Raw genomic sequence first — 57671 nt, forward strand, 5'->3', positions numbered from 1 at the left:
ACGGCCTGATCTGGCTACTATGGATATTACGATGCCTAAAATCACTCTTGAAGGATACAATGTTAAATCTGTGAAGCGAATTCCTGCACTGCTACAGTAAATTCCCCCCTCTAGTCTTCTACCCAAGCAATAGTCTCAACGCATCATATTTTATTCTATGATGGCAGTTATGATCGCAAGGAGAAAAAAACGGAGAAAACCGTTTTTTATAAGGGAGGAATCATCTTGAGACAACCCCGACGACTGTGGATTCTCACGAATGAATACGAGCCATATATTATTGGGGGGTTAGGGACAGCAGTTACTAATTTGACAAAAGCGTATGTGCGCAGCGGTGTTTATACCACCGTCCTGAGCCAGAGCAGTAATTCCTCAATTAGTATTACGAAAAGCGAGCGGCTATGTATTGTTCGCTTCCCGACAAGAGCGCCCTACTACTCAATGAAGACTCGACAGTTTAATCCCGCCGCTATAGAGCGATGGATTGAGCATCATGGGATCCAGAAGCCAAACGGAATTCACGTACACAGCTTGCAGTTCGCCAACTTATCGAAATATTATAAATCGAAACACCAGATTCCGATTATTTATACTAGTCACTCTCTGGTTACTCGAGAAAAGGGTACTGTAAGTAAGAAAAAACAGATAAGGATTGATCAACAGGTCTTATTATTTAAGAAGACAAGTAAGATTACCATCCCTAGCCGGTCGGAACTCTACAAGCTAAAGAAGCTATATCCCTTCGTCGCAGGAAAAACCGCTGTCGTCAACCATGGCATAGTCTTGCACAAATCAGAGAAACGCGTATCACGGCGACACCTTTTATACGTTGGCAGACTCGTTCCGTTAAAAGGGATAGAACCTCTACTGAAAGCTATTTCAATATTGAAACAAGATGGTAATAAAGTTTGGCTAGATTTGGTCGGAACAGGTTCTAAGCGTTATGTACAACAACTGAAGTCTCTTGCCAGAATGCTCGGCATATCGTCCGAGGTACGTTGGCTTGGCTTCCGTAGTCAAAAGCAGGTGCAGAAAATGTATGCTACTTATGGTGCAGTGGTGATGCCCAGTTCCCAGGAATCATTCGGATTGGTCGCGCTTGAGGCGCTGGCCAGTGAAATCCCGTTGGTATCAACCCGGGCTGGAGGACTTGCCGATTTTGTGAACAGCCGCGTAGCCCAAACGATACCCAGAGCGGACGGTACAAATATTGCCGCATCCATTAAAGCAATGTGGACCAACAAAAAGCTCACTGACAAGCGGGTTGTCGCCGGTAGCCGGCTAGCGTCACGTTATCAATGGCCGCAGGCTGCCAACCGGTACAAGCACCTATTCCGACAACTCCAGGGTAGTAAAAACCACAGATAAGGGAGGCATGATCGACCATGCACACTAATCTAGAAGTCGAACGGCTTTCCGAAAAATTCGGAATTCGAGCAAAAAAAACGAAAGTCATTAAAAAAGGCGTTTATCGAATAACAGCTGCGGACCGAATTGATTATTGTTTAAAGAGAATGCCAAATTCTCCCAACGAGCTGCGCTGGATTGACAAGACACTGCAGCGGGTACGGCGCAAAGGATCAATTCAGCTCGGCTGGCGCAACCTTCGCGAAAATCAGGGCAAACTTTTGTTTGCCAAGTTAAAAAAAGAAAGCCCAACTTTTATTCTTACCCCATGGCTGAAAGGTCCCTGGCCGTCATCCGCTTCGAAGAAGCAAATGAGAGAATGCGGCATTTTGCTTGCTAAGTTTCATCAGAATGGTGCTCAGATTAGCATTCCAGCTCTCGGAAAGCAAAATATGCTGGGATCATGGCCCAGACTACTTCACGTTGAACAGAGAAAGCTGCTCGCCAACATCCGAAGGGCAAGAAGAAACGGCTTTAATAGTCCGCTTGACCGCTTGCTCCAAACGCATGGCAGCGAACTATTGAATATGGCGCAAACTTCTATGCGGGAATTACGATTGGGCAGCTACCGTTCGATATGTCGAAAAACGAGACCAACTTTATGCCACGGAGACTTCGGACCAACCAATGTGATTAGAACGAGAAAAGGCAACGGTTTAATCGATTTTGAAACGTTGAGACTGGATCTGCGTGCGTATGATCTAAATCGTGCTATTTATAACTTTTGTCAGTGCCACAACTGGAACTTCTCTGTCGCTCAATCTTTTTTGGATGGCTATCAGACTATCTCCAAGCTGAAGCGAGAGGACTACGAAATGTTGAAGGTGCTCCTTAGATTCCCCCGGGGCATATGTAGACTCATTGATAATTATGACAAAAGAACACCGAAAGTGAAGCGCAAGGTCGAACTCGATTTCCCGCGAATTCTATCCCACGAACGGCAGAGAGCTGCGTTCCTAAGGAAACTCGATGCTTACGCGGGGATAAAGCAATAGAGCCGAGCCATTGAAACGGCTACACTAACCAAGATATCGCATAGAATAATCTCTCCCGAACAACGAATGCTGGCCGCTGCCATCTGGAGGAGAACGCTCCTACCCCTAAATTCATCGCTGCTAGCTTTGCTTCCTCCCAGATGAGCTATGTCACTTCCAACTCAGCATCCTTTCAAGAGATTGAAACCGCAATGAAACACGCCAAAAAACGTCGGATGTACGAATGATACCGGACACTGTATTTGTATCTACAAGGAACAGAAGTTGAGGAAATTGCCCATACCATCAACCGAAGTGTAAAAATCGTAAAAGCCTACATTCAAACGCATAACATATTTTTCCTATTAATTTCATAAATCGTTTTGGGTTGCAATATAAGAATAATTCCACTGGTGATTGTGTGAAATTCCACGAACTGATAAATCCTCTTTTGAAAAATAACTTATACGGATTTACCCGAATACCTATCCGTCCGCTTGCGCTGAAAAAACGGATTGCCCTTCGACCAATTGATGAACGGCTGCTCTATGACATAATAAGAGATCGTTGCCGCCGCATACGAGATTGCGACTACGGATACACTGATGACTGACCATTGCCACACGTCCTCGATCCCGAAATAGCGATAATCCTTTATGACGTACATCTCGATTAACGTAATGAACAAATAATGCCAAATATACAAGCCGAACGAAATTTTCGCGGTAAATCGAAAAAAGCGGTTATCAAGCCAGCGCCCTAACATCAGGCTGAACGGTGCCGACAACAGCACGACTCCGAATAAAATGGCATAAGTCGGGAAGTAGTACGGCTGCTGCTGGAAGCTGAAGTGAAATTCGTCTAGATGGCGCACGCGCCAGAGTAGTAAGCCGGCAATCACCAAAGCGGCTGCCCCGACTGCGTCGAACAGCCCGAGCTTGCGCAACCGCTCGATTGCGGTGAGACGCTGCATGATCGCGGTTGTTACGCCCGCCGCCAGGACGCCTATGGTGAAGTGGCCGAAGAATCCGATCGGATTGTAATTCGGCATCCAGTATTTTGCACCGCCGAGCTGACCAAATTCCCAACCTCGGCCATTCTCGCTTGGCGTAAACCACTGATGTATGAGCGAGTTGGCGACAAGCACCAATCCAAACGCGACGACCCAGAATAAGACCGCCTTTCCGAACGAACGCCGCTTGCTGAGCCTAAACAATAAAGCCATAAACAAAGGCATAAGCATGTAGCAAAACACCTCGAAGCTGATCGACCAGAATGGCCCATTCAAGTCGGATGGAAAAAAAGTTGTATAGTGGAAGCCTGTCGTAAACGTGAATCCCGTTATGATTCGCCGCCACAAGAACTCCGTATGAATGTCCAGCCTCCATACGAGCAACAGACAAACCAAGAACGAAACATAGAAGCCGGGCATAATTCTTGCAGCGCGACGCACTGCATACGTTCGGATACTCGGATACGCCTCATTTTTCAAATAAGCACTCCAAAAGGGGAACGACAACAAAAATCCGCTTAACACGAAAAACAAGCTAACCCCGCTGTTCCCAAGCAAGACAAGCGACTGCACTTCTTGAAGCCAATGCTTTTGTGCGGGCATCGCTAGACGTTGTGACAAATGATGCAGAATGACGGACAGGCAAGCGATCGCACGAATGCCATCTGCTCCTGTTAATTGGGTACTACCTAACCGAATCTTTGACATCAGCTCAATTTCCTCTTTTCCGAATGGACTTCCCGGATAGATGATCGCCCGCAATCCGTTTGCCCACTACTCCCATTCCCAATGGCGCTATACATCGATTTCAGGTACTCCTAACTTTCAATAAATCATATTAAAATCCTTCAACGATTTTATTTATTTTTGATATGATTTACCACGCTGGCTGTAACGGCAAGTTTCTGGACACCGTATTTACAAATAAATTCGCAGAAGCCCGTTTAAGGCACCATTCCGACCAGAGAGTGAGCTACCCTACTCCTATCTTCGGTATGCTGTAAATACAGGCTCCTGCGAGTTTTAAAAAAACTTGCCCCTACTTATTATGATAAGGTTCACCATAACGGGCTAACGGCGAATTTTTGTTTAACAACGAAATAAAATAAATGTCTCAACTATGTGATTCATAAGCTAAAGTTATCATACTGCTTTCTAAATCATCCCCGCCCATTGAATCGAATGCGTCCAAAGCTAATTGATACTTTTCCAGCAGCGAATCTATGTCCGATGTGGTTTCCATTTCAGCATAAATTGATGTGATTTCATCTTATATCTTGATAAATGCTTCCCCGATATATTCAAAAACGTTGTTTCTTTAGGCTTGTCTACTTGCGAGAACTGATTGACATACCTGATTTTGCAAAGCAAAGTCTATCTCTAACTTGCCCTCGAACAAATACCTTTCAGGATCTATCAGTATATCGATCAGTGTACTTTTCCCGCTGCCGCTTGTTCCGATAAAAGCGCAATGTTGCCCCTCTTCAAGCTTAAACGAAATGTCCTTATATAGATCTTTTTGCGGAAACGAAAAGGATTACTATTATTGGATGTATTGCAGAATATAATCCGCGAGCTTACTGTTTCTCAGATTTCGCCAGAACCATCCCTTTGGCTACACAATCTCTTTATTAAAATGTCCTCTTGTTTCTGTTTCCTGATTAAAGACAGCATTATTCATTGAGCCATTTAATTTGCTTGAGGCCATATTAATAACTTTCACAACCTGATCTTTAGATTCAACTGTGAAGTTTAATCGGAGCGCCTCAATTCCTTTGATGTTTGGCAGCTCATCTAAAAGATTAAGCGTCTTACCATTAAGGAGAGTCGTTGTACAATCCTCATGGGAAAGGATAGGGAATATTCCGTACTCATCTTTTAACTCATAGCTCTTCGTTTTGCACACTCTGCATTGATTCATTTTTCTCATCGGACAATATTTGGTAAACATCAACGGAGCCCTGCCATATACAATCATTTCTAGCGCAGGATAGCCGTCATTTTCTTCAAAATAGGCATTAATTAAATCCTCAATTTGGCTCTTATTCAATTCATAAGATAAAGTGACTCGTTTGGCACCTAATTTATATAATTCATAGCAGCTAGTAGCATTAATAACATTTAGAGAATAGTCTGTAACAAACGGATTGGTTTCTCTGTAGTGATAAATTCCGCCATATCCTCCGATGAGCAGCTGCCCTTCTTTTTCCTTATATTCATTCTGGTTTCTTCTAACCACATTTTCAAAATAGATTTCCTTAATTCCACAGCTCACACAAGCATCATACTGTTCCTGATTCGTTACAGAGGCCGTAAGGTATGGTTGTTCAGGGGCAAAGCTTATTTTTTCTTTGGCTTTCAAAGCCTTGGTTCTTTTCTGCTGGCTGCTAAGCTTTAGGTCATATAAGCCCAGTACAATATCTCTTCTTGCTGCATTTAACAGTTTAGCTGGAATAAATGCATTGCATTCCTCATAATCCAAATGATTAAGTTCGAATATAGTATCATTTAATCTGGAGAATTGCTTGATGACCTGGTCTTTTGTTGTTGGATTATTGATGGCTTCGCCCAGTATTTCCTCGCTTTCATAGGCATAAGTATAGCCCAAGCCCTCCGCATCTATGAACAGCTTGGAACCTGGATACGCATATACTCTAAGATCCAGGTTAAACCGCTTAAATTCTTTTTCCAGGGATGCTTCTAATTCCTTGTGGTAGAAATAATCCTTCGTTTTATATACTGCATCTCCCACAGACATCTTTTCTTTGATTTTGATATAGCAGACATCATCTGCTTTGTTGATTAAGTCGCCATCTCTAGCATACAGTTTGGCAACCGTTAGATTAACATCTTCATTGTTATGACTTATTCGGATGGTATCGTTTTGATTTAGAGTACGTGTAAGTGTTATTTCATACCTATCTTTTTCAATCTTGCTGATTGTTCCAATTGGATAACCATAGTTATTAGGCCTTGAGATGTTTGTAATATTTCTCCTGTCTTCGTGAAACAAATATCCTTTGGTAAATGTCCTGTTGAATGTTTTTTTTAGATTTTCTTTATCTTCTTCGGTTATTTTATGATCTAAGGCCATGCGATATTTTGATACAACATTAGCAACATACGTAGGCGCTTTCATTCTACCCTCTATTTTTAAAGAATCGATTTCTTTTAAATCATGGATGTAATCGATTGTGTTTAAGTCCTTAGTAGATAGAATATAGTTTTTCCCTAAAGATGTATCTGTTGTCTTATCCATTAGTTCATACTCCTTACGGCATGAACCCACACATCTTCCGCGATTTCCGCATCGATAGCCGAGTAATCCTGACATTAGACAGTTTCCCGAATAAGATACACATAAAGCACCGTGAACGAAAATTTCTAAAGGTATTTCAGCTATTCTTTTGATCTCTTTTACTTTTTCAATCTCAACCTCACGGGACAGAACAACTCTTTTGGCACCAAGCTCTTTCAATAATAAAGTTCCGTCTACGTCGTCGATTCCCATTTGAGTGGAACAATGCGCTTCCAGATCAAGATAGTTTTTAACGATATAATCGAAGGCAGCCAGGTCCTGGACGATAATGCCATCCACACCGGTTTCATTTAATTCGTGTATCTGCTTTTTCATCTCTTCAACTTCGTTTTCGAAAACGATAGTATTCATTGCAACATAGATTTTAACGTCCCTCAGGTGCGCATACGTAACCGCCTCTTTTAACGATTCCAAATCAAAATTAGATGAGTATGCGCGCGCACCAAATTTTTGCATTCCTAAGTATATTGCATTACAACCATTAGATATTGCAGCTTTTAAAGCTTCCATATTTCCTGCTGGAGCTAATAATTCAGTCATAAATTATCCTTACCTCCTACTTCAATAACCGCTCAAACTCAGCACCATTAATCATAAAATAAGAACTACAACTTAATCTACGGCAAAAAGCACAAACCAATGGCTTGCGCTTTTGTTTCTAACAACCTCAGTGGCCCTGAGAGGCTTACTTCAACCCCGTACAGCTTATTCATAGCGTTGGAGGCAGAATTTACTCGACCGACTAGGACGAAGAGGATGATTACCCAGACGAGGAACCCGAAGAGCTCGATGACGACACTAACGAGGACTCCAATGAACAAAAACCGCCCTTTCCCCGCCCAGCAAGAGATTAGTGCGGAAAATTTCGCCGTTATTTACGGTAGGGTTTACCGGAACACACTATAAGCGAAAATTATAAGGGCACCCGAGTAGGTGCCCTTATAATTAATCATTTTTATTTAAATATTCTTTCCATTTATTCCAGAACTCCTCACCCGACATCTGGAATACCCCTTCAAAGTCATACGGTGAACGAATCAGTTGAAGTAACCGTTCCCAGTCATACTCAGAAACCATAAAATCGATCATGGAGCAGGACATTTTGTAGCCACCAATACTCATAAACTCGGTAGGGTCCACAATACGATAGCTTGAAAATGGAGGAATCATATATAGTTTCACTTCATTCCTAAGTTCCTGCATAGACATGAGTAAATCTTTCGCTATGTAAGTCGCAATCCCTTCATTCAACCATCTTGGCGTGTCCGGATTAATACGATTGATCAGGACGTGAGTAAGTTCATGCACGGCAGTCAACTTGTCATATTCAGGCAATATTATTCCATTACGGGAATATCCGCCTCCAGACCAAGAGGGAAGGCCCGTCTTTTTTAGATAATCCTTATGGCTTGCATATATGATAATCTCCAGCTTTTTTTCATTTTTCACATTCAATAGCTCCGTTATTCTTGCATATTCCGAGTCTAAATCATCCATCAAGGTGGTGGATGGAGGACTTTGTTTACCTACAGGTTTGTAAATAAAGTGCTCTGTTTCGAATTGATTATTTTGGCAAGCGGTTAGTACAAGCGTAAATATGATCAAAGCACTAAGAAACCGAATTATCGAACTGGAATTGAACATAACACTCCTCCTAATTTTTACATTAGCTAATACGGTTGTAATTTCAATATGTTTCATTATTTGGAAGCTAAATGTATTATGACCATCTAGATTATCACCTCTTGTTAGGACAGCGGGTGGTTGCAAGCCAATGCCTGATTATGCACCTGTAATGAGAAATCGTTTTCCCTTGTCGCTCCATTGCTCGTATAATGCATTCGTTACCTCTACGCTTACCGTGCGAAAAGTATCGGAGTGGACACCGTGTCCGTATTACCGTTCCAAGATAACTTGCTTCATCCTGTGTAAGGACTGGTGTCCTACGGCCTATACTCCGCTGGCGGACAGCGAAAGTTCCAGCTGAAATACTGGGGCAGATGCCAATCCTCATAGCCTTCTAATATCCCTTGTTCCAACCAGTAAGACTCTGATTTCCCGCTTGTTAAAGCTTTAGAAACATAAGCAATCGTTTTCTCCAAAAAGCGTATGACATCCGTGATTCGATCCGAGTTAGACACATCGCCGTGTCCCGGAACGATTGTATTAACCTTAAGGTCTTTTTGAATGCGTTTAAGAATGCGTAGAGAAATCAAAGGCGTAGAAAGCTGCTAGCTAAAAGACTTTAAAAAGCAAAAAAACCACAACCTCATAGGGTAGTGGATACGGTTTAACTTATATCAATATCAATTTTTAGCCTAACATTCACCTTCCTATCTCTCCTATTATATTTATTTTCTAGTATAATAACTGGATACACCTATATTTTTGAAATAGAAGGAGAGTTGTTATGGAATATCATGTATCCATACATGGGAATGATCAAGGAAGAGGAACAGCCGATCAACCCCTTCGTACCATATCACGCGCTGCGGCTCATGCCATGGCTGGTGATACAGTTATTGTTCATGCGGGAGTATACAGGGAATGGGTTAACCCGGCTAATGGAGGAACAGCGGAGCATAGAATCATATATCGATCCGCAGGAGACGGGGAAGTAGTCATTACAGGAGCTGAGCGGATTACCAACTGGAAATCTGAAGGAGACCATGTTTGGAGCACAGAAGTGCTCAATTCCATCTTTTCCGTTCGTAATCCTTTTGAGGTGGAGCTCAGTGGAGACTGGTTATTTGACGGGCCCTTCCCGATTCATCTCGGCGATGTATATCTGGATGGCAAATCATTGTATGAATGCGATAATGTTGAAAGCGTTAACAATTTTGAGATTTGGCCCGAAGCCAAATATCCCAAGGATTCATTGTTAAAATGGTATGCCGAGGTTGGTTCTACCACAACAAAAATCTGGGCCAACTTTGGTGGAAAAGACCCTCGTAAGGAAAATGTAGAAATTAATGTACGTCCTTATTGCTTCTGGCCTGAGAAATCTGGAATTAACTACATCACCGTAAGCGGTTTTACTCTTCGTCAAGCTTCCCCCCAATGGGCGCCACCTACAGACTATCAGGAAGGTTTGATTGGACCTCACTGGAGCAAGGGCTGGATTATTGAAAACAATATAATCCGTGAATCCAAATGCGTTGGTATTAGCCTGGGTACCGAAATCGGTACAGGTCATAGCAAATCTTTGGAGAAGCATAGTAAAGGCGGTACTAAACGTGAGCAGGAGGTTATTTTACGAGCATTACGCTCCGGCTGGCATAAGGATAACGTCGGCAGTCACATCGTTCGAGGTAATGTGATTCATGATTGTGAACAGGCAGGTATTGTGGGTCATATGGGAGCAGCCTTCAGCCACATTTATCAGAACCGTATATATAATATTCACCACAAACGACTCAGACATGGTGCCGAAGTAGCGGGAATTAAACTGCATGCTTCACTGGATACTCAAATTAGCGAAAATATAATGTATAGCTGTTACCGTGGGCTTTGGCTGGACTGGCAGGCACAGGGCACTCGCATCAGCCGCAATGTATTTTTTGACAACATTTCCGAAGACCTCTTCGTTGAGGTATGCCATGGTCCATATATGGTCGATCATAATCTATTCCTCTCGCCCATGAATTTCAGAAATATGGCCCAAGGCGGGGCATTTGCTCATAATTTATTTGCAGGCCGATTTGTCGTTCGTTCCGAGATTACGCGGATTACGCCATATCACTTCCCTCATGAGACAGCCATGGCGGGATACTCCAATATCACAGGGGGCGATGACAGGTACTACAACAATATCTTTTTGTGTGATAACGATGCGAATAAGGCACCTGTACCAATCACTTTTTTTGAGCATCTTCCTCTTAAACCAAGGGATGAAGTTGGAGAGGACGGGAAGACGGTCATGGACGGAGTTCCGGACAATTCCATTTGTTATCTGCATGCTGTAGGACTTGGTGGCTACGATCAACATCCTGATGTGAAAGATAAGAAATGGTGGGAATACACCAAAGAGGAGCTTATGGAGCTTGGCGATGCCGCGAAGGATTTCTTTATAGGCAATGCCGTTCTTCCGGTGGCTATGTATGGAAATGTATTTCTTAACGATGCGGTTCCAAGTCGTCAAGAATCCCAAGCGAAGATAGTTGCACAGAAGGGTATAAACGTTGAGATTAATCCTGCGCTAGGTAAGGTGTACATTCAGATCCATGATCCCGAATTGCTTCGGGGAGCCTCTGCAATGTTAGTTACCACGGATCTGCTTGGAAAGACGTATCACGCCGATATGAAGTACGAGGAACCAGACAGCACTCCTTATCATTTTGATTCCGATTTTTTCGGAACAAAGAGACCCGATGCAGATGTCACACCTGGTCCCTTTGAATTAACCGAGAAGGGTACGATTGATTTTGAAATATGATTGAGAGTCCAGTCATTTCAGGTGACTGGTCTTTATCATGGTAAAGCCTCTCCGTACATGGAGTGGTTTCTTCGAATAGAAATTCTCTATTATAGGATGAATTAAGTGACAATTTAAGCAACTCAAAAACCCGGATTCGCCAGAAAAGGCATCCCGGTTTTTGGCATTCTATGTTGGGTTAATCATCTCAGATAGCAGAGAACATCCTTCTCTCCCTGATCCATTATTGAAATCCATCTTTCAGCCAAGCGCTGGCTAATGCAGTCGCACCTCGTGCGGCCAACGTATCCGCCAAAGCATTCAACATGACGAAATCATGAATGATTCCTTGATAACGCACGGTTGTGACCTCCACACCAGCCTCCCGAAGCTTATTCCCATAGGCCCGTGAAGCTAGTCAAAATAGGGGCTGAGCGTAATACCTCGAACACCCAGTCAATAAAGATGCTGAGCGTTGAGCAGGATGGAAAGCCCTTGATTGCCCTCCAGAAGTGGTGGTCTGAGTCGAGCGAAAATGCTTTGGTGGGAAGAGAAAGGATTCTACTTTAACATAATAGACGCGAGACACGCTGTAGACGATTTGAAGAGGAGCATGATCGGGGTGACTTACCTGGCATTTCCGGAACAGTGGGTAGAAGTTCGGGCTGTGGCGCATGCTAGAGCGCAGACAGCTGCAATCCGACGTCGATGAATTCATGCAGGATCCTATTCGAATCTTGCAGCGTTTCGCCTTGAAGCTGAGATAAGTAAGCCACTTTCGCATCGTATCAACTTCGATCAATTCCTGATGGTTTATTGGAAGATGTCCCGAAGCAAAGTCATTTTCCCGGTGCCATTTGAACCGATGATAGTGACTTCATCCGTGGACTTGATCTTAAAGTTTTACGTTTTCCAACAGCAGCTCCCTTCACCTTACTTATGATACAGTTCACCATAACATCTATAGAGCGAATTTTTAGCCCCTTCATTAAGCTATCTTATGAGTGGTATGTAGGAAAGCCATTCTGCAAACACAAAATAGTACATACTTATTCCCAAATAAAGTAATAAGAATGTACTTTTAAAGTTCTAATTTACTGTGAGCTAGTAGGATTTAATATCCAATGTCCACTCTTAATTCTTTTAAAAATTTAGCTTTTCATACCCAATATAGCCATCGTGTTGCAATCTTGCTACAACGATACCCGGAAGAACATTTTGAACTTGCGCAAAAACATATACACTTTGTTCGTTGAATTTATTAGTATCAACGAAATTATTGTAGTCAGATTTGTCGATAAATAAATCTTATCAATTGCATCAATGAACACTAGATAAATACCAAGACGATTTAATAATTTTCTAGTACTTTTAATGAGCTTTCATAATCAGAATTTAAAGCAATGAGTTTAAATCTGTCTAAGGATTTCATAAGTACTTCTTTGCTATAATCTGTATTTGATAGGCCTTTATTCTGAATTTTAACTTCTTCTCAAGCTAGATTAAGCCAAATAGCAATCGACTCTTTTTCTCCGCCATTGACCGGCTTTTGGGGTCCATTTTATGAGTCTAGGCCTGTTGATAGCTCAAGCTAATAATCAGTACTTGATTATAAGCCTACATGCAATAACGGTTAAATGAGTCAAAAGTTTAAACCGCTAGAGCTACTCGTCTAGGTCTCGTGCAAGCCACCCTGAGATATCGAGGCGATTGGGATCAGTCCCAATCAACTCCGCTAGGTGTTTCTCTAATTCCTCGAGTTGGGTTCTTCCAATCTGCCGAGCCCATTTATTCCGCAGCTCATCAAAAATCTCTTCAGCTACTCGCAGCATGTCGAACCCGTGTGCGGTAACACGAAGGCATTTGCGCCGAGCGTCAACTGGATCCGCTTCGCGAACGATGTATGCGCGCTTTTCAAGTATCCCAATGGTTTTCGCCGCTGCTTGTTTTGAGACCATTAAGCGCCGGCCTAGATCCGAAGCGCTGTCGGCACCTGAAGCAATGGCACGAATCGCTAAGTCGTGAACGGGACGAACATCCTCGTAGCCGCGAGCAGCAAGCTCAGCTTGCGCGGCCTCCACCATTGAACGATAGCCGCCAATTAAAAGCATTGTTAGAGTAGTACCTGAATTAGACATAGTAAAATTATACTAGCATAGCAAACGAAAATCGTCAAAAGCACCATATTCCAAATCGCTTAACTTAATTTTTTTCTCTTTCTTGACAAAGACAACCAGGTTGTCTATTGTGGATATAGACAACCTGGTTGTCCAAATAAAATGCAGGAGGATTTCACGAATGACTATAAATAAAATAGGTGCTACACTGCCCGGTATCTCGCATCACTATGCAAATGTTAACAACACTAAGCTTCACTATGTATCAGCAGGGACTACTGGCACGCCAATTCTACTGGTTCATGGCTTTCCTGAAACTTGGTGGACTTTTCGAAAACTAATTCCACTTCTAGCCGAGAATCACCGTGTCTTCGCCGTGGACCTCCGTGGTTTCGGTGACTCAGACAATGGGCCCGGTGCTTACGACAGCAAGACCTCTGCCGAGGACTTGCATCTTCTCATCAAAGAGCTCAATGTTGGCCCAGTTCACATCACAGGCCAGGACATAAGCGGGGCAACCGTCCTACGCCTCGCGGCTACCTATCCGGAGGACGTGCTCAGCTTTACCGCAATCGAGATGGGCCTGCCTGGATTCGGCTTAGAAATGCTGGCCGACGTCACACATGGGGGTACCTGGTACATTGGCGTTCTTGCCGCTCCGAACATTCCCGAGATGCTACTCTCCGGCCGCGAACGAGAGTTCCTTGGACAATTCGTATTCCCAACCATGAGCGCAACACCAGGAGCAATCACCGAAGCCGACATCGACGAGTTCGTACGCACCTACTCTCGTCCCAACGGTTGGCGCGGAGCGATTGGCCTCTACCAGTCTATGCTTCAGGAGGGCGAAGACGTTACTGCTCTCGTCGCCGCCCACAAACTGAGCATACCCGTGTTAGCAATCGGAGCCGGGGGTGGTGAGTTCACCCTCGCAACAATGAGCCAGATAGCGTCGGGCGAAGTCCGGTCGGTTTCTCTTGATGGCGTCGGCCACTATGCAGCACTGGAGGCACCCGAGAAGGTGGCGGATGCTCTTATCGAATTCTTCGACAACATAGATATTGCACCTTTCGAATCGGAGAAACAAATTTCCTCAAGCAGGATCATCTGAGAAAATTGTGTATTTTTTCCTGCCGCTCTTATGTCCAACATACTGTGAATACAGGCTCCTGCGAGCTATTTTTATAAACTTGCTGCTGGTGATACGGTTCACCGTATCACCACAAAAGCAAAAGAACTCTTCATGAATAATAGCATGAAGAGTTCTTTCCATAGAATTGAACATATAAGAATTAGGATTTGCATGATTAGCAGATGCACGCCTTACTTGCGTCAAATTTATACGAATGGATGTGGAATATACAGTTCTTCTAAACGGGTAATTTCTTCAGAAGTCAATTTAACCGACAACGCCAAAACCGCATCTTCCAGATGGCTGATTTTGGTCGAACCCATTATCGGCGCTGTGACCTCTTCCTTTTGCAGCAACCATGCAAGTGCAATTTGTGCGCGCGAAATTCCCCGGTTAGCGGCAATTTCCGCAACTCTTTCCGCGACTTTGCGATCAGCCTCTTCCGTTTTATTAAACAAAGCCTTTGCTACCTGGTCCTTCTCTGATCGCGCGGTCTGCTCATTCCAATCCCGAGTTAACCGGCCTGCAGCCAAAGGCAGGTAAGGAGTGACGCCAACTCCCTCGTCTCTGCAAAGGGGGAGCATTTCTCGTTCTTCTTCCCGATAGAGCAGGTTTAATCTATTCTCCATGGAAACGAACCGTGTCCAGCCGTTGCGCTCTGCGACATGCTGAGCTTTCGCAAACTGCCATGCCAGCATGGAGGATGCTCCGATGTATCTGACCTTGCCCGCCTTAACTAAATCGTGAAGAGCCTCCATGGTCTCCTCAATTGGCGTATTAGGATCCCACCGATGAATCTGGTACAAATCGACATAGTCTGTTCCGAGTCGTCTTAGACTGTTATCAATTTCGGTCATGATAGCTTTACGGGAAAGTCCCACAGCATTCGGACCTTTGCGCATCGGAACAAATACCTTTGTTGCTATGACGACTTCGTCACGATGAGCAAAGTCCTTTAAAGCACGCCCGAGAATTTCTTCGCTTGTTCCGTCGGAATACATGTTGGCGGTACTGAAAAAGTTGATGCCCGATTCGAGTGCCTTCTTAATGATCGGTCTGCTTTGCTCCTCATTCAGAGACCATGGGGTATTGCCGCGTTCAGGTACTCCGAAGCTCATGGTTCCAAGACTTAACTTTGAGACCTCTAACCCGCTGCGTCCAAGTTTTACATATTCCATTTGATTGCACACTCCTTAAGGATATTGGGAAGGCATTCACGCCTTCAGGTTGTCTACACATATCTCCGTGAGCCAGTGCCACTCGAGACTACGTCACCACGGGAGTTGGCGTCTTTCGTTTGAGAATGTGCCCGTCGGACCGTCCTCGTTGAGGAGTGCAAGGCGCACGGGATGTCGCGCGGCTTGCTCGACGGTGCCCGTGCCCTCAAAGTTGTTGAGATCCGTCGCGGTGAAGCCCGGGCATACCGCATTGACCTTAATGCCTGTCGACTCCAGTTCAATGGCAAAGGCGAGCGTAATCGCATTGAGAGCCGTCTTCGAAGGGCTGTAAACGGCGCCGAACATCTCGCGATGTGAATTAGTCGGATTCGCGTTCAACGTCAGCGAGCCCGAACCGCTTGATACGTTGACGATACGCGCTGTCGGCGCTTCACGAAGGAGCGGCAGCATCGCTTGCGTGACGGCGATGACGCCGAACACGTTCGTCTCGAACACTGCTCGCACCTCTTCTAGAGAGGCTACGCTTGGGCGCCCCGACTTCCCGACCTCCTTAAGAGGCCTGCCCGGCTGACCTTGGTGCGATATGCCCGCATTGTTCACGAGCACATCGAGACGACCGAGCTCACTCCGGATGCGCTCTGCCGCGGCGGAGATAGAATCATGATTTGTAACGTCGAGTTGGAGGCCATGGGCATCCGCTCCGATACTCTTCGCGGCCATCTCCCCTTTCTCGAGATTGCGGGAGCCGACGAGTACAGTGAAGCCGTGAGCCGTGAGATCTTTGGCGATTTGAAGACCAATTCCTTTATTGGCTCCGGTGACCAAGGCCACGGGTTTATCCTGCATAAGAAACAACTCCTTTTGTGGGGATTTACTGTTCGATACAGGTTAATACATCAACTTGGTACTCGACAGTTTTCTCCGAGGTTGACACATCAACTTGAATATAGGCTAACACCTTGTGGTTGATGTGTCAACCATGATATTATACTTGCATGGATATCAATAAAGTAAACGAAGATGAAATGCGAATATGGAATATGTGGAAAGGCTCCTTTAAACGAATCTTCGGTCGCGTTGTTAAGGAGCTTTCTGAACGTACAGGACTATCAGAAGGAGACTTTGGAATACTAGATCGGTTGATCCAATTCGGAGATGGCAAGCTTCGCCAACAGGAACTAGCCGACTCGATGAACTGGGATAAGAGCAGATTATCCCATCATTTGACGCGGATGGAAAAACGGGGCCTTGTAAAAAGGGGGCCATTAGACGCAGATCGTGGTGTCCAGGTCATCATTACTTCTGCAGGAAAAGCAGCTTTGGATGAGGCCCTGCCCATCGTCTCAATGGCAATACGCAAGTATTTTCTGGATCAATTAACCGATCAAGACATTGAATCGATTACGAAGCTTGCGGAAAGAACAAAAAGCGACCCTAGCCTCTAGTAAGCCTTGTTAACTTGATTGCTTCTCTGGGCACTGTCCATGCTGTATATTCGAAAACAACAAGGGACTGAATCGGTCTTTCCCTTTATCTGTTCCTCCAAGAAACACGCAGCAGCCCGTTTAATTCGGCTTTTCCGCCAGTCGTGGGAAGCTCACCCCCTTTTCGTCCAACTTATGATACGGTTCACCCCGCTAGGTGAAGGGGCAAGTTAAAGGGCCATCCTTTGTGGGAATGACCCTTTATTAATCTAGATTTGTTCAGTTGTTATCTTCGTTAACGCCTACATTTTGCTCGCATAAGAGGAGAATCATGATTGTTCAAAACCACGACTTACACGACTCCAAGTTTGCTCCATCTTCACATATTAGCTATCTACCTCAATGAAGATACTGTCAGCAACCGTTTTGGCAGCAATTGTAACGGAAACAACAACCACAATCGAGCAAATAGCGGCAAAAATAATTCTGACGATTGATAGCGTTGTATAATTGGGGCTAACCGTTCATTAACGGCAGCGGCTAAACGCAGGGCATTCGATATGCGAATGTTATAGTCTTTGGATATGCGTGTTTTTAAAATCCGTTTCGTATTTCAACCCGTAGCCCATCATTCGGTCCATGCCGATATGAACCATCCAGATGAAGCCGATCATAATGAGGGAGTCAACCGAGAAAGCCAGTCCCGCCAGTAACAACAGCAAAGGCGTAACGAACGTATGGGCAAAATTATAAAGATATGCTCCCGTCTTTTTGCTGACCGCATATCCGATCATGAACACGTCTGGCAGCAGCAGCAGCAGGAAGATCACCCAGTTGTACCCGTTGGAAAAGTATAAATAAGTACCTAGAGCCAGAACGGTCAAGCCTTCGATTCTAATCAATTTCTTATTCATGGTTTTATTCTCCTTTTCCCTGGGCTGCAGATCGTATTCCGTCAAGCATCCATCCGATTCCCCGCGACACCTGCTCGAGGGAGATCGGCTCTGGAGACAGCGGTACAGGAGCTTGAAGCGTCAATCCGTCGATTACGGCCTGAATCAGTGACGCTAAGGTCTCCTTTTCACTCCTGTCCAGCTGCAGCTCCATGCGATCGATGATCTCCATAATGCCCGACTTCATTTCCTTGTACAGTTCCAGCAACTCTTTGGCGAGCTTTTCGTTATTCACGCTCTCCGTCCAAAGGCTGATCAATAAAGTGAACCACTCCGGGTTTTCTTTTCGAAATTCAACCACATGGAGCAACCCCTGCTGAAGAATCTCCGCAGGAGATACGTACAGATCCAGCTTCGCAAAGGCCGCCTTCATTCCTTTGTTGATCATCCACTCCCTGACCACTTCGACCAGCAGCGTTTCTTTCGTTCTGAAATGGTACCCGATCAGCCCTTGAGCCACACCCGCCTTGGCCGCAATGTCCTTCATGGTCGCTTTCGTGTAGCCCACCTGCCCGAATGACGTGAATGCCGCTTGCATGATGGCGCTTCTTCGTTCGTCCTGGTTGGGCGGTTGTGTTTTAGTCATTGCTCGCTCACTCCTATACTGTTTGTTTGAACAGTCAGTTTTTATGAATTCATCATAACCCTGTTTGTTCGAACAGTCAATGGTCTTTGTTTATTCAGGCAAACTAAATTTAAGAGCCACCCTGGCGATGCGGCTTCTGGCAGCGCTTGTTAATAATCCGCACAACGTCAAGATACATCTCCTACTTTAGCCATTTCTGGCATTTCGTACGGTGGACCTAATGACCCGGATAACCATATTGCCTTATTGGATGGTTTTCTAGGCTCAGGTTAGTATTAAACGTTGTACGGTCAAATATTTCGCCCTACTTATGATACGGTTCACCTTACACGCTATAACGGCTAAAATCTGACTCTACACTCCATCATGTCGATTTTGAAATAACCTTGACTTTAGTAGGTATTAGTACAACCTTTTCTTATTTGAACAAATAAAGAAAGACCCTCGTGCAAGAGATACAGGAGGGTCAGCAAACTTCTATATCAAGTTTGAGTTTAGTTCTTGTAAAGCTGCGAATAAATATGTTTAGCCTTGTCATAGAAGTATTTTGCTTTTCCCTCTATATTGTCGCCAAAACTCAGTGGGGCTATAGTGATAGGGCTATTATCATAAAAATCAATAAAATAGATCGGTATTTCTTGCCCATCTTCGTGATAGAGGTATCTCATAAAACATTTCACACCGCCAAATCCACTGCTAATGTTATATAAGAACATGGTCGACTCATTTACAATACCTCTATTAAACATTGCCTCATCGGTACAAATGAGTTGAAGCAAGAACTCCTTTGTGCCATCGTTATGTGCAATATTTTTAGTTTCCTCTACCGCAACTCTAGATAATAAATGAGTAAATGGTTCTGAGATTACGCCAACTATTGCTTTGCACGTGACTTGACCTGTTGCTTTGTTATCTTCCCACTTATAATCATTATTCATCATATCAGCTAGATTTTTACCCGTAACCAAATGACGTCCATAACTTATCTGATCGCGAGCACCATACTTTTCAGAAAGAGCCAATAATGTTGGCATGCTTCATAACTCCTTTTATTTTTAGAATATTTAGAATATAAAGTAGACTATAGAGTTCAAAACCATCTTTTAATTTAATTCTAGCCTCTAACATCAGTTCTATAAAAAACATCCTTTTTATAAAATCAAGTAAAATTAGATTGTTATCTTCTCATCATCTTCATGCTTGTTTCTCGACAGAAATGGTCCAGGACATCTTGCCCAAGTAAACTATGACTCACTTTACTACCAAATATCTCTTCAATCCAACTTCTACCTGATTCAAATAAAACATTATTATCTGGTAATCTTTCAATCTTTTCTCCATCGAATCCAGTCAATAGGTATGCCATTTCCCTTGTCAACATAACCATTGACCGGCTTACAGATATCATCCATTCATGTGAAAAAGGATCATTGGAATTACAAAGCTGCTTCTCTTTCTGGGAGATAAATTGTGGAACTCTGCGGTGGACATCATATTCTATCTCAGGAATACACAAAATGTTAAAGACATAAAATTTAGCTGAAACTTTTGCCGTTTCATTAGGGAATTCGAAGAAGTGCTCAGAAAATTGCTGCTGGTCACCCACACCTTTATACAACATGCCTTTTAAATACCAATATATAAAAGATGAAAAACCCAAACTCTTTTCTGCTTCTGTGAATCCTTCTGGTTTGTTATATAAGGCATTCTGAGCTGCGCGATTCATGTAATCTTTTATCAATTTGATGTCCTGTTGCATATTTGATCCACCTACTATTTTATTTTTCTTTAATTCTCAACCCTATGTCCTTTTACTACCATGAAGTGGCACATACCACTACACCCATTTCCTTAGCTTCCACATCACCGTGCCAAATATTTTTCATTTAACGGTCAGAGAGTTCAACCTAAGTTTGGCATAAATATGATGAGTAACTTAGAAAAACTTAATGATTAACACAGGAGAATGTAACTAAAGAAGCCTTCAGCTATTTTCTTCAAAAGGTTTATTTGCATTTGGCACAGATCGATCTCACTTCTAATTCCCGAATAATTGGAACTTTTTTCTTTTAATACTATAACTCCCCTCTATGTTATGTATATCGATTCATTAACTAACATAATTCGATGAAACAAATGAAAATCCTACAAAGGTTCCATAAATATCTACTTTTTTATCACTATACAGAGGGGTAAATGATTATCCCCTCAACTACAAACAGGTTTCATTCCAAATATAAGAGAAGGAACTATCTGTTGCCTCGTCGAATGTAATCCCATCATGTAAAAACTAGCGAGGTGTCGAAATGCCTTCTTTCATATGCCCAACGTGTAAAGAAATAAACGAGGAACATAGAAACTACTGTAAAGCTTGCGGAAACTGGTTGCTCAGTACGAATTATCCTGCTGTCGCCTCAAAAGAACAGGCAACTTCAATTCCAAAATGGCTCATGATAGTTCTAGTCTCACTTTCCGGATTATTCTTACTTATAGCTCTTATAACCCTTGCGGCTACGGAATCGATTGGTAACGGATTTTATAGTGTTATGATTATCTTTGGGCTGAGTGGACTCGTTACGGTTTTTATTTGTCTAGTCATTGCTCTCTTTATCAAACACGTACGCAGATTAAAAAAACAGTTTTTACTTTCAACGTTGACCTTTATAGCTCTGATAATATTTGGTTCCTCAATGTTCAGTAATACCCAGCCCCAGCCTTCCTCCTTGGCAGCTGTTGCAAACGTAGACTCAATTCCAACGCTACCAGAATATAAAGCACATTCAACCCAGCCAAATCCAAGAGATTTGGCCAGGTCAGCAGGTGATTCCTATAAGGGTAAGCAGGTTCAACTTAAAGGAACAATAGTTCAAGTAATTGGTAAGGAAGAGAATCAGCTTAGAGTCAATCTATATGAAGAATTGGAACTTGGAACTTTTAAAGAGCCAATAACCATTTTTGTTACTCGTAAAGACGACTCAGGCAAGCTCCTTAATGGAGATGAAATTGAGATTTTTGGTACTGTTCTAGGTTATCAAAGCTACAAAGCTTGGACAGGAGTAGAACAAACTATACCCTCTGTTGAATCCCATTATATTAATCTGATAGAGAAAAAATAATCTCTCTCTGCGCCAGTAGAGACTACCTGCCATTGTCACAACTGTCGCTACTGACGCTTTTTTAGGATGGAAAATGGCTCGGAGCTACCGACTGCTTTCTATCCACCCATTTTCACGTACTTCGGATTGATGCTGACCTTCTCATCGAGGTATTTCTTCCAGCAAGTATTATCCCTGGATGGATCGTTAGCCTGCTCTGTGAAGTACACGCCCAAGTTAGCATTATCAAACTGAAAGTAGTCCCTTCCCCTCTGATTACCGAATAGAGCAACCAGCGCGTAGTTGTAGCTGGAGCTAACCGCAATTCCTGTCTTCTGCATCGGTATTCTTTTCTGGATTTCTTCTATTGTATATTTGACCCCATCACCAGCTCCATCGGCATCCAATGATTGGAGTAGTAGAGCAAAGAGCAGATCGGCATTCGATCGCAATGTAATTTTCCCTATATCGAAAGCCTCTGATGAGAATGAGCTCCAGTCATACTTTTTGGAAACTGCGGGAGCCACTTTAGAACGGGACACTGGAATGCCCTTCACCTTATGCTTCCCAAACATCATGAGGAACTTATCCAGCTCACGCTTATTCCCCTTCGCCTCTTTGACTGCAGGGAGCACAGAGCGTAAGAACATAGAAAAATCCGTAATGTCCTCTTGACCTACAGGCTTTCTCTTCCACACCCAATCTGGCCTTACAGTGGACATTAAATAGTTCATCGCTCGAAAATTGTGCTGATCTATGATCTCCACTTTCTTTGAGCATATTAGGTGTGACAAGAATGCTATTGTAATGAAGGATTGATGTCCTGCCAGTTTCTCTTCCCAGAAAGCAAAAATGTCGTCAAGCTCCAGCTTGCCTGTTTCAGCAAACTCAGGCCAATACTTTTGTAACTTGGCAATTATGACTTTATGGGCGGGGACGTAATTTGGCTTCCCCCAATGGCCGTATTTCCACTCGAATGCCTGACTTATTTCATCATGTTCAACGTTCTTAGGGTCAGAAAAATCTTCCTTCCATTTTAAATACGGCTCTTCTGGATATTTCGTTAACTCGTACTTGGATGTGTATTCTACAAAATGTTCTGAAATGGTTTTGGCTATTGACTCAATTTCCTTCTTCGTCAATTCAAGCATTTACCATCCCTCCATATTCTCTTAGATTCAGTTTCCCACAAGCCTTTTGGAATGTCATCCGTTATGTCCTCTAAACACCCCCTACCACCCACTGAATTGCATTCGCTGCCCGCTCCCTCTTTTGACCTGCATTTAGTGTCAGTGTTGTAAGAAGTGACCGCAGCAGCTTAAAAAGAACTTTTGAACCAACTGACGCATTTCTAGGCAGACAGTGGATTGCGGTCACCCGGACAGTCAAATAGCAATAGAAATGCTTCTCCCCTGGATCTCTCGCTTCATCTGGACAGCAAAAGACCCTTCTGCATGGGTCGCAGAAGGGTCAGCGTTTAAAAAATGGTGTACCGTATTCTCATCGAAGTTCATATCGATCTGGTCGATGGTTTTTGAATCCTTGATTGTAATTTGCTTGATGACCAAATGCATTAAGGTCTTTCTTTGGTCAAAGGATGACGAGTCCAGCAGCTTATCGAACTTGTTCAGAAGAGCGCGGACAACTTCGTAGGACACAGGCTCCGCATGATCGTCTTTCATTTCAGCAGCCAGCTCCGTCTTTTTGACATGTAATCGTTCCAGTTCTTCACCAATGTCATCAAGCCGCTTGGAGAACATCGTCTTATCTAAACCGTTCATTTCGTACATGTCAAAATACTTTCGCCGCTTCCCCTCCAGCTCTGTTATCTTAACCAGAATGTGCTCAAGTTCCTGCTGGAGGGGTTTGACACGCTTCGTTTTCCTTTCATTGATGTTTTTCACGATAGCCTTGAGAATCTGAGGCTTTGCTAATACTTCTTTAAGCCGTTCGATTACATAATTCTCTGCCTCCAGCTTCCGAATGCTGTTGGCGCTGCATACCTTGCTCCCCTTGTTACGGAAGTTGCTGCAAGAGTAGTATAAACGCATGACCTTACTGCCGTCCTTCTTACGATTCTGAGTCCGATTAGCTACCATTGGTGCTCCGCACTTTGGACAAAGGATGAGCCAGGTTAGCAGGAACTCGCCATCGAACCGCTTCAGGGAGACCACTGATTTTTTCTTGCGTAGATACTGCACTTTGTTCCATAGTTCTTCCGAAACGATAGCAGGATGATTTCCATCGACAATAATCGGCTCGGTGTTCAGGCCCTTACGCCTTTTCTCACTCCAGTTCTCATACCTTCCATAACGTATCTTTCCTACAAAGAATGGATTGTCCAGAATCTCCTTCACACCACTGATGGAGAATGCTCCCCCCGATCGGGTAACATAACCTTCATGGTTAAGTTCGTTAGCAATCGACTTAAACCCTCGTCCGGTAGCGAATCGTTCAAATATCTTGAGTATAATCACTTCTTCCTCAGGAACAATCTCAACTTTTGATTCCCGACTCCGAACGCCATTCACGATGTCCTCTACACTTCGATACCCTAGTGGTAGCTTACCGTTGTGCTTCCCTGTCCTAGCACGTTGTTTGTGACCCATCTTAACATTATCAACTATGGTATCACGTTCAAGCTGTCCAACAGCTCCCATGATATGCAACATGAATTTTCCATGTGACGTTGAGGTGTCAAACTGTTCAGTCATGGACATAAAAGCGACGTTATTTTTATTCAGTATATTGACGATTTGTGAAAGATGCTCTGCATTTCTCGCCAATCTATTAAACTTCCACACCAAGACGGTATCGAATAAATTATTTTTTGCATCCTGAAGCATCTGCTGCAGCTCAAAGCGGTTATCCATGCTCTTACCACTGATACCTCTATCCACGTACTCGCGGTAGATTTCATAGTTATAGAGCTTAGAGTAGTCTGTCAGCGTTTTAAGTTGTGCATCAATGGAATAACCATGCTCAGCTTGCTCCTCCGTGCTTACACGAACGTATATAGCAACACGACGCACCTTATCCGAGGTCATTAACATAAGAGTGCCCGCCCTTGTTCTAGTATGAATCGGCCTTGATTTAAACAGATTTGCTGTTGATTTTGCATTGTAATTCCTCCATGTTATTTGTAAATAGTATTTGATTTAACGATGCACTGCCATGTAAGACAGCTTTTGATATATCCCTGTTAGGGGGAAGCGTAATTTTATCAAATAAGCTCTTAAACAACTTCTTTTGCTGTTCATGCGGGGAGGTTTGGACCATAGCCCACAAATTCTTCAATGCGGTAAGAATCTTATTGCTATCTACCAATTGTATCTGTTGATTAGCTAGTTTTTCTTCAACACCTCGCAGGGCCTCTTGCTTAGCAACCTTCTGCTCTTCGAGTTCCTTAAGCCGCGTGACTAGGACCTCCTGAGGAATATGCTCCTCTTCAAATAACTCAAAGCATCTCTGCTGCCGCTGATCAAATGCAGCCAACTCCTTAATCAGACCTCTCTTTTCATCCTCAAGAGGTTTACGGCGTAGATCCCGCTTATCGTTCACCGTCGCGATGATTTGATTCAGTAAAGGAGGTTTAGTCACAAGCTCCTGAATTTGTTGAGAGAACCAACGATCCATATCATCTGCACGAATCGCGTTTAAGCTGCATGCAACGGAGCCCTTACTCCTATAGAGTGAGCATACATAGTAGTAGTTCTTCCGAATCGTCCCGTTTTTGTTATAGCTCTTCGTGTGTGCTGCAACCATGCTGCACCCGCACTCAGGACATTTGAGCAATCCTGACAATGGAAAATGCCGTTTGATCGTCTTCGATGGCGGGTTCGATCGACTGCGTAGCTTGGCTTGGACTTGTTCCCATAATTCCAAAGTAATGATTGCTTCTTGTTCACCCTTTATCAGTTGTACCTCAATACCTGTATGACGCTGGCTTGTACCAATGCGTATTTTTCCTATGTAGTTAGGATTATTCAGGATGCCTCTCACCCCTGCGATTCCAAAAGCCAGACCTTTCTTGGTCAAATAGCCTGCAGCATTTAGTCGTTTGGTGATTGCCTTGTACCCTAATCCATCTGCATACATGGTAAAAATAGTTCGGACTAGCTCAGCCTCAGGTTCCACAACTTCAAGCTGTTGCTGTCCAGGGTCAGGATTCTTATGCCACCGGTAACCGAGCACCATATTCCCGCTATTCCAGCACCCCTGCCGATTGCGCTCTTGCACAGCTAAACGGACATTGTCACAAATCTGTTCCCGTTCTAACTCAGCAATAGCACTCAGCACCTGTACAACAAAGCTGCCCATCGTCGTATCGGTATTAATATCTTCTGTCACGCTCTTTATTCCGACATTGCTCTTATTAAGAATTTTCACCATATGCAGCAAGTCACTATGGTTGCGTGAAAGCCGATTTAGCTTCCAGACTAAGACGTTTTGAAAACATCCCTGCTGTGCATCCACAAGTAACTGCTGCAAAAGGGGTCTGCCCTGAATCGACTTTGCTGATTTTCCTGCATCTATATATGCTTTATATAGAGTTAGATTGTGCCGTCTGCAGAATGCCTTAAGCATATCCATCTGACCATCTATGCTGTAACCATCCACCTGCTCATCTGTGGAGACCCGAATGTAGAGGGCTACTGTTGATACCATTAGGTTGACCTCCTATTCTCAGGCGACCATTTGGTAGTCTGCTGTCCCAAGAAGTTGTGAGGTCAGTTCATGGTTAGCGAGTTCTTCCATTTCCAGCAATTCAACTGGCTCCAGCCAGAGCATAACTTCTGCACGGTATGATGCCCTTTTCTCTTGCATGGAAATGTAGTTGATAACCATATCCGAGAGCAAATCAATAGCGGATTCAAATTCGTACTGTACATTAAAGCCGTCTCTCATAGCAGCTCCCCCTTTGAAGTATGTCATCGAAACAAGAGCCTACCGCCTTTATAAGCAGACTTGTTTACTCTATTTATGATTTCTGCTGCTTTTAATGATTTCGATTGTTATTTGAAGCGCTACGATAATGAGATTAATAACCCTTGGATTCATCTGTTCCACCCTCTCAATATTCTGATGGCAAAAGCATCGTCACGTACTCCCCGCTATCAATTATCCACACGGTAATACCATGCAGAGGCTTATAAATACCAGGATAACTATAGGTCTTTGTACGTTCCGGTTGCTCTTGAGAGTGGATGATCTTTTGAACCTTATGACTTCCCTCGTTCTCAGTAGTCAAATCAAATATTTGAAGGTAGTCCATCGGTACGTTGCTTTGGATTTGTTCATCCAGTAGCGCCCATAGAAGCATTTGCAGTTCAGGGTTGAGCTTATTATTTATACCTCGCGTTACGTACCGCTGGGAGTCAAATGTATAAGACACCTACATCAGTCCCCTTTCCTTCATGCTTGTATATTGGATGCCTTCTCCAAGAATAAGATGGTCGAGTAGATCAATGCCAAGTAAGCATCCGCTATCCCGCAGTCGCTCTGTAATCTCAACGTCCTCAGGGCTGGGATCTGGCTGGCCTGACGGATGATTATGGCAGGCTATGATGGAAGCTGAGTTGGCCAGGATAGCAAGTTTAAACGTCTCCCTAGGATGAACAATTGAGGCATTAAGCGACCCGCAGGATACTTGATGCATAGCGGTTGGCTCATTTTTTGTGTTGAGGCAAAGGATACAAAACGATTCCCGATCATAATCACCGATGAATTGGCGGAACAAGTCAACCGCATCATGAGGTGAACGAATCACACGATTGGGATAGAGCAGTGATGTTTTTTCTCGTACCACTCGTAGAGAAACAACCTCAATACGCTTAGCTGGTTTAGGCTTAGAGTTAATCATTCGAAGTCCTCCTTAGCCAGGCATCCAGATTGCTCCGCAAACCACTGTTCCAATTCTGGCCTTAAAGCGCCCCTGAGCGCGTATATCAGCAGAAAGCACTCGTTGTCGGGCATCAGGCAGGCTCGGTACATACAAACTCCATCAGGTAGCTCTACCAATTCCACGTACTCAGGTTCAGTATCCAGTAGCTTCACAATTTCGTTGCCATTTGGTAGGACGCAGGTATCTTCCGATTGTACAACCAACATGTAGTAGCCATGATCCACAAGTGAAAATTGATCTTCACCTTCATGATGGAAGGAAGCTTTTAATTCCTCAAGCTCACTTACAAGGTACGTCAGACCAACTTGAGGCAGCGTACCTTTCTTGGAGTAACTCAAAATGGATTCTTGATTTGTAATGTTAAACAAATAGCTCATCTCCCTTAGAATTTTCTCTAGTAAATACAGCATTCTAAGGAAATAATATATATTTACAGGTAACCTTTGTTCCGTTCTTCGATGCACCCACACGTTGCCCCCGAGTTTAGGACTCGCCCCAGTTGGGCCGAGTCAAAAACCTTTGTGGCTCATGGTTCCGTTGGCACCTGCCCCCGTTCCCCCCTAACCTGACGTGGGAGAGAGACATTTTTTTTATTGGCAGGGGGGGACATTTTTTATTTTTTATGTTTAGTTATGTTTTTTTATAGGGGCAATGGGGGCTCCAATCACCGCAGTCCTTGTCCCGCTTGGAATTCCCAGCGCCCCCTCTCTTCGGCTTTCAGGGGGCAATGCCCCCGTTTTCGGGGGCGAACACATCAGGCAGGTCCCCTCCAGGTTCCGATCGGCTTGGCTCGGGCCTAACTCGGGGTTGTACTTCTTCGTCATCCTTTCCCCGCAAAAGTTCAGCTTTTACGCAGAGCTTGCGGGAACGCTGACCTCCTACAGTCTTCTTGACGAGGTTGTGCCGACGCTCTTTGCCGTTTTCCTTCGAAGTCTCCGTGAGCGTGATGCCCTCTTCGGCCAACTGTTTCCACAAGGTTTGACTGGAAATCGGAAAATGAGTTCCTTGTGCCGAAAGGAAGCGACTCACTGCATTGTAGAGAACATCGGGCAGGAAGTAGTAATAGCTGCTATCGTGCCAGCCAACATGAGTACCGCTTTTGGGAATGTCCCCTTCAGAAAGCGGTTTGGCGGCTTCCGTGTAGATCGTCCGATTAGCAAGAAGTTCGCTGACAATGCTCACAAAGCGTGTCGTTGCCTTAACCTCTGCCACCTGCTCTCCCTGCTCACTCGCCGTACTGGCGAATCCTTCCCAGGCCTCGTGAAGAAGCTCGTCTTTACGTTCGCGTTCGATCGCCCCAACACTTTCAGCGTAGTCTAAGCCAAGTTGGAGACCAAGGTACAGCCAAGCCGCAGCCTCTACCAGCCTGCCGTGTACATGTAGTTGGGAAGCTTCATTTCTTCTTTCGTAGAAGATTTCCGTCAGCCTGTCGTCACTTTCTGACATGGCCTGTCCTAGCCATTCCAAGTAACCGACCATTGCTTGACTTAACATCTGAGCTTGCTGCTGGGCAGTAGTCAATTTATGGAGATCAACATCACCTTGTCTGAGCTCGACGGGGAACAACCTAGCAACGCTTGAGCCACGGTCGAGAACATCCTCCGCTGTCACAATTGCCATGCCGCGAGGGGGGTAATCAGGCCGCAGGCTAGTGTCCTGTCTCATGCGCCCTCGTCCAACCCTGTCACCGTAAGCCCTAAGGATTTGCTCAGCTAGTTGCGACATGCCTTTCGCTTCCTTCAGCGCACTGGCCGGATGGTAATCATCGATCAGAAGTAGTGAGTCTTTCACATCGAACCCCCGTTTTTCAACCGAGTTTGCCGTATCCTTAAAGCTGGCCGGAGGACGCTCTAACAAGTCACCAAAATGGCAAAGGAACAACTTAGCAAGCGTCGTCTTACGAGTTCCCGTATAGCCGTGAAGCCACATAAGGAACTTTGGCTCCAGATGTACTGTTCTCAGCCATTCACACAGAGGGGAGAGAAACGTAAGTCCCAACAGTGGCAGCGTAACCCGATGGGGAGCGATGTCCAGTAACATTAGGCTTGCTTTCATGGCCTCTTTTCGATCACCTGATGAGGTAGGCAACCTGTAGTTTCCCAACCTCGGGTCGATCTCTACCTTAACGTCCTTTGCTCCTACAGCCCCAGCAGCATGAAGGTACCTTGGGACCCCATCCACCTCTACCCAGCCAAGATGGGCAAAAACACGCTCTGTGGTTGCCCCTGACGCTGTCGTCTGGATCGCGTGGCGGACCGTGTCCCTGACCTTGTTCCCAGGTTGAATGTTAGGCTCTGGTCCCCATTGCTCCAACCACTTCATGCTGTCGAAATCACCCGATGCAACGTGTATGGGATGTAGTCGTTTTCTATTATTCATGAGAACTCCCTCCAGTTCGTAGAATCGCTGTTGTTCTGATCCATCATCCTTGACGACGGTTTTGTTTATCCAGGCAAAAAAGTTAGCCAGTGGAATGTCATTGCGGTTGCCTTCCTTATCCGTTTGGACAACACAAAGGTTCTTACCTTCCAATGAGTACCGACTTGGCAGAAGCGCTTCCTTTTCCTTTATGTGGTCGGGTAACGCGGCTGGCGCTTTTGATTTTGTGCCCGTTAGAAATGCGGCTGGGGAGTTGGTGATTTCCCCTGCCTCATTCTTACTCACTTGATCACCAAAGCATTGGTGCATCTGATCATCGCTACATCCCATAGTCTCACAGCGGGTAGGGCCACGATCTGACTTAGTCATCTCTTGTATTCTTCGTTCGCTTTGCTGGGAGTGCTTGTGGGAAGCTCGCGAGAACTCTAACGCTTTATCCAGCAATCCCGTATTAGTAAATACCGCGCTCCAACGAAACCAAGTTTCTTCATCAAGCCCATGCTGTTGCTGCCTTTCCCAATCATCGGTAAAGCGGAGACAAGACTTTTTAAGGCCCTCGAACGACCCTCTCTCAGTTGGACGGGTTCTCTGTCCCCTTTTTGGAGGAGTTATTCGTTGAACCATCCATCTAGGGGCGTTTGGTAACTGAATTCCCATGGGCTTTTCCCTTCCTTCCATTCATAGATGCCGCCATTTGCGTGCTTGGATGGCGGGAGAACTGTCTGTTGACCGTCGCAGAGCAGCGCACATTCTTCATGTGGATTCTCCGGATGGCTCTCAGCATACTTGACTGATCGGACTCCAATGGGAGCAGCGTACATGAGCCGCCTACCGCCCCCTGGGGTGGTAAACTCAAGTGTATCGGGGAGATCACCATTACTCCATTGCTGTAACAGTTCTTCTCCGTACTCCCCGTCCACGTCGATGGCGACGACACCTGTTCGAGTGCCGAGTACTAATCCAACATTCATGGAAGGCCATTGCCGCGCCCATTCGTCGATTGTATCGGGCTTTGGAATAGAAGCATTCGTCCAGTCTTTTAAGAGAGGCATCTTTCCAGGTCTTGTACAATTATTCCGGTGTTGTTCGCTCATACCGCTGTGATCGTGTGAACATAGCGGTATGATGGCCCAACCTAGCGCGGCGAAGGCCTTCATTGCTTCGGCCACGTTCTTATAGGGAAGATGATTAGACATCCTTATCACCTACCCCGTCAAACTGAGAAGTAGTTAGCTCTTCGGCAAAACACATCAAGTCGTACCGTTTTACATAGATTTTTTTCTGAATCTCATACTTATAAAAATTCTGCCTCTCATTCGCGCAGTCGTTTTCTATATAGAAATGACGCATGTTCTCACGCACCTTTACCTGATGTTTGATCTTATTTGTTGGGAACCAACCATGCAGTGTCAGCTCGATTGATTCGGTTGGGTCAACTGTAATGTTTCCTCTGAAATCTGCAAAAAGTGGAAGGTAAACAACGCCTTCTCTATCCCAGCAAGCCGCAGAACCGTGTTTGTCCATCTGGAGCTGCGTTCGAAATGACCTTTCAGTTCGTCGAAGTTTCCGAAACTCTGTAGGCTCGCGTACTTCTTAAACAACCTCAGACAATCGTGGTTGGGTTCTACGCCGTGATATCCTCACCGAACACATCTCCAAAACTGCCGCCATAGAAGTCCAATAACTGATAATATTGTTTCCACGACAGTTTAAGGGAGAAGCACGTACAGACGAAAATCTGTTCTCCCCCTTTTACTAGGTCAAGATTCAGATTATAGAAAGATATCTCGCTGTTCTGGTTTTTCAGAAGGGAATTGATGGCACGCTCAACCTTCTTGTGATTTCCAAAGTTCAACATGACTTGCTGCAAAGAAGCTTTTGGTGTAATCTGCTGTAGCATGAGCTCATTCTCCTCTATCATAAATTTGGTAGGCACTTTTCGTTTGTTGCTATGAAATTGTCAAAGAGCAAAATTGATTTAGGACTTATATGTCCTACTTTTCGAGTGGGAATACGGCTATTACCGCGTCCTTATAGTTAAGGTAAGTGACTTCGTAGAACGTGATGCTTGTTCTCTCGCTGAAATCGAGGTCGAACAGCGACGTCAATTCTTTGACCAGCTCGGAAGAATAAACAACCGCTTTGGTTCCCGACTGTTTCAGCGTAAAGCAGGTCTCGTTATTTGGTAGCTTTGCGCCGACAGCAAATCCTTTCTCGTTTACACCGATCTGAATTTGTTCAGGGAACCCAATCTGTTCCATGACTTTGGCCGAAATCGTGAACCGCTTGCTATTTCCATCTGCATTCACGAGAGAGCAAACACCTGGCCTACCGTTTCCTTTACTTTCATGGGTTGCAGCTAGGGGCTTAAAGTCGAGATCCTCGAAGGATTCTATTTCCTGCCCTACACTCGCCACTTCTTCCGTATTAAGTTCTTCTGTTTCAAACTGTACCGTTACTGTTTCTTCTGCATGGTTTGTCATTTCGTGTTTCCTCCCGGAGTGAAAGTTTGTTGTTACTGCTTCTAACACTTACAAGTGTATCTAGTTCTACCTACTTTCGCGTCCCAACCCGGTCTTAAAACTTTTCCTTGACAAAATCTTAAGATTTCGTTTCAAGTTTTGTATTGAGTGGGTCTTTCGAGAACTAGAGTAACATCCGAAACAGGAAGCGCACGAACCAAAGAACTGCTGTACGTTTTCCTTGACAACGAAAAAAAGCCGTGCATATTCGCAGCGGCTTTAGCTTCTTGCAAACTCTATTGGTTATCAATTCGTTTCTTTAGCTCTTCCTTCCATTGTCCCATAGCGGGGTTGAGCCTTTCGAGTAGTTCGATTCGGTCTTTGGCAGGGATTTGTTGGTATAAGTCTACCAACTCCTTTACATTCTCCAGCGTCTTCTCGAACAGCGCTTGGGATTGCTCCAAGGCAAGCTCATTGGCAATAGCTTTGAACTTTGACTTCGCAGGCTCTTCAATTGTATCGATGTAGGAAAGAAGCTCCTCTTGAAATTGGAGCGATTCCTCTACCGTAATGTTACCAGACTGTTTGAGCGTCTTTTGTAAGAACGGACTATCGATATGGCGAATCGTCCAGACTATGAAATCAGCCAATTCCTTATCAAACCATACCTGTCCTCGGCTGTCTCTTAGGTTTTCCTCTTGTTCACCGAGTAGATTGAGAATCTTACTGAATAGGCTGCGTACTGTTTTTTCCTCGAAGCCCTCGACTTGTTTTACTACCCATGGCAGATTGAATCGTTCCACTTTAGTCTCTTCTTTTTTAGTCATATATAAAGCCTCCAATGCTCTTGTTGATAACCCGATTATAGCTTTATGTAAGGGTTGGGACAACAAGCCGAAGCGTCTTATCCAATAAAGTTCTTATCCAAAAATACCCCGTAGAATACGGTTATTTCTCAAAGGATGCACAAGTATATATACATATTAAAATTGTTATCTGAGGGAAGAAAACCCCGACCTAAAGAATTCGGGGTTTTCTGAAAAAGGCTTTACTTGTTCAGCCTTAATTTGATTTTGGGGTTTGCATCGCTCATTTCGATGTCTGTATCTATGCTGTAATTCTTTAACATTGCCACAACAAGAACAACCGTCAGCGCTACAATAGCTGTGATGATGACCGTTTCCGTGATACCTAGGAAACCTACTTGCGGCTGAACGGTAGGTGTCTTCTCCAGCAACCCCAGCTTGTCCTTAACCTTGTAGGCTCTGCCCACGTTTTCTGCCAGCTCGCCCACGACGATGATGTTACCGTATCTCTTACTTACGGCATCCTCCAGTTCTGCCTTAGTGCTAATCGTGATTTGTCGATCTGAGAACGTCTGTGCTTGCCGGAATCGCTTGTTGTCTTGTTTCTCTGCTCTTCTCACCGCTGCTTCCGCTTTTGTCGTGTCTATCTTGTTTCTCAGCATGTCAAAAAAAAGAATTGCCAAGTGATACGCCTCCATTCTACTACCTATTATTAAATGATTCCCCATGTCCTTTAGAAGCAACATGGGGATTTTGATTAAAGGTTCGTTACTTCGTAGCAGCTTCCAGAAGCGTCAGGATGTCAGCATATCCATTATCCCTTGCCGTACTTAGAGCAAAGTCATTTGGGACTGCACCTGCTTGAAGCAGTAGCTTCACGGTTGAAGCTTTCCCGCTGTATGCTGCGGAGCTTAGCGGTGACGTAAAGGAATAGCCTAGGTTCGGGTCGGCTCCCAGGGACAGCAGATAAGTGACGATTTCGTCGTTGCCTTTAAGTGCTGCTGCCATCAGCGGAGTCCGATTGTCGGGTAGAGCGTTAGCATCGACATGGTTTGTTCCGACTAGACGCTGTACTTCGCTAAGCACTCCGTCCTCAGCCGCCTGCACGAGACCCATCTCGCCTGTGTAGCTCTTCACTGTTCCTTTATTCAGACGCGCCTGTGCCTCATCGTCAAACTCGATGGTCTCACCTTTGCCGCGTTCTGCCTGCAACTGATACTCTTCTAAAGCAGTAAAGATATTACCGGCTACGAAAACTGTTACGGGAGCATCGTACTGGTTGCCTTGACGATTGATCACACTGATTTGAGACTTGCCTGCAGAAATTCCCACCATTTCGATAACATCTTCTTTCGCCAGCTTCTTAGAACCGGCGTAGAAAATCTGGAAGAACAGGCCACCGCTTTCACTCTCTCCATAGGCCATAGTGGTGGTTTGCCCACTTTTAGCAGTCAGTTCCTGGACATCAAAAATTCGGATTCGATTAACCTCAGCAATTGTAGAGCTGTACTGAGCTGGATTCTTTGACATATTAGCTGAACTTACCTGTTTAGCTTTGTCGTAGAGAGAGAACTTGTCCCGATTAGTCGCGAAGAACGCGTCACTGTTACTCTCTAGAATCTTATAGGTAGCGTCTGGCATCTTGACACCTGTCGACGTTTCGCTCTTTATCGCTTCCCGCATGACAGTGGCATAGCCTCTATACACCCCGCTATCCGCTTTCGGAAGCTGGGATTTGTCAGTTGAAATGAGGACGGAGCGAGAAGTGCTATCCCATTCGACCTTCTCACCAAGAGCTTCACCGATGAAGCGTAGCGGTACCATTGTACTGCCATTTATGATTTGTGGAGCAGCGTCCAATGTCACTTTGGTTTCCCCGATCCAAGCGCCTTTCCAACCAATCTGCAAGCGGATGACCTTGTCACCTTTTGTAGCGTCGATGATTTGCTGCTTGCCATCCCACTTGACCGTTGCACCTAGTGCCTCGAAAATGGCCCGCATGGGAACCAATGTTGATCCGTCCTTGATGATTGCCGATTGTTCGAAGGTTTGTAGTTTTCCTTTCAGATACACGTTAATCGTGCTGTCTGCAAGAGCAGTCCCAGCTTGTGTGAGTAGTAAGGTAGCGACGGTAAGCGTAGTGATGATTCGGTTTTTCATTTGCATTGATAGATTCCTCCGTTAGGTCTGATAAAGTAGTATAAAATAATATAAAACATGATTCGGTAATACTTTAAAATATAGTTAAGGCATTGTACCCACACTAAAAGATGTAATTTATACCAACTTTATTATCTACGGATGTTTATGTTTAGTCAAATACCATTTATAGTGTGTTAAATCAAAGTAGCCCCTCAGGTAAGCTTTTCTTGAGGTGGTAGCGGTGTCTGATGTGGTGAAGAGAGTCGGAGATAGGATACGTCGGTTGCGCAAGGATAAAGGATTATCCCAAGAGCAGTTAGCAGAGTTATCCGGTTTACATACGAATTATGTGGGTCAGGTGGAGCGCGGGGAGAAGAACCTGACGATCGAGACATTGCAGAAGGTTGTTGGTGGGTTAGGTGTGTCGTTAGAAGAGTTCTTTCGATTCCTTGATCCGATGGATCGTAAGGATACTTTGGGACAGATTGTAGAGATGCTGTCGGAGCGTTCTGCGCAAGACCAGGTAATGGCCTTGAGGGTGCTACAAACCGTTTTTGATTGGGAGAAATCAAAGAATTAGAGTTAGACATTGGGTTCCTCGGTATACTAAGACAACAGGAGATGATATTAATGACAACTGAAAACGATATGCACAGTGAAAAGCCTTATATTGATATTAATGAATTGAACAGCTTCGTGTCTCAAAAAACGGGTCATGATGCTGACTTGATTGAAACTGTTATTGGTTACTCAGACGAGTACATTAACAACAAAGAAGAAGATGAGAATGGCGAAGTTCATATCGATAATGATGAGCTCATAGTTCATATTTTAAAACAGCCAGACATTGCTTTAACTCAGAAAGAAGTGGAGGAAATACTGGAGGCAGAGATGGAGTTTTTAGAGATAAAGGGCATTGCTGTTTTTCCAGAGGAATAGAATATTCCGTCATTTAGTCGACTATAGGCTTGCTGTCCATGTATCGGGCTGCGAGTCTTTTTTCTATTCGAACAAGTAGCAGTTCACGTTCCAACTTGACCTGAACCTCGTGCATCGCTGCAACGATCTCTCGTACGGTCGGGAGATGAATCGGCCCGTCCTTTTTGAAGAGCATCTGTAGCACAGCGTCTATGGTCTCTGAGCAGGTCTCGATACGGTTAACCAGCATATCCTCACTCTCTACGAGTGATTCGTAATTCGTACTTTTCTGCATTAGATTTCACCCCCTTCCGTTTGTGCTGCTTCATGTGCTTCCGTAGAAACATAGAACGGTACATTTAATTGAGAGACCCAGCCTAGCGCTAGTTCAATTGGGCTCCCCTCCATTATTGGAGGACCATCTGCCCACTCTTCCTCTCGGGTAAATTGAACTTCGGTCGGGGTCAATAAGACATACATATCGGTTCCGTCAAAGTATGGGTTAATGGATTGATCTTCTTCGTAGGTTAAGGCTACCCTTAATTTGATGATGGTAGATTGAGAATGTTCTATTCTTTCCTGTTCCATTGCAGCTACTGCCAAAAAGTGAATAGTACCGTCAGGATCAAAAGTTGTTTTGAGGAAATTAATTACCCTTTGCTGATGTTTCTTTTCCATGGTTTGCCTCCGTTTTATTATTAATTTTCGGAAAAATGAAATACCAAACACCCCTAATCAAGAATTAGGGGTGGAGTTATGCACAAGATAATAACGTTATCTCCTTTCTATGTGTTTATTGATATCACATGTAATCATTTATATGATATATGTTTATTTTCTCAATATTTGCATTTTTGTGATGCTCGCTGGTCGGGTACCAGTAGTAAAGTACAGGGGAATCATCATAAAACTTGAAAATTTTCAGGTGCCATTAACTGCCACTGATTGCCTACTCTCTCTAACATTCCTTCAACTTGCACATCTTTTATATCTCTATGAGCATCACATGCTAATTTATATTCAGTAATATTTAAAGGTACATTAACCTTGATCTGTTTTTCATGTATTTCAGTTTTAATGGTCACCAATCTATTATTAGAATCTCCTTCGTCATCTTCCTCTAAATCAAATGCTGATAGCTTTATAACTTTTCCAATAATTTCTCTTTTAACAGATTCGCCCGAGTCTCTTAAAACCTTAGCAGCACTTTCTAAGTAATCAAATCCTACTTTTTCAATTTTTACCCTATCTGGAATGTCATCAGGTCTGGGAATACTCATCGACCAGTTAACACTATACTCAAGATCAATATCTGATTGGTCAATTTTCAAGCCTAATAAAGCCTCGCACATATTTGCGTTCAAGCCCGACTTGAAATCATCAATAATTGGAGATATATCGCCCTCATTAACTGACTTTTCCACTAGGCCAATACCCCTTTGAATACGTTTAATAACTCTGCGATTGAAGTGCTCGGTTTCCGGCGGTAATTCTCGCATTGGCAAAGATAGCTGTGTATACGAAGGTACCAAAGACTCGATTGTTATAATGAAACTACCTGCTTTTGTTTGTCCGAACCTACAATTGTCAGCATAATTGATCCCTACTTTTGTAGCTCTTCTATAAAATGGTTGAGGATTTTCTTCTACACACGCGGCAGCTATTAATAAATCCTTTAACCCATTAATCAACTTTGCTGCATAACTAAAAGGTAGTGTTCCATCCCTTGAAAAATCTGATAGTACTCTAACTTGAAGTCGATCAATACTAGGGTTAGATATATCAGCGAGAACATTTTTCATTGGTCGATTTTCAATTTCACTTAATGAGTAAATAAGTTCTTTAACACGAACGGGATAATCTTTAAATCTCGTGTTAGCAGGGATAACAGCTTGAATTCTATCACCGTACATATCCTCAGGACCATCAAAAACGATTTGTTTATCTGATGGAAAATCATTCCTTTTATCCCAACCTTGTAACTTAAGATATCTAACAATACTAGGAATGGATATTGTACTGTAATCATCAGAAAAATTCATATCTGCTCACCCTCCTTCACTAAAGCCATAAGTCTACTTACTTCATCAACCGTTAAAATTTGATTTCTTGGTATACGTATGTTCACAGATGACGTATTAGTAGTAGGTGTTTCCCCGTGTAATGAACACCACCATGCACAATTTTTCATTATCAAATTATCTTCTGTTACAGTAACCCATTCCTCAGGGAGCTCGGGAAGATAGTACAAGATGAGTATTCTAGGGGTTCCTACTTCTTCATCAACTAAATCATTATAGTTCTTGGCACTCAATGAATAAATCACTTCATCCTCTTTGAGATCAACATTTATTGTTGATTTTAATTGAAAGTCGATTTTAAATCCACTTTCACACCGTCTGCCACCCCTCATTACCTTAACATCGATGAGAGACCCGTCTATCCCATAGTCAAACTCACGACCATTAACTTCACAATTCATTCCTGCTTTATTAGCTATTGCTGAAACGTATGATTTACTAAGACCTTCTTTAATATGTTCCTCTGTTAGCATTATACTCACTCCGATTAGACAATATAAGTACTAAGCTAATAGATTCTATATGTGCTTGAATAATCCTCTAAAGAACGTTGCTTAAAGATATTTCTTCTTGGAGAAGTAATCATTAAATTTAAGTCAAAGATTTCACCTCACCATATTGCCAAATATATGATGGTAAATAGCTACTCGTTAATAACATTTAGGAGTACCAAGGGCCTTAGCTTGCCATCCATCCAAAACCTGTGATGGCTTGGTCTATGATATGCTCATATACAATGTTGCTCTTTAATGTAAAGACATCTCTTTCATAACTATCTGGTAAAAAGCTATTTAACACTCTTATTATTTCGCTCTTAACCCTTTCTTTTGGTTGAGGGTCATTATGCCAGCCGACTACAAAAAGCTCCGACTTCTTTTGTATGAGGGTTTCGTACAGCATTTTTGCCGCAAGCTTAACTTTCTTTTCCTCCGTTGCAGTTAACTTTTCTTTACATAGCAAGTCAAATATTTCGAGTTCTTCTTCAGTTAATTCTTCCTTTATGTGTCGTTCCTCTTCTGCCCTTAAACTTTCCATAAACTCTAATAGTTTTTCAAAGAAATCATCATTCGTTGAGCCACCAGCATTATAATTATCAATGATGTTCTGGAATATTTCAGCGAAGTTACTTCTTGTTATATTTTTCTTTAACATCTGCTCAAGCTTTTTTGAGATGTAATCCCTTAGATTTGCAATTTCAATATTCTTATATTTAATCTTTTTAAATTGCTCTCTTAACTCGCCAATATTTAGCTTAGAAAGGTCAATCTCCTTTGATGTCTTTGCTATTTCATACACTGCTGCTTGTTCTGCAACAACACTTTGGTCCAGCAGTGCATCGATTTTCTTACGTGCTTCTTCTAATTTCTCAGGTCTTATTTTACCCTCAATAATTCCTCTTAAGTAGAGGATAGCTTCTTTCAGTGGATTGTTCCAATCCATCTTAAATATGTCGGGACGGAGGGACTCATATAATAATTCTACTGTATTGGAATATACTTTGAATTCATTTTTCCATTCATCATTTTGTAAAATAGTGTCTGCAAAGCAATCAAATAAGTCCAGCTTTTTGAAGGTATCATTTGTAGTAACTAATTCGTTAATGTCTATTCCTAGGGCAGCACAAAATATAGTGGTATTCTCAATGGCTTGGTTTAAAAGATCTACTAGCTTCTCAATATCTTTAACAGGCATATCTTCTTCTTCTGATGTACCATAGTCCGCAAGAGCTCGCTTCATATATTTAAATACATCCAAATAATCAACAATAAAACCGTTATCCTTCCCTGGGAACACACGATTTGCTCTTGCGATCGCCTGCATTAGAGTGTGCCCTTTCATCGGTTTGTCCAAATACATGGTAGATACACTAGGGGCATCAAAACCGGTTAGCCACATAGAGCAGACAAATACAAGTTGGAACGGATGATTCTCATTCTTAAAATGATCTTCAATATCAAAACCGTTCTCATCAACGGCAATCATAACATCTCTATGTTTTTTGATAGAAAGGCCTTGAGCTGCAAACTTTTCTTCTTCTTTGTCTTCTTCGCTAATAATAACCGCCATTTGCACACTACGCATATAATCAACAATCTGTTTTAATTCAAGACGCTTTACCTCGTCTTTTTCTTTTGTAATTTCTTTATTGAGCTGTTTGATCTCTTCTTTCCAGTAGTAAGTTACTTTGTCGTACATTCTAACAGCTGTAAATTTATCGACGCAGATAACCATTCCCTTACCAAGAAAGCCTCGTCGTGGGAAATGGTACACAATATCTTTAGCGATAATTTCAAGTCTGTCATCACGCTTAATAACTTCGAGCTCTCTTGCATAGTGGTTCTCCAAACGCTTTTGTTCTTCATCCGTTAAATTGTCTTGTTCTAAGATTTCCGAGAAATCGGAGTCCAGAAAATCATTCCTCAGTTCAACAGTTGGAACACGTTTCGTGTAATACAGTGGTACAGTTGCACCATCTTCAATCGACTGAGCAAAATTATACTCGCTGACATAATCACCAAACCAAGAATTCGTTAAGCGCTTGCTTCCAAGTAGAGGTGTTCCTGTAAATGCTATAAACTGTGCATTGGGCAGACCGTTTCGCATATTCTCCGCAAGGTCTTTGTACTGCGTTCTGTGGGCCTCATCCACCATAACAATAATATCTTTTCGCTCAGATAATACAGGATATCGTTTGCCTTTATCGTATCTAAACTTATGGATTAGTGTAAACAGAATCGTCTTGTTTGTAGTGAGTTGTTCACGCAATTTAGTACTGTTGGCAGGACGAACATCTTCATCTTTCGCAATAAAATCCGTTCTTAGGAAGTTCTTATAGATTTGGTCATCTAAGTCTTGACGGTCAGTAACGATCAAAAACGTAAAGTTCCCTTCGCACTTATGCTTTATCTTGCGTGCGAACATAACCATCGAATAGCTTTTACCGCTACCCTGTGTATGCCAGAACACACCAAGCTTACCCTTTAAGCTTTCACGATTGATGAAGGCATCAAACGCACTGTTAATGCCCAAGAACTGATGATTCTTAGCTATTATTTTCGTTCGCTTACGGTCAAACAGTATAAAGTTTTCTATGTAATCAATGAGTGTTTCTTTCTTTAAAAGTCCGTTGATCAAATATTCAATACTAATGCCATTTTCCTTGATCTGGTCTCTATCTGGTTTTTCCTTTTCACTATCTACCTTTAGCCATTCGAAAAAGTGCTCATATCCCGCTTGAAAGCTACCTACACGAGTTTCCATACCATTCGATAGCACACAAATCTGATTGTAGTTGAATAGGTAGGGAATATCCTTTAGATAATCAGTTAGGTTCTTATCGTAAGCGTTCTTCACTAATATAGTGGAGTTTTTAAGTTCAATAAACACAAGCGGCAAGCCATTAATAAAAATGATTAAGTCAGGCCGCCGCCAATGAACTTCACCTTTGATCCACATTTGTGAGACAACGGTGAAGTTATTATTTAGCGGTACTTTGTAATCAATGATGTTGAGGATGTTGCTCTCTTGCTTGCCGTTCACTTCATATTGGACAGTGATGCCCGTTCTAAGCATTTGATAGTTTGCACAATTAATAGACATTAAATCAGCAGTATAGGGGGTAACCTGTAATGTAGCAGCAACAGATCTGATCGTCTCTACAGGAATCGTAGGATTGATTTCACACAATTTATTAAGCAGGATGTTCGGCAACACAACCTGTTTCTTATTATCTCTTCCTGTTCCATCAGGTAGAGTCTCCCTTTCCGGTGTATAGCAATTCATTGTGTCGTAGCCATGAGAATCAACCAGCATTTTGATCGAAGCCCGCTCAATCATATCCTCTGTAATGATTCGTGCCATCTAGATTCCCCCTAAACTGTTTTATTGAAGTACCGAGGATTCCTCAATACTTTAATACTTCAGATTACCCACTACTAAACCTCCAACTTTCCACTCATTAGGCGTGGGAGCAAAAGGTCGCGTTGTTTAATTAAATTTTGGTTTTTAACCTTATTACTACTTATGCTATCAAGGATCGGCTTAACTACAGCTTCAAATGCAGTTAGGAGTTCATTTGAAGGAAGCAAAACTTTGATCCGTTTCATATCCTTTATAGGCAGCTGTGGTTGAGCAGAGCCAGAAGAAAACAAATTAAATAACTGCTGAACTGAACTACTCCTTAACAATAAATACAAAAATGATACGTTTATGCTGCTAATATTCGGTCTAATAATAACCATTCCAGAATTAATTCTAACATTATCGTATGGAACTAAACTATTATAAAGAGCAACATTACCAACAGTTCCCCTAGTTGTTATAATTATATCATTCCTGTTTAACTTTCCTTTTTTCAGCTTACTATCTTTTTCTTGTGTAATAAAATTGTTTTTGGAATAATCAAATCCATTAGATGTAATGTTTCCTGCATTCAAAAAAAGACAAAATCCCTCATCAAGCATCTCGTTTTGATTAGGATAATTAACGCCTCTATCACCATCAATTATTTCTAACATTTCACTAAACCTTTTCACTTCCCATCCATCCGGTATCCCTTTTATGAAATGGGCTTTTTCGTAGCCAGGAAAATGGAACCGTATAAACCAATCCTTAAATATTTGCTGAGCAACTTGCTCTAACAGATCTATTCTACGGTTGTTATTCTCAATTAGATCGTCATAATCAGATAATATGTCTGCTATTTTTTTTTGGATTGGTAGGGGTGGAATATTACCCTTTAATTTATGAACTAAATTCCGATTAAGTCCCGGCACAGCAGCATCATTATTATATGACTCTAGATGTAATGTATTTAAGTAATAATAAACGAACTTTTTATCTGCGTTATGAAACTCGTCAATGTAAAATGCTGTGTCGATCGCAAAAAAAGGTGTCTCGCTATAATATACACTACCAACCGTACCCTTTCTTCCAACCACTATACCATTTGTGCATAATGTATCATCCGAATATCCGCAAACTCCACCTGAGGAATAAACTTTAAAATCCCCCTTTATTCTTTTCTCGGCGGTTAGGGCCTTTCCATATTTTAATGTAAATATTTCTCCTAACTTCCTCACTTGCCACATCACTCACTCACCAAAGACAACAAATTCTCCGTTATCTTCCTTTCAAGCTCTTGTGAAGTGCTGTTCAGTACTGTCAGTTCCGCGTTAATTCGTAGCATCTCTGCATTAAACTCTTCTTTCGTCATACCATCTTCTTCTATGACGACGCCAACATAACGCCCTGGGTTAAGCGAATAATCCTGCTCGGCTATTCCGTCCTCACCATCAATCTTAGCAACTTTGCAAAGTCCGATAACATCACAATATTTACCCTCTGGGAAACGTTCCATTAGCCAGTCTATATTAGACTGCCAATATGTCTTGTCACTTTCTTTTTCAGCATTTTCAAGGTTAATCTTATATTCATTAATAAGGCTGTCAAAGGCTTCTGTTTTACCCTCATATAGTCTTGAGATGATGCCTAGATTCTTTATTTGCTCGTCACTGAATTTAACGTGCGCTCTATCAATGACAGTAAACACGTTTCTTGCATCAATGAATAGGATCTCATCCTTTTTCTTCTTCTGTCTGTCAAAGAACCACAGCGTTGCAGGTAAGCTCACTGTACTAAACATGTTCTTGGGCATGGTTAGTATTTGACTGATTAACCCTTCTTCAATGAGCTTCTTCCTAATATCCTTCTCGCTATGACCTGCATCAGATGCAGAGTTCGCCATAACAAGGGCTGCACGCCCCTTTTCATTAAGAGCGGTTGCAAACATATTGATCCAAAGATAATTAGCGTTCGGCACAGTTTCAGATTGATCCTTTTTGGCTTTCTTCGTTTTGTTCTGTGGTACACCATAGGTATTAAAACGTAGCTGATCCTTAACTGAATCAAGCTCTACTACATCCACATTAAATGGGGGATTTGCCATTACATAATCAAAGGCACCCACACAATCATAAGGATCTACATAATAAGAGTTTGCTTCAGTAATTGTACCTCTAATGTTATTAAGGGCAAGGTTCATTTTTGCAAGTTTAACGGTTGCTCCTGTCTTTTCTACACCATAGGCACGCAGATTGATATCATTCCCATTTTGTTTATGCTCCTTAATGTAATGGGCTGTCTGGACAAACATTCCCCCAGAACCACAGGCAGGATCTAATATTTTCCCTCCTGTAGGGGCAAGAACCTCAACCATGTAACGTACAACGCTTGATGGCGTAAAGAATTCCCCGCCGCCCTGACCTTCTGCAAGAGCAAAATTCCCAAGAAAGTACTCGTATATCTCGCCAAATAGATCTATGCTAATGTCCTCTGGAATGTCCTTGAAATTCTTAAGTAGTTTTTTCAAAACGGTCTTGTCTTCCTTACCGTTAATGTTGTAATACTCGTCCTTCGGTAGGGTTCCTTCAAGCTCTGATGTAAACTTCTCAACTGCAACCATAGCTTCCTTTACCTTCTGTGCTAAGTTCTCGCTCTCCGGTAAATTAAGTAGATGGTTATATTTTGCTTCATCGGGAAGATAGAATCCGCATTTTTCAATCGCTATTTCATGTACTTCGCGCTCTATCCGGGTACCTTTTAGTCTATTATATTCAGCGTTAATCTCCACTTCATATTGTGAGTATTTGCTCTCAGCAAAACGTAGGAAGATAAGCCCCAAAATAGGAGTGGCATATTCTGTGGATTTTAGTCCAGAATTCGCTCTAAGTTGATCTGCAGCTGACCATAGATCAGCTTTAAGTTTTTTGAATTCTTCGTTAGTCATTTGTAAGCCCCTTTGGTGTCAGTTCATAAAAGTTATTTTATTCCAATTTAGAAAGAGTAAATCACTTATTTCCCCCTCAAAATAATTCATTATTCTCTATTGGGGTTTAATCTATATTAACTTGCTTCATCTATTATATATCAACCATGTAAATATTTGCAGACTGACATTACGATTAATAAAACTATAATCTTGATATACAAATCGACCAAACCAATCAATAATTTACAAACATCAAAAAATAAATATTACACTTCGAGTGTCTTCAGTCAGAGATACGAAATTTCATTTATGAAAAGGATTATAAAAAAGGATCACTCTGTTGAAGAGCGACCCGCATAAACTTGGGATTATTGCTTATTAAATTTAATATCATTGAGAGCCGCAATTAGCCAATGATATCAAAGCTTGTCCTTAGGTGCTTATTATTCATCCTGAGCGATGTATGAAATAATATGCTCATCAGCGTGAATTCGCTTGTAGCTTCCTTCTGGTAACCCTTCGAGAAGCCCGTCGTTTTGCTCCATCTTATATAATACAAAGACTTGTTGGGTTTTGCCCAATTTCAAAAGTTCCTTCATCAATTCTTTCGCACTACTAAGATCAGCATTCTGCTGTGCAGGCTCGTCGAATACTAAAAACCCCAAATTATTACCATAATTCATCGAGACCTTCTGTAATGCAATAATGTATGACCAAATGATTCGAATGGTATCACTTGCAGATGAGTCAGCATTTAGATCAAATCCTTGAACGCTTGGAAGATAGTTATAGTCCTCAATAAAAATATTGCTGATAGTTGTAGATTCAAAGTTGAAATTTGTAAGTAATCGTTTAAATTCCTCATTCAAATTTTTCAATATTTTTTTGTCATTATTATTGATAAAGTTAGATGGGAGTTCATCTAACTTCGCTTTGTTAATAGCCCACTGTGTCCCTATATTTCTTAGTTGTAACCAGAATGTATCCACATCATCTTCAAGTTCAATTAAGTTTGTTTTCATAACTTTAAGATCCACAATTTGCTGAACATAACTCTGTGATATTGCCTTATTATTTGATATCATATCCGATTTGATAATTCGAATTCTTGATGATATATTTTCGATACGTTCTTCTAATTTGACTATTAACTCTTTCTTAGACCGCACCAAGTCAAATTGTGCGCTATGAGTGAATTGGAGCATAGATTTTTCATTATCGAGATGCATTATCGATTCATCGATTGTCATCACTTTGGATTCATCACTTTGTTCAAATAAAGTATCGTCAATTCTTTGTCCACATGTAGGACATTTTGATTTTGTAATATTTGAATTTTCTAACGAACCTAGTTTAATAAGTTTCCTTAAGTCTTTATTTTCAACTAAATCCTTATTAATTGAATTAATTCTTGCTTCAATAGTATCCAATTGTTCTTGTTCAAGGGCTAAATCATTTCGAGTCTCCGTTAATTTAAGTGAGAAATTTTCAAGTAATTCACTTAGCTCATTTAGCTCACGATTCAAAGCGTCGCTTCTGTTTTCAATAAGTGGTTCAGACAGATTATCAAGCTCATCAACTTCTGCTTGAATTTTATTAATCACTTCTCTAATTAAAATCTTTGTATCATCTTCCCTTAAGTGAATTATTGGATTTTCATTTTCTGAGATAACATACGGATTCTCTTTCAAGCCTTCGATTGTGAACCCTGTTTTTTTCCTTATTCGAGAGATAATACTTTGACATACAACATTCCACTCAGTTTCTGTTTGCTTCAACTTTGCTTTTGCAATATTATATTTTCTCTCCGTTTCTAGCACGGACAATCCAAGCACATATTCAAGCACCCGTTTTTTCGAGTCCTTAATTTTATAATAATTAGGCATTGTTGCAAGGATATTCGTCCATCCTTTTTTTTGCTCTATGTAAAAACACGAGGCAATTGTTTGAATATATAATGGAACAGTATCACCATCATATGTTGAAACAGTTGGTAATTCCAAACCAATAAATTTCTCAAGGAAAGCATGGAATCCCCTTAAATTTTTTGCTGCACCACCATCATGGACAAAATAGTCAGTGAAGGAGCACTCTTTATTCACAACTTCATCAAGTGTCGAGTTATACACACTAACTAATTTAACTTTTCTGTCATTGTGCTTTGGACTTCGTTGTATAGTAATAACATCACCATGAGAATTCTCAATCTCTAAGTAAATGTCTGACTGAACTACGATTTTCTCTTCACCATTTTTTTCGATGAGTGATCTTAATACTGGTTTTATTGCCCTCTCATTCTTATGTCCAAGAATCTCCTCTAATCCTAAACAAAACAAGATTGTTTCTCCTATAGTACTTTTTCCTTTTGTATTAGTGTAAGAACTAATTATATTTAGCCCAGAATCAAATGTATCTCTAAATTCTAAAACTTCATCTGCAGTATTCACTCTTATGTAAAGCTGATTCATTTTTATCATTAGATACTACCTTTCTCCAATATGCTTAATAATTTAGCATCAGATAGCCTCTTCTTTATTTTCGATAGCTGACTTTTTTCGTATGCAAGGAGACTTTCATCTATACTAAGTTCTTCAAAAAGTGCGACTCCCTTTTCTGTTAAAACCAACTTCCCTGTTTTACTGTACTCTGTTAGCCTCTCAGCATTGCTGTAGCTAACTACTCTACTCAACAAAGGATTATATCTCCAATTTTTAACGAATTTATAGCCGTCATTATTTATTAACCAATTTAAATAATCAAACAGTGTTTCATTTTCTAAGGCATCAGAGACTATTTGAATTTTTAGAATAGAACTACCACTTTTCGTAGATGCCATTCCTAGTATTAACACTAATCTAGATACTTGAAATATTACTCTGTATTTATAAGTAATATGAATAGGTCTATTCGTAAAATTTAAGTCAGTGATATACTCTTTTATTGACTCCAGCTCATTAATCATAATTATCCTCCAAAATCAAGAGGACATAGCATTAGCCATTCTGCAATAATCCTCTTCGACAACTGTTCAATCCCTGCATTTTCAAAATTTTCTCCTAATCCTTCTATCAGTGAGTCAAGTAGCTCTTGCTGGATTTTTTGGTACAGTTTATCTTTAGGTAATTGAGACAACAAACACTCGTCTTCAATTCTCTCACCTAGTCCCAGTTTAATTCTATTAAACCTACTGTACTGTTCAGGAAATCTTCCCTCTAACTTTTCAATAACCTTCATTCCACGCTGAAAATAGAAAACAAAGTTTTCTACAATTTTATCAGTTCTTCTATTCTTTTCTTCATCAGACATTGGTTGAATATCAACAAGCGAACGAATTTTCCGTCTTAAATTTTTAATATGATCAGAGTCACATTCATCCCAGTTTATTCTTTTAGGTTCTTCAACGGAAATATCAATTTTATATTCCATCAGAAGCATATGTCTCCTAAGCTCAATACTGAAATCTGTATGCTCTTTGATTAAGACTTTAAAATTAGAGTCCAGATGATCTAGATCTAGAACTTGATATTCTTTCTCCTTAGTTCTGCAATGCGCTACAAGGCTTTTATCCTTAAATTCTGGTGTGATTAGGTGCCATTCCATAATCTTTTGAGCTCCCAGTACCTTCTTTAATTGCTTCTCATAAGTAACTAACTTCTTTAAATCTGTCGTAATTTTACTTATTTGCTTTGTTGTCAGTACTTTTGTCTCGTACTGACTCTCTGGACAGTAACACTGAAATACTTTTCCTGAGTTGACCGTTAAACCTTCAATACCGCTATCTCCGCTTACATTGGCTGGCATTCTTTGATATAGTTCATTTTCATATTTATCCTTTAAGCAACGCTGTATTATTGCTTCCCAAGAGTTACCGTCAAACTCACCTATATCAATTTTATACATCTTTAACCTCTCTATATCGAAGAATTAACAAATCTTCTAACACAATAGTCTTAGCTTTCATTCTATATTCACTTAAAGATGATTTTGTCACAAAAGTGACTGTACCCGTGTTGACATACCTAACTTCAATTGTCTCAGTAAGCTCATCCAAAAAAAGTACCTCTACCTCTTTAGCATCAATATATAATTGCTTTAATGACCTCGTTGCATCTTTAATTGCAGAAAAAGTCATATAATCACCTTCCATTTAAGTACATGATACCATATGCCATTAATCCCAGATATATCTAATCATATATATGTCGGAGGATATCTTAGTTCAATTTATTTCAAAAAACTCTACTGAATAGATACTTTCTCCAGCTAAACCTATCTTCTAATTGGATTGCCTAAACAGTGAGGCTTATAGATTCAGTTAGTTTAGCCATAAATTTAGCCGTCATTTATGGTACGGTTCCCCCCGATTTATCTTCACCGCGCGATAAATCTGCTCCACCAGTACCAGGCGCATGAGCTGATGGGGCAGCGTCATGCGCCCGAAGCTCATGCGCTGCTGCGCGCGGCGCATAACCTCATCGGAGAGCCCATGGCTCCCTCCGATAACGAACACGACATGGCTCGTCCCATAGGTACCGAGCCGGTCAATCTCTGCGGCAAGCTCTTCCGAGCTCCACAGCTTGCCGTCGATCGCGAGCGCAATAACATGCGCTTCGCTCTTTATGTGCGCGAGGATGCGTTCCCCCTCGCGTGCCTTAACAATACCGACTTCTGCCTCGCTCAGAGAGTCGGGTGCTTTTTCATCTGCCACCTCAATCACCTGAAACTTCAGATACGGTGTCAGCCGTTTAGCATACTCCGCGATGCCACCCATCAAATACTTTTCCTTCAATTTTCCTACACCAATAATTTGAATAAGCATAAGTGCCTCCTGTTATAGATCCTCTGTAGAAATAGCAAAAGGACGCGTACTAGGCGTCCCTTGTAGTTTTAGTAAGTACTTTCTTTTCTATCACATTTTAGATGAAAAAGAAACGGGAAATAAACCGGGCTTGCATATTCCCTAACGGTCCCTTCCCTCAAGAATTCCTTGGATCTCCTGATCCCTCGTTTTCCTGCTTAGTCGGAATCTCCTGAATCCTCCACCTATTCCCCGTCTCTTTAGGTTCAATCCATCCCCTATTTACTATCGCATGATGAGACATGGTCGATTTAGCGATTGGAACGTTGAAGCCGCTCACGTTATACTTATTCCACGCAAAAACGCCCTACAGCCCTTTTGGGACTGCAAGGCGTTTTTTTATAAGTCTTAAAGGTCTCTTAGACCACCAAATATTCAGCGTTCTTCTCACATTGGGTGCACTTTGCCGGCGGGTCCCAGTCAGAGAATTCCGTTTCCTTCAAATCCACTACATCTGGTGCATCTTCATACTCGTCCACAAACAAATCAATAGCTAATTCCACATGTTCTTTACATACTACATACATTCAACCAAGCATCCCTTTCTGTGCCGCTACGGCCTAATACTCCTTCTATTGTTCTACCATACTTCCCACGAAAATGGAACTCCTATCTATCCATTCCAGCGATCTGTTCATCCATTGTCTATATTCTTGCCCTTCACCAAAAAAAGATTCCTCCCACCCCGAAGGGCAGAAGGAATCTCATCACTTCTCTCTCTATTTTCTATAAATATTATTTTAAACTCTCCATCCTACCCTAGAAACTCCACCGGACGATCCAGCTCATATAATCTGCGGTAACGCGGTTCTTTTTTCATCAGCTCAGCATGGGTTCCACGCATTTCTACCGAGCCATTTTCCATAAAAATCACTTCATCCATCTGCTCCGCACCGACCAAATGATGCGTTACCCAAATTAGTGACTTACCCTTCATGGCTTCGAACATTGTCTTCAAAAGATCACGTTCCGTCCGCGGGTCCAACCCTACAGTCGGTTCGTCGAGTATGACAACAGGTGTATTTTGCAGCAAAATACGAGCTAACGCTATCCGCTGACGCTCTCCACCAGAGAATCGTTGCCCTGCTTCACGGACAAAGGTATCATATCCATCTGGCAACGAGGAGATCAACGTATCCATTTTGGCTAAGGCGCCAGCTTCTTTAATGGCTTGTTCGGAAGCCTTCGGATCACCCATACGAATATTGTTGGCTACCGTAGTGTCAAATAAGTGTGGGCTCTGATTAAGCACCGCTATAATAGAAGGAATATGCTCACCATAGGCATCTGCAGCGATACCATTAATCGTAACCGAGCCGTCAGAAGGCTCAATAACACCTTGAATAGCCTTTAATAACGTCGATTTACCCGCACCACTTCGGCCGATGATCGCAATCTTTTTACCTTGTGGAATGTCGAGGCTGAGATCGCGAACCGACCAGTTAGCCTCTGAACCATAGTAGTAACCTACATTTTCGAGCTTGATGTGAGCACTCTTCATGGCCTGAGGTAGAGCATCGACTACAGTTACTTTTTCAGAGACGATGTTCTGCTCAGTTCCATTTACACCAGACAATCGCTCTAAGGAGTTACGGTACTGCGGGATTTTCTCCACCGCTTCAGACACTGGCAGAAAGGCATCTGCTACAGGAAAAACAACCAGTACGAACGCCGCAATCAATGTGCCCGCAATAGCACCATCTGCAAACTCTCCAGCGGCCCAATACAGCATAGAAAGCACGCCAATCCCAATTACCGCTTGCCCAATGAACGTACGAAGGCGTGCCCAACTGCGCAGCGCTGCATCGGTTTGGGCTACTTTTCTCTCATCTGCTTCATAAGTGTCTACGAACTGGCTTTGCCGCCCACTAATGACCCAATCACCCATGCCAAGCACGGCGTCAGTCAGCTTTTGATAAAGACGATTACGCTCTACTTTCACTTCACGTTGGCGCTTCTGTGTGAAGAGCAGAGATAAGAACGGCAACACCACTACTAACACCAATATATACAGAGCCATCAATAGCGCAAAAGCGATATCAAAAGTACCCAGTGCAATCACAGCAGCCCCGTAAATCAGCAAAGCAATGACGCTTGGAAATACGGTGCGCAGATATACATTTTGTAAATATTCAATATCATCCGCAAGCATCCCGAGAATATCCCCAGTGCGGAAACGTGAGGACAGAAACAACGCTTGAGGCTCCAAAATATTGTACAAACGCACACGCATCTTAGATAAAATTCGCAAAATCGTGTCATGCCCAACTAGGCGTTCCACATAATGAATCACAGCCCGACTCGTCCCGAACGTCCGCACACCGACAATCGGTACATAGATCATTAGTATATTTTCGACAGGTGTAGATGCTTTTGAGATCAGAAATCCTGAGGTATACATTAATGATGAGGCTGTAAAAATCGTCAATGCCCCAAGCACGATAATAAGCACAAAACGCCAAAAATACGACGATACATACGGAGCAAACCATCCTTCACGTTTCAATGGATTCCCTCCAATTGCGACCCAATCAACTCATAATACGCACCCTTGCGGGCAAGCAACTCCTGATGGGTACCGATTTCTGCCACTTGTCCTTGCTTCATTACTACAATAATGTCCATATCCAGCATCCAGTGCAGGCGATGTGTTGCCAAAAAGACCAGCTTATCTTCAAAAAGAGGCACCATCGTCTCCTTCAGCTCATATTCGGTCTCAATATCCAGATGTGCCGTTGGCTCATCTAATAACATAATCGGACGACTGCTGAGTAAGGCTCGAGCCAGCGCAACCCGCTGCTCCTGCCCACCACTGAACGAACGACCTCCGCCGCCGATCATTTCATCCAAGCCATTCGGAAGGGTCGCCACCAGCTCTGATAATCCGGTAGCTTTCACAGCTGCAGACACAGCTTCCATAGAGGCCTCAGGGTAATAGAAGCGAATATTATCAGCCAATGTACCGCTAAAAATATAAGGACGCTGTGGGATATACGAAGTCTGCTTTCGCCAAGCCTCATCCGTTAATGCGCTAACCGTTGTACCGTTAACCGTGATACTTCCTGAAGTAGGGTGCAAAAAGCCCCCTAATATATCCACTAACGTAGATTTACCGGCCCCGCTCTCTCCGATAATCCCAATTTTGCTTGCTCCTTTAAATTGCAGGTTCACCGCTTCCAGCGAAGAAAGACCGGCTTCCTCGTATTTCACACTGACATCCTTTAATGTAAGTACGCTATTTTTATGCCAAGTGAATATCTTTTCTGATGTTTTTGATGCAGAATCCAAGGCTTGATTACCATTAGAACCTACTACTTCAGCTTTCACTTCATCCTGATCTATAATGCTCTTCATTGCCTCAGCAGCTTCCTTTCCATCGAGAGTAGCATGGAAATCTGAACCCACCAATCTGACAGGCAAGAAATATTCCGGTGCCAAGATCAGAATGGTTAAGCCCGTAACAAGCGTCATCTGATCGTTGACAAGACGCAGGCCGAGACTTACTGCAACGGAAGCAACGGATAACATCGTAAAGAAGTCCAGTGCAAATGAGGACAAAAAAGCTACTCGTAGTGTACGCATCGTCGCCGAGCGATATCGATCGCTGACCGTGGCAATACTCGTGCTATGACTACGACTGCGGCCCAGAAATTTCAGCGTTTCTAGCCCACGGAGGGAGTCTACAAAATGATTAGATAAGGTACGATAAGATTTCAGCTGACGGTCCATCTGCTTACGAGCCGTCATCCCGATCAAAATCATAAAGACAATAATAATCGGCATGGTGATCGTAAGAATAATCCCGCTCGCGGTATCCATCGTGTAGATATAAATAAGCACCAGAATCGGTGTAATTGACATCCCTACCATTCTAGGGATAATCGCTTCTAAGTATGTGCGGAACTTTGTTACGCCTTCCAGCACAAGTGTAACAAGATCCCCGGTTCCACGCCCACCCACCATTCTGGGTCCGAGCTGGAAGAGCTTATCCATCATTTCCCTCCGCATGTTACTGCCCGTTTCTTCCGCAAAGCGGTAAGAGATACGGCTCATCAGCATGGCGCAAGCATGGCGCACTAGAAATGCAAGAAGGAACAATAGCGAAGTAGCCCATTGTTCCTTCAGAGGTTCTCCCGCAAATAGCGCAGAGATGACTTCTGCTAGCCACTTGGCCAGCAGAAGTATGGACATGCTTTGCACCAGGGTAAGGAGGCCAACGATCAGAAAGACCGGTTTAACTCCTTTATACCCAAGCAAATTTTTATCCATTAGTATTCAAGATGCTCCTTCTCGTGAACGCGTTTATGAAAGACAAAGTAACTCCAAATTTGATATCCCAATACGAATGGAAGGATGGTCAGTGCCACAATCGTCATTACCTTTAAAGAGTAATGTCCCGAAGCCGCATTGGTGATTGTCAAATTAAAGGCTTGATCGATTGAACTAATCATAACACGTGGGAATAGTCCTACAAAGACTGAAGTTACCGACAACGCCATTACAGCTCCTGTCATTCCAAAAGCGTAGCCATCCTTCTTCTTCTTCATAAAATAACCCGATAGCACAAAAGCGATAATTCCGAGCGCTACAATAATCATAAGAACCGTTCCGCGCTGCTCGAAGATATCAGTCATATTATAAGTCATAATCACAAAAGCAGTAAACAAAACTGCAAGTGGGATCAGCAATCTTTGTGCCATCTTCCGAGCACGAGCCTGTAGATCACCCACTGTACGCAGTGTTGTGAACATGAGACCATGCACCAAACAGAGAAGAACTACCGTAAGACCTGCTACTACAGTATATACATTCACGATATCTGTGAAGCCTGCGTACATTTGCATATCGCCATCAATAGGTAAACCTTTAATAAAGCTGGCGAACACTACTGCAAGGAGGAACGGTGGGAGGAAGCTGCCAATAAAGATACAAGCATCCCAAGTTCTTTTCCAAGCTAAAGAATCTCGTTTACCTCTGAATTCAAAAGCGACGCCACGCGCAATCAAGGCTAATAAAGCAAAGACAAAAGGAATATAGAATCCGCTAAACAGCGTTGCATACCATTCCGGAAAAGCCGCGAACATTGCGCCCGCACCCGTTAGTAGCCATACCTCATTAGCATCCCAGAAAGGTCCGATAGAGTTAATCAGTACCCGGCGCTCTGTATCATTTTTAGCCAGAATCTGTGTTTCCATCCCTACGCCGAAATCAAAACCCTCCAGAAAGAAGAACCCTATAAACAGAACTGCAATCAGCACAAACCACAATTCATTAAGAGATATCATTGGGCGCCCTCCTCATTATATGGATCATGCGAATCCCCGTGATCGTTATCCATCGCATAAGGACCTTTTTTAATTACTTTCATAAACAAACCAATCAGTACTAATCCGAGAATTGCGTAAATCGTTGTAAAAGAAATAACAGAGAATAGAACCTGACCGCTCGTAATATTAGGCGACACACTGTCTTCCGTGGTCATCAGTCCGAATACCGTCCATGGCTGACGCCCGAATTCGGTCATGACCCAACCCGCTGTATTCGCGATTGGAGGAAGCAGTAATCCCCATAGCATAAACCGCATAAACCAGGTGTTTGGACGGTCCATTTTTTTGCGCCACATTAAATACATAGCGTACATACCCAGTACAATCATTAACGTTCCTGCTAGAACCATGATCCGGAAACTCCAGAATGTCGTACGTACAGGTGGAATATAGTCACCGGGGCCATAGGTTTGCTCATACTCAGCTTGCAGTTCAAGCATACCTTTAACTTCACCGGAAAATTTACTGTATGAAAGGAAGCTCAGCATATACGGAATTTGAAATTCTCCAGTACTTTCTTGCTTCTCTGGATCAATATTTGCCCATACGGTCCAAGGCGCTGGGTCACCACTCTTACCCCATAGTCCTTCGGAAGCCGCCATCTTCATAGGTTGAGTCTCAACCAAATACTGTGCTTGCGCATGGCCTGCCACGGCTACACCGATAGAAGAAATAATACCTACGATAGCTGCAATTTGAAAAGATTTCTTAAAGAAAGATACATCTTGTTTCTTCAATATCTTGTAGGCACTAATACCCGTTACTAGGAAGGCACCTGTTGCATACGCAGCAAGAACCGTGTGCGGGAATTCAACCAACAATTGTCCGTTCGTAATAAGCGCGAAGAAATCATTCATTTCTGCACGACCATTATTAATCGCAAATCCTACTGGATGCTGCATAAAGGAGTTTGCTGCCAGGATCCAGAAAGCAGATAACATCGTACCGAATGCTACCAGCCAGATAGAGGCCAAGTGCACTCTCTTGGACACTTTGTCCCAGCCAAATATCCAGATTCCAATAAACGTAGACTCCAGAAAAAAGGCTGCCAATGCTTCTACTGCAAGCGGAGCCCCGAAGACATCACCCACAAAACGTGAATAATCAGACCAGTTCATCCCGAACTGAAATTCCTGTAAAATCCCTGTAACTACCCCTACTGCAAAATTGATGAGGAACAGCTTTCCCCAGAACTGCGCCATTCTTTTGTACTCTTCATTGCCTTTTCTAACGTACATGGTCTCCATAATGGCAATCAAGAGCGCTAGTCCGATTGATACCGGTACAAAGAAATAGTGGAATATTGTCGTCGACGCAAATTGTATACGCGACAGCATTACTGTATCCATATTTTTCCCTTCCTTCTCCCCTTTTCGTTAATTATATTGTGTCAAAAATTTAAACGTCTTTTTGTGATTAATGTCACACAAAGGGGTGTATTTAACGGTAAAATTCAAATGATTTGTGACAAAAATCACAATTTACCATAAAAAAAGCAAAAAAAATAAGACGGTTTAACCGTCTTGAAGTTGTTCACTGCTCTATAACAAGCTTGACTCATAAAGGCATTGGTTAGGTAATGGAAATACCCTTCTTCAGCGATTTGAGATCGCCATTCGAATTAAGCAATTGTGGTAGCATCTTCGTGCTGCGAACCATTGGAGAGTCACATAGACGGCAAGAAGGCGCATGTTCAAATGCGAAATTATCCCTCATCCATCCGTTGCATCCATCATTGGTACACGCCCAAATCGCGGTATTTTCTTCCGGTATTTCTTCCAAAGGTTTCTTCCGGTAGTTCATTGCCGTTCCTCCCATCCTGTAAGTCAATAGTGACTAACTAGATATAAAAAGACCGTCCCAACTTTCAAAAAGCTGGGACGGTTTCTTCTATTATTACAGTTTTACAACGTTTTCGGCTTGTGGTCCACGGTTGCCTTGAACAACGTTGAATTCAACGCGTTGGCCTTCGTCCAAAGTTTTGAAGCCGTCGCCAGTGATTGCGCTGAAGTGAACGAATACGTCGCTTCCGCCTTCAACTTCGATAAATCCGAATCCTTTTTCTGCGTTGAACCATTTAACTGTACCTGTTTGCATGTGTGTTACCTCCACAAATTTAAATTAATATGTTCTTTTTATCTTCAAACAAAGAAAAAATTCACACATTGAAAAAGGTTGTATTGCCAAATATAACAGCCCTTTTCAATGCGAAAATTAGGGACTAAATGTATGATTGATATCATATTACCACACCTGATTAGCAAAGGCAAGCTGGCATCCGGATTTATCCGTTTCTACCCTAATAAGTATTACCTTCCAATGTAAGGGTTGCCAGTCAGCCCAAAATTCATTAAATCAGCTTATAATTGCCATATTTATCAAATATTTAGAAGAAACAGATCCCCGATAGCGA

54 protein-coding genes and 2 pseudogenes are annotated in these 57671 nt (G+C 42.6%); 9 read left to right on the forward strand and 47 right to left on the reverse strand.

Annotated elements, in window-relative coordinates; all coding sequences use genetic code 11:
• The first annotated feature begins 225 nt into the window (after window positions 1-225).
• The 3 genes from NST74_RS29325 (at window position 226) to NST74_RS30070 (ending at window position 2758) form a co-directional block, all read left to right on the forward strand.
• Window positions 226-1368: a glycosyltransferase family 4 protein gene (locus tag NST74_RS29325; protein WP_341115740.1), complete on the forward strand. Its 1143-nt coding sequence runs from the start codon at window positions 226-228 to the stop codon at window positions 1366-1368.
• A 17-nt stretch (window positions 1369-1385) separates the two neighbouring features.
• Window positions 1386-2402 carry a phosphotransferase gene (locus NST74_RS29330; RefSeq protein WP_341115741.1) on the forward strand — a complete coding sequence of 339 codons (1017 nt, stop codon included), beginning with the start codon at window positions 1386-1388 and terminating at the stop codon, window positions 2400-2402.
• A gap of 236 nt (window positions 2403-2638) precedes the next feature.
• On the forward strand, window positions 2639-2758 hold the full coding sequence (locus NST74_RS30070; protein ID WP_445668222.1) for a hypothetical protein: 120 nt from the start codon (window positions 2639-2641) through the stop codon (window positions 2756-2758).
• An 86-nt stretch (window positions 2759-2844) separates the two neighbouring features.
• On the opposite strand, the gene NST74_RS29335 is transcribed toward NST74_RS30070, so the two are convergent.
• The 5 genes and pseudogenes from NST74_RS29335 to NST74_RS29355 form a co-directional block, all read right to left on the reverse strand.
• Window positions 2845-4101: an acyltransferase family protein gene (locus NST74_RS29335; RefSeq protein WP_341115742.1), complete on the reverse strand. Its 1257-nt coding sequence runs from the start codon at window positions 4099-4101 to the stop codon at window positions 2845-2847.
• A gap of 436 nt (window positions 4102-4537) precedes the next feature.
• Window positions 4538-4894: pseudogene (locus tag NST74_RS29340) on the reverse strand (ATP-binding cassette domain-containing protein); the annotation flags it as partial.
• 114 nt (window positions 4895-5008) lie between these two features.
• Complete coding sequence (locus NST74_RS29345) at window positions 5009-7252, reverse strand: U32 family peptidase (RefSeq protein ID WP_341115743.1); 2244 nt, start codon at window positions 7250-7252, stop codon at window positions 5009-5011.
• Window positions 7253-7657: 405 nt separating this feature from the next.
• Window positions 7658-8356, reverse strand: a complete 699-nt coding sequence (locus NST74_RS29350; protein ID WP_341115744.1) for a hypothetical protein — start codon at window positions 8354-8356, stop codon at window positions 7658-7660.
• Between the two features lie 299 nt (window positions 8357-8655).
• Entirely contained in the window at window positions 8656-8928 is a 273-nt protein-coding gene (locus NST74_RS29355; protein ID WP_341115745.1) for a hypothetical protein, read from the reverse strand.
• Between the two features lie 194 nt (window positions 8929-9122).
• Between NST74_RS29355 and NST74_RS29360 the strand changes: the two genes are divergently transcribed.
• On the forward strand, window positions 9123-11147 hold the full coding sequence (locus tag NST74_RS29360) for a right-handed parallel beta-helix repeat-containing protein (protein WP_341115746.1): 2025 nt from the start codon (window positions 9123-9125) through the stop codon (window positions 11145-11147).
• A gap of 223 nt (window positions 11148-11370) precedes the next feature.
• Here the strand turns inward: NST74_RS29360 and NST74_RS29365 are convergent.
• Window positions 11371-11532 (reverse strand): annotated as a pseudogene (locus NST74_RS29365) (esterase); the annotation flags it as partial.
• 1258 nt (window positions 11533-12790) lie between these two features.
• On the reverse strand, window positions 12791-13264 hold the full coding sequence (locus tag NST74_RS29370; protein ID WP_341115747.1) for a MarR family winged helix-turn-helix transcriptional regulator: 474 nt from the start codon (window positions 13262-13264) through the stop codon (window positions 12791-12793).
• 160 nt (window positions 13265-13424) lie between these two features.
• On the opposite strand from NST74_RS29370, the gene NST74_RS29375 reads away from it, so the two are divergent.
• Entirely contained in the window at window positions 13425-14354 is a 930-nt protein-coding gene (locus NST74_RS29375) for an alpha/beta fold hydrolase (protein ID WP_341115748.1), read from the forward strand.
• Between the two features lie 227 nt (window positions 14355-14581).
• Here the strand turns inward: NST74_RS29375 and NST74_RS29380 are convergent, their stop codons facing one another.
• Both NST74_RS29380 and NST74_RS29385 read right to left on the reverse strand, forming a co-directional pair.
• A complete protein-coding gene (locus NST74_RS29380) occupies window positions 14582-15553 on the reverse strand; it encodes an aldo/keto reductase (RefSeq protein ID WP_341115749.1) in 972 nt (323 codons plus the stop codon).
• A gap of 93 nt (window positions 15554-15646) precedes the next feature.
• Complete coding sequence (locus tag NST74_RS29385) at window positions 15647-16399, reverse strand: SDR family oxidoreductase (RefSeq protein ID WP_341115750.1); 753 nt, start codon at window positions 16397-16399, stop codon at window positions 15647-15649.
• A 149-nt stretch (window positions 16400-16548) separates the two neighbouring features.
• Between NST74_RS29385 and NST74_RS29390 the strand changes: the two genes are divergently transcribed.
• Window positions 16549-16998: a MarR family winged helix-turn-helix transcriptional regulator gene (locus NST74_RS29390; RefSeq protein WP_094876562.1), complete on the forward strand. Its 450-nt coding sequence runs from the start codon at window positions 16549-16551 to the stop codon at window positions 16996-16998.
• A gap of 548 nt (window positions 16999-17546) precedes the next feature.
• Here the strand turns inward: NST74_RS29390 and NST74_RS29395 are convergent.
• The 4 genes from NST74_RS29395 to NST74_RS29410 all read right to left on the reverse strand — a co-directional run bounded on the left by NST74_RS29395 (window position 17547) and on the right by NST74_RS29410 (window position 20275).
• Window positions 17547-17891: a DUF4260 domain-containing protein gene (locus NST74_RS29395; protein WP_341115751.1), complete on the reverse strand. Its 345-nt coding sequence runs from the start codon at window positions 17889-17891 to the stop codon at window positions 17547-17549.
• A gap of 4 nt (window positions 17892-17895) precedes the next feature.
• The gene (locus NST74_RS29400; RefSeq protein WP_341115752.1) at window positions 17896-18516 is read right to left on the reverse strand and encodes a TetR/AcrR family transcriptional regulator; all 621 of its coding nucleotides are present in this window, start codon (window positions 18514-18516) and stop codon (window positions 17896-17898) included.
• A 494-nt stretch (window positions 18517-19010) separates the two neighbouring features.
• Window positions 19011-19550: a hypothetical protein gene (locus NST74_RS29405; protein WP_341115753.1), complete on the reverse strand. Its 540-nt coding sequence runs from the start codon at window positions 19548-19550 to the stop codon at window positions 19011-19013.
• A gap of 143 nt (window positions 19551-19693) precedes the next feature.
• The gene (locus NST74_RS29410; RefSeq protein ID WP_341115754.1) at window positions 19694-20275 is read right to left on the reverse strand and encodes a hypothetical protein; all 582 of its coding nucleotides are present in this window, start codon (window positions 20273-20275) and stop codon (window positions 19694-19696) included.
• Window positions 20276-20822: 547 nt separating this feature from the next.
• Between NST74_RS29410 and NST74_RS29415 the strand changes: the two genes are divergently transcribed.
• Window positions 20823-21632, forward strand: a complete 810-nt coding sequence (locus NST74_RS29415) for an NADH-quinone oxidoreductase subunit J (protein WP_341115755.1) — start codon at window positions 20823-20825, stop codon at window positions 21630-21632.
• A 98-nt stretch (window positions 21633-21730) separates the two neighbouring features.
• Here the strand turns inward: NST74_RS29415 and NST74_RS29420 are convergent, their stop codons facing one another.
• The 15 genes from NST74_RS29420 to NST74_RS29490 all read right to left on the reverse strand — a co-directional run bounded on the left by NST74_RS29420 (window position 21731) and on the right by NST74_RS29490 (window position 35329).
• Window positions 21731-22762 (reverse strand): hypothetical protein, encoded by a 1032-nt coding sequence (locus NST74_RS29420; RefSeq protein ID WP_341115756.1) that lies wholly within the window; start codon window positions 22760-22762, stop codon window positions 21731-21733.
• A gap of 234 nt (window positions 22763-22996) precedes the next feature.
• Window positions 22997-24664, reverse strand: coding sequence for a recombinase family protein (locus NST74_RS29425; RefSeq protein ID WP_341115757.1), 1668 nt, complete (start codon window positions 24662-24664; stop codon window positions 22997-22999).
• Between the two features lie 40 nt (window positions 24665-24704).
• Window positions 24705-26279 carry a recombinase family protein gene (locus NST74_RS29430; protein ID WP_341115758.1) on the reverse strand — a complete coding sequence of 525 codons (1575 nt, stop codon included), beginning with the start codon at window positions 26277-26279 and terminating at the stop codon, window positions 24705-24707.
• Between the two features lie 18 nt (window positions 26280-26297).
• A complete protein-coding gene (locus NST74_RS29435; protein WP_094869774.1) occupies window positions 26298-26519 on the reverse strand; it encodes a hypothetical protein in 222 nt (73 codons plus the stop codon).
• A 166-nt stretch (window positions 26520-26685) separates the two neighbouring features.
• Complete coding sequence (locus NST74_RS29440) at window positions 26686-27006, reverse strand: DUF960 domain-containing protein (protein ID WP_341115759.1); 321 nt, start codon at window positions 27004-27006, stop codon at window positions 26686-26688.
• The gene (locus NST74_RS29445) at window positions 27007-27474 is read right to left on the reverse strand and encodes a JAB domain-containing protein (RefSeq protein WP_341115760.1); all 468 of its coding nucleotides are present in this window, start codon (window positions 27472-27474) and stop codon (window positions 27007-27009) included.
• Window positions 27471-27884: a hypothetical protein gene (locus tag NST74_RS29450; RefSeq protein ID WP_341115761.1), complete on the reverse strand. Its 414-nt coding sequence runs from the start codon at window positions 27882-27884 to the stop codon at window positions 27471-27473. Before NST74_RS29450 ends, NST74_RS29445 begins: the two co-directional genes overlap by 4 nt.
• A 349-nt stretch (window positions 27885-28233) precedes the next feature.
• Window positions 28234-30180 (reverse strand): hypothetical protein, encoded by a 1947-nt coding sequence (locus tag NST74_RS29455; protein ID WP_341115762.1) that lies wholly within the window; start codon window positions 30178-30180, stop codon window positions 28234-28236.
• Window positions 30181-30503: 323 nt separating this feature from the next.
• Window positions 30504-31091, reverse strand: a complete 588-nt coding sequence (locus NST74_RS29460; protein ID WP_341115763.1) for a bifunctional DNA primase/polymerase — start codon at window positions 31089-31091, stop codon at window positions 30504-30506.
• The gene (locus tag NST74_RS29465) at window positions 31084-31419 is read right to left on the reverse strand and encodes a hypothetical protein (RefSeq protein WP_341115764.1); all 336 of its coding nucleotides are present in this window, start codon (window positions 31417-31419) and stop codon (window positions 31084-31086) included. Before NST74_RS29465 ends, NST74_RS29460 begins: the two co-directional genes overlap by 8 nt.
• Window positions 31420-31519: 100 nt before the next feature.
• Window positions 31520-31795, reverse strand: coding sequence for a hypothetical protein (locus NST74_RS29470; RefSeq protein WP_341115765.1), 276 nt, complete (start codon window positions 31793-31795; stop codon window positions 31520-31522).
• Window positions 31796-31889: 94 nt separating this feature from the next.
• Entirely contained in the window at window positions 31890-32378 is a 489-nt protein-coding gene (locus NST74_RS29475; RefSeq protein WP_094869767.1) for a hypothetical protein, read from the reverse strand.
• Window positions 32379-32653: 275 nt separating this feature from the next.
• Window positions 32654-33184: a hypothetical protein gene (locus NST74_RS29480; RefSeq protein ID WP_042131679.1), complete on the reverse strand. Its 531-nt coding sequence runs from the start codon at window positions 33182-33184 to the stop codon at window positions 32654-32656.
• 221 nt (window positions 33185-33405) lie between these two features.
• On the reverse strand, window positions 33406-33846 hold the full coding sequence (locus NST74_RS29485) for a hypothetical protein (protein ID WP_094869766.1): 441 nt from the start codon (window positions 33844-33846) through the stop codon (window positions 33406-33408).
• A gap of 85 nt (window positions 33847-33931) precedes the next feature.
• Entirely contained in the window at window positions 33932-35329 is a 1398-nt protein-coding gene (locus NST74_RS29490) for a stalk domain-containing protein (RefSeq protein WP_341115766.1), read from the reverse strand.
• Between the two features lie 217 nt (window positions 35330-35546).
• Here NST74_RS29490 and NST74_RS29495 point away from each other — a divergent pair, with 217 nt between their 5' ends.
• Both NST74_RS29495 and NST74_RS29500 read left to right on the forward strand, forming a co-directional pair.
• Window positions 35547-35885: a helix-turn-helix domain-containing protein gene (locus tag NST74_RS29495; RefSeq protein WP_341115767.1), complete on the forward strand. Its 339-nt coding sequence runs from the start codon at window positions 35547-35549 to the stop codon at window positions 35883-35885.
• Entirely contained in the window at window positions 35864-36244 is a 381-nt protein-coding gene (locus NST74_RS29500; RefSeq protein WP_341115768.1) for a hypothetical protein, read from the forward strand. The genes NST74_RS29495 and NST74_RS29500 overlap by 22 nt, the downstream gene beginning before the upstream one ends.
• Window positions 36245-36257: 13 nt before the next feature.
• On the opposite strand, the gene NST74_RS29505 is transcribed toward NST74_RS29500, so the two are convergent.
• From NST74_RS29505 to NST74_RS29595, 19 genes are all read right to left on the reverse strand, one after another.
• Window positions 36258-36518 carry a hypothetical protein gene (locus NST74_RS29505; protein WP_341115769.1) on the reverse strand — a complete coding sequence of 87 codons (261 nt, stop codon included), beginning with the start codon at window positions 36516-36518 and terminating at the stop codon, window positions 36258-36260.
• Window positions 36518-36901, reverse strand: coding sequence for a hypothetical protein (locus NST74_RS29510; RefSeq protein ID WP_341115770.1), 384 nt, complete (start codon window positions 36899-36901; stop codon window positions 36518-36520). Before NST74_RS29510 ends, NST74_RS29505 begins: the two co-directional genes overlap by 1 nt.
• Window positions 36902-37125: 224 nt before the next feature.
• The gene (locus tag NST74_RS29515) at window positions 37126-38265 is read right to left on the reverse strand and encodes a hypothetical protein (protein WP_341115771.1); all 1140 of its coding nucleotides are present in this window, start codon (window positions 38263-38265) and stop codon (window positions 37126-37128) included.
• Window positions 38262-38777: a DUF4365 domain-containing protein gene (locus tag NST74_RS29520; RefSeq protein WP_341115772.1), complete on the reverse strand. Its 516-nt coding sequence runs from the start codon at window positions 38775-38777 to the stop codon at window positions 38262-38264. Before NST74_RS29520 ends, NST74_RS29515 begins: the two co-directional genes overlap by 4 nt.
• A 205-nt stretch (window positions 38778-38982) precedes the next feature.
• Window positions 38983-42165, reverse strand: coding sequence for a type I restriction endonuclease subunit R (locus NST74_RS29525; protein ID WP_341115773.1), 3183 nt, complete (start codon window positions 42163-42165; stop codon window positions 38983-38985).
• A gap of 74 nt (window positions 42166-42239) precedes the next feature.
• On the reverse strand, window positions 42240-43394 hold the full coding sequence (locus NST74_RS29530; protein ID WP_341116022.1) for a restriction endonuclease subunit S: 1155 nt from the start codon (window positions 43392-43394) through the stop codon (window positions 42240-42242).
• Complete coding sequence (locus NST74_RS29535; protein WP_341115774.1) at window positions 43394-45091, reverse strand: type I restriction-modification system subunit M; 1698 nt, start codon at window positions 45089-45091, stop codon at window positions 43394-43396. Before NST74_RS29535 ends, NST74_RS29530 begins: the two co-directional genes overlap by 1 nt.
• A gap of 425 nt (window positions 45092-45516) precedes the next feature.
• Entirely contained in the window at window positions 45517-47550 is a 2034-nt protein-coding gene (locus tag NST74_RS29540) for a hypothetical protein (protein ID WP_341115775.1), read from the reverse strand.
• The gene (locus NST74_RS29545; protein WP_341115776.1) at window positions 47550-48035 is read right to left on the reverse strand and encodes a hypothetical protein; all 486 of its coding nucleotides are present in this window, start codon (window positions 48033-48035) and stop codon (window positions 47550-47552) included. The genes NST74_RS29540 and NST74_RS29545 overlap by 1 nt, the downstream gene beginning before the upstream one ends.
• Window positions 48036-48037: 2 nt before the next feature.
• Entirely contained in the window at window positions 48038-48973 is a 936-nt protein-coding gene (locus NST74_RS29550) for a hypothetical protein (protein WP_341115777.1), read from the reverse strand.
• Window positions 48966-49220 carry a hypothetical protein gene (locus NST74_RS29555; RefSeq protein ID WP_341115778.1) on the reverse strand — a complete coding sequence of 85 codons (255 nt, stop codon included), beginning with the start codon at window positions 49218-49220 and terminating at the stop codon, window positions 48966-48968. The genes NST74_RS29550 and NST74_RS29555 overlap by 8 nt, the downstream gene beginning before the upstream one ends.
• A 192-nt stretch (window positions 49221-49412) precedes the next feature.
• Window positions 49413-49892, reverse strand: coding sequence for a 23S rRNA (pseudouridine(1915)-N(3))-methyltransferase RlmH (gene rlmH / locus NST74_RS29560; RefSeq protein WP_341115779.1), 480 nt, complete (start codon window positions 49890-49892; stop codon window positions 49413-49415).
• 398 nt (window positions 49893-50290) lie between these two features.
• Entirely contained in the window at window positions 50291-50458 is a 168-nt protein-coding gene (locus NST74_RS29565; protein WP_076120603.1) for a CxxH/CxxC protein, read from the reverse strand.
• Between the two features lie 227 nt (window positions 50459-50685).
• Entirely contained in the window at window positions 50686-52437 is a 1752-nt protein-coding gene (gene cydC / locus NST74_RS29570) for a thiol reductant ABC exporter subunit CydC (RefSeq protein WP_339288665.1), read from the reverse strand.
• Complete coding sequence (gene cydD / locus NST74_RS29575) at window positions 52434-54200, reverse strand: thiol reductant ABC exporter subunit CydD (protein ID WP_341115780.1); 1767 nt, start codon at window positions 54198-54200, stop codon at window positions 52434-52436. Before cydD ends, cydC begins: the two co-directional genes overlap by 4 nt.
• Window positions 54200-55216 carry a cytochrome d ubiquinol oxidase subunit II gene (gene cydB, locus NST74_RS29580; protein ID WP_341115781.1) on the reverse strand — a complete coding sequence of 339 codons (1017 nt, stop codon included), beginning with the start codon at window positions 55214-55216 and terminating at the stop codon, window positions 54200-54202. The genes cydD and cydB overlap by 1 nt, the downstream gene beginning before the upstream one ends.
• Complete coding sequence (locus NST74_RS29585) at window positions 55213-56607, reverse strand: cytochrome ubiquinol oxidase subunit I (protein ID WP_042131697.1); 1395 nt, start codon at window positions 56605-56607, stop codon at window positions 55213-55215. Before NST74_RS29585 ends, cydB begins: the two co-directional genes overlap by 4 nt.
• A 223-nt stretch (window positions 56608-56830) precedes the next feature.
• The gene (locus NST74_RS29590; RefSeq protein ID WP_042131698.1) at window positions 56831-57061 is read right to left on the reverse strand and encodes a cold-shock protein; all 231 of its coding nucleotides are present in this window, start codon (window positions 57059-57061) and stop codon (window positions 56831-56833) included.
• Window positions 57062-57154: 93 nt separating this feature from the next.
• Entirely contained in the window at window positions 57155-57355 is a 201-nt protein-coding gene (locus NST74_RS29595) for a cold-shock protein (protein WP_019914582.1), read from the reverse strand.
• Window positions 57356-57671 lie beyond the last annotated feature (316 nt).

Origin of the sequence: Paenibacillus sp. FSL F4-0125 (assembly GCF_038008565.1) — a bacterium.
Lineage (GTDB): Bacteria > Bacillota > Bacilli > Paenibacillales > Paenibacillaceae > Paenibacillus_AQ.

What these genes read in the sequence shown, in the direction of transcription:
- NST74_RS29470 (WP_341115765.1), bottom strand. Translation starts at nt 31,795, where the DNA reads ATGCTACAGCAGATTACACCAAAAGCTTCTTTGCAGCAAGTCATGTTG.
- NST74_RS29425 (WP_341115757.1), bottom strand. Translation starts at nt 24,664, where the DNA reads ATGTTAATGACCTCGGATAAGGTGCGTCGTGTTGCTATATACGTTCGT.
- NST74_RS29395 (WP_341115751.1), bottom strand. Translation starts at nt 17,891, where the DNA reads ATGAATAAGAAATTGATTAGAATCGAAGGCTTGACCGTTCTGGCTCTA.
- NST74_RS29565 (WP_076120603.1), bottom strand. Translation starts at nt 50,458, where the DNA reads ATGTATGTAGTATGTAAAGAACATGTGGAATTAGCTATTGATTTGTTT.
- NST74_RS29360 (WP_341115746.1), top strand. Translation starts at nt 9,123, where the DNA reads ATGGAATATCATGTATCCATACATGGGAATGATCAAGGAAGAGGAACA.
- NST74_RS29335 (WP_341115742.1), bottom strand. Translation starts at nt 4,101, where the DNA reads ATGTCAAAGATTCGGTTAGGTAGTACCCAATTAACAGGAGCAGATGGC.
- NST74_RS29490 (WP_341115766.1), bottom strand. Translation starts at nt 35,329, where the DNA reads ATGCAAATGAAAAACCGAATCATCACTACGCTTACCGTCGCTACCTTA.
- NST74_RS29415 (WP_341115755.1), top strand. Translation starts at nt 20,823, where the DNA reads ATGCCTTCTTTCATATGCCCAACGTGTAAAGAAATAAACGAGGAACAT.
- NST74_RS29370 (WP_341115747.1), bottom strand. Translation starts at nt 13,264, where the DNA reads ATGTCTAATTCAGGTACTACTCTAACAATGCTTTTAATTGGCGGCTAT.
- NST74_RS29445 (WP_341115760.1), bottom strand. Translation starts at nt 27,474, where the DNA reads ATGATTAACTCTAAGCCTAAACCAGCTAAGCGTATTGAGGTTGTTTCT.
- NST74_RS29590 (WP_042131698.1), bottom strand. Translation starts at nt 57,061, where the DNA reads ATGAACTACCGGAAGAAACCTTTGGAAGAAATACCGGAAGAAAATACC.
- NST74_RS29350 (WP_341115744.1), bottom strand. Translation starts at nt 8,356, where the DNA reads ATGTTCAATTCCAGTTCGATAATTCGGTTTCTTAGTGCTTTGATCATA.
- NST74_RS29545 (WP_341115776.1), bottom strand. Translation starts at nt 48,035, where the DNA reads ATGATTAATGAGCTGGAGTCAATAAAAGAGTATATCACTGACTTAAAT.
- NST74_RS29375 (WP_341115748.1), top strand. Translation starts at nt 13,425, where the DNA reads ATGACTATAAATAAAATAGGTGCTACACTGCCCGGTATCTCGCATCAC.
- NST74_RS29460 (WP_341115763.1), bottom strand. Translation starts at nt 31,091, where the DNA reads ATGTCTAATCATCTTCCCTATAAGAACGTGGCCGAAGCAATGAAGGCC.
- NST74_RS29330 (WP_341115741.1), top strand. Translation starts at nt 1,386, where the DNA reads ATGCACACTAATCTAGAAGTCGAACGGCTTTCCGAAAAATTCGGAATT.
- NST74_RS29405 (WP_341115753.1), bottom strand. Translation starts at nt 19,550, where the DNA reads ATGCCAACATTATTGGCTCTTTCTGAAAAGTATGGTGCTCGCGATCAG.
- NST74_RS29535 (WP_341115774.1), bottom strand. Translation starts at nt 45,091, where the DNA reads ATGACTAACGAAGAATTCAAAAAACTTAAAGCTGATCTATGGTCAGCT.
- NST74_RS29595 (WP_019914582.1), bottom strand. Translation starts at nt 57,355, where the DNA reads ATGCAAACAGGTACAGTTAAATGGTTCAACGCAGAAAAAGGATTCGGA.
- NST74_RS29505 (WP_341115769.1), bottom strand. Translation starts at nt 36,518, where the DNA reads ATGCAGAAAAGTACGAATTACGAATCACTCGTAGAGAGTGAGGATATG.
- NST74_RS29380 (WP_341115749.1), bottom strand. Translation starts at nt 15,553, where the DNA reads ATGGAATATGTAAAACTTGGACGCAGCGGGTTAGAGGTCTCAAAGTTA.
- NST74_RS29585 (WP_042131697.1), bottom strand. Translation starts at nt 56,607, where the DNA reads ATGGATACAGTAATGCTGTCGCGTATACAATTTGCGTCGACGACAATA.
- cydB (WP_341115781.1), bottom strand. Translation starts at nt 55,216, where the DNA reads ATGATATCTCTTAATGAATTGTGGTTTGTGCTGATTGCAGTTCTGTTT.
- NST74_RS29555 (WP_341115778.1), bottom strand. Translation starts at nt 49,220, where the DNA reads ATGGAAGGTGATTATATGACTTTTTCTGCAATTAAAGATGCAACGAGG.
- NST74_RS29550 (WP_341115777.1), bottom strand. Translation starts at nt 48,973, where the DNA reads ATGTATAAAATTGATATAGGTGAGTTTGACGGTAACTCTTGGGAAGCA.
- NST74_RS29515 (WP_341115771.1), bottom strand. Translation starts at nt 38,265, where the DNA reads ATGAATTTTTCTGATGATTACAGTACAATATCCATTCCTAGTATTGTT.
- NST74_RS29390 (WP_094876562.1), top strand. Translation starts at nt 16,549, where the DNA reads ATGGATATCAATAAAGTAAACGAAGATGAAATGCGAATATGGAATATG.
- NST74_RS29435 (WP_094869774.1), bottom strand. Translation starts at nt 26,519, where the DNA reads ATGAGAGACGGCTTTAATGTACAGTACGAATTTGAATCCGCTATTGAT.
- NST74_RS29510 (WP_341115770.1), bottom strand. Translation starts at nt 36,901, where the DNA reads ATGGAAAAGAAACATCAGCAAAGGGTAATTAATTTCCTCAAAACAACT.
- NST74_RS29400 (WP_341115752.1), bottom strand. Translation starts at nt 18,516, where the DNA reads ATGACTAAAACACAACCGCCCAACCAGGACGAACGAAGAAGCGCCATC.
- cydD (WP_341115780.1), bottom strand. Translation starts at nt 54,200, where the DNA reads ATGGATAAAAATTTGCTTGGGTATAAAGGAGTTAAACCGGTCTTTCTG.
- NST74_RS29430 (WP_341115758.1), bottom strand. Translation starts at nt 26,279, where the DNA reads ATGGTATCAACAGTAGCCCTCTACATTCGGGTCTCCACAGATGAGCAG.
- NST74_RS29540 (WP_341115775.1), bottom strand. Translation starts at nt 47,550, where the DNA reads ATGATAAAAATGAATCAGCTTTACATAAGAGTGAATACTGCAGATGAA.
- NST74_RS29345 (WP_341115743.1), bottom strand. Translation starts at nt 7,252, where the DNA reads ATGACTGAATTATTAGCTCCAGCAGGAAATATGGAAGCTTTAAAAGCT.
- NST74_RS29525 (WP_341115773.1), bottom strand. Translation starts at nt 42,165, where the DNA reads ATGGCACGAATCATTACAGAGGATATGATTGAGCGGGCTTCGATCAAA.
- NST74_RS29475 (WP_094869767.1), bottom strand. Translation starts at nt 32,378, where the DNA reads ATGACAAACCATGCAGAAGAAACAGTAACGGTACAGTTTGAAACAGAA.
- rlmH (WP_341115779.1), bottom strand. Translation starts at nt 49,892, where the DNA reads ATGCTTATTCAAATTATTGGTGTAGGAAAATTGAAGGAAAAGTATTTG.
- NST74_RS29420 (WP_341115756.1), bottom strand. Translation starts at nt 22,762, where the DNA reads ATGCTTGAATTGACGAAGAAGGAAATTGAGTCAATAGCCAAAACCATT.
- NST74_RS29385 (WP_341115750.1), bottom strand. Translation starts at nt 16,399, where the DNA reads ATGCAGGATAAACCCGTGGCCTTGGTCACCGGAGCCAATAAAGGAATT.
- NST74_RS29410 (WP_341115754.1), bottom strand. Translation starts at nt 20,275, where the DNA reads ATGCAACAGGACATCAAATTGATAAAAGATTACATGAATCGCGCAGCT.
- NST74_RS29480 (WP_042131679.1), bottom strand. Translation starts at nt 33,184, where the DNA reads ATGACTAAAAAAGAAGAGACTAAAGTGGAACGATTCAATCTGCCATGG.
- NST74_RS29465 (WP_341115764.1), bottom strand. Translation starts at nt 31,419, where the DNA reads ATGGACAAACACGGTTCTGCGGCTTGCTGGGATAGAGAAGGCGTTGTT.
- NST74_RS29530 (WP_341116022.1), bottom strand. Translation starts at nt 43,394, where the DNA reads ATGTGGCAAGTGAGGAAGTTAGGAGAAATATTTACATTAAAATATGGA.
- NST74_RS29520 (WP_341115772.1), bottom strand. Translation starts at nt 38,777, where the DNA reads ATGCTAACAGAGGAACATATTAAAGAAGGTCTTAGTAAATCATACGTT.